The following is a 56,187-nucleotide window of genomic DNA, read 5'->3' on the forward strand; positions in this document are numbered from 1 at the left end:
CGGGTCCCCGGGTGTTCGGGTCCATCGGTTCAAGCCCCCCAAAAGCGTCGTGTGCAGGGCCCCGGTCGGGACCACCCTCCCGGCCTTGCCGCACACCGCGCTGTCGCTTCTGGTCCGGTCCCGCCGATGGGTTCGCAAAAGTGCGGGCAGCCAGACCCTAAACCTTCGCTCAGTATCTCCGACAGCCCGGGGTACCGCCCCGCCCGAGACGTCACGGTCTCGTGAGGATTGCGTGTGTCGGGTACGGGACGTCACACCCTGGGCAGGGTCTCCACGCCGATGCCGCCCTCGATGGCCAGGATCCGGTGCAGCCTGGTGGCCACCAGCAGGCGCTGCATCTGCGGGGGTACTCCGCGCAGCACCAGCCGCCGGCCGCAGCGGCCGGCCCGCCGGTGGGCTCCCATGATCACGCCGAGGCCGGTCGCGTCCCAGGAGTCCAGCTCTGACAGGTCCAGCACCAGGTCGCCGACTCCGTCGTCGACGGCCGAGTGGAGGACCGTACGGGCGTCCGCCGCGCTGCGGACGTCGAGGCGGCCCCCGACGACCAGCTCGACGTGGTCGCCCCTGATGTGCATATGCGCTCCCCGGCGTGCGTCCTTGTTCGTCTCTTCGATTCTTCGACGTGATCTCTCGGCGATATCAGGTGTTGCAACCTCTGACTGGCCGAAACGACCGGAGGTTGCCGTCTGTAAGCGAACCGATACCGAATTCACCCCGGCGTGTGATGTCTCCCGGGGCCGATGGGACTTCAGTGCTTGTAGAAGCCCTGCCCGCTCTTGCGGCCGATGTCACCGGCGTCCACCATCCGGCGCATCAGCTCCGGCGGGGCGAACTTCTCGTCCTGGGACTCGGTGTAGATGTTGCCCGTGGCGTGCAGCAGGATGTCGACGCCCGTCATGTCGGCGGTGGCCAGCGGCCCCATGGCGTGGCCGAAGCCCAGCTTGCAGGCGAGGTCGATGTCCTCGGCGGTGGCGACGCCCGACTCGTACAGCTTCGCGGCCTCGACGACGAGGGCGGAGATGAGGCGGGTGGTCACGAAGCCGGCGACGTCGCGGTTGACGACGATGCAGGTCTTGCCGGTGGACTCGGCGAACTCACGTGCGGTGGCGAGCGTTTCGTCGCTGGTCTTGTAGCCGCGTACCAGCTCGCACAACTGCATCATGGGGACCGGCGAGAAGAAGTGGGTGCCGACGACCCGTTCGGGGCGTTCCGTCACCGCCGCGATCTTGGTGATCGGGATGGCGGAGGTGTTGGACGCGAGGATCGCCCCGTCCTTCACCAGCTTGTCGAGCGCCCGGAAGATCTCGTGCTTGACCTCGAGCTTCTCGAAGACGGCCTCCACGACCACGTCCGCGTCCGCGGCGGCGTCCAGGTCGGTGGTCGCGGTGATCCGCCCGAGCGCGGCGTCGGCCTCTTCGGCCGCCAGCTTCCCCTTGGCGACGAACTTGTCGTACGAGGTGCGGATGCCGTCCGTGCCGCGCCGCAGCGCCTCGTCGGTGACGTCCCGCAGAACGACCTCCCAGCCCGCCTGTGCGGCGACCTGGGCGATGCCGGACCCCATGAGGCCGGCTCCGATGACGGCGAGCTTCCGTGCCACTGTGCGACTCCCCTGATACAAGCTGTCCTTGGTCTCTCTGCCGGAGATTAGCGGGCGTGAGGGGCTGTGTGACCGGTTAGTAACGCGCGTCACGTCTCACATGACGGACATCACACCGACCTGTGTCATTCGGGTGTCACTCCGCGCCCCGTACGGCGTAGTTGAGCACCTTCTCACTCAACAGCTCCTCCATCTCGTCCCTCAGGGGCCTACATCCTTGTCCCCACCGGGAGGTACGCCGTTCCGCCATCTGTTGACATCCTCCTCCTCTTTTCAGAGGGGGATTCCAACCCCGGGGGGGGTTGAGGTTCACGGGCACTCGAACGGCCGGTCGCCGCTGTCACCCCTCCGGCACCGGCTGCACGCCGGGGGCGGGGAAATCCGCCCTGTCCTGCCGCGACATTGACTGCTGCGTTTTCGTCGGCGTTGCGGCTGAACCCGCAGGACACGCAGACGAACTCGGCTTGACTCTCGCGCGAGTTCTTCTCGATCCAACCGCAGGCACTACACCGCAGCGACGTATAGGCGGCGGGTACATCCTCGACACGGCCGGGTGCCTTCTCCCCGGTACGCCTTCGAAGCAGCCCCCAGCCCTGCGCCAGGATTGCCCGGTTCAGTCCCGCCTTCTGCCTTACCTGCTTGCCGGGCTGCTCAGCAGTCCGCTTCCGCGATGCGGTCATGCCCCTGATGTCCAGGTCTTCGAACCGGATCAGACGGTAGGTACGCGCAAGCATCGTCGAGGTCTTCTCACACCAGTCCTTACGGCGGGCCGCCTCCTGGGCTTTGAGCCTGGCGACGACCGCATGCTCGGCCCGCTTTCGGTCACTGCCCTTCGGCGCGCGGGCAGCGCGACGCTGATGCTTGCGCACCCGTGCCCGTTCCCGAGCGGTGAGCTGCGGGCAGTTCAGCTTCCTCCCGTCCGACAGAGCGGCGGTGATCGTCACACCTCGGTCGATACCGACGATCTCTTCCGTGCAGGGCGCCTCGACGGGCTCGGGAATCACCGCGAACGCTACGTGCCACTGGTTGCTGCGGAAAGTGACCCGGAACGATTTCGCCGCGGGTAGCTCGCGCCGAGAGAGGCGGAAGCGGACCCATCCACAGCCTGGCACCTTCACCTGTGCCCACCGCCGGTTCAGCCTCTGCACCACCACTGACCGGCTAAAGACGTTCCTTCCTGTCTCCACGTTCAACTTCGGCGAGCCGTCGTCCTCGAGTTCCGGGACTCGCGTGGTGCCAATCACCCGGAAGCCTTCATGCCTGAACCTTTTCCGCCAGGTCGGCTCCCCGAACCCGGAGGTGAACCTAGCGCTCCGAGCCTTGGCGAAGTCCCGCAGCGCCTGCTGCTGCACGTCCGCATTTCCCGCACGCAGCCACGGGCTGACCTTCCGTGCCTCGGTGAGCTGACGGCACTGCTCCGCGAAGCCCGGAGCGGCCTTACGGTGCGACCTCCAGCCCTTGTGCTGCTCGACGGCCAAGTTCCATACGTACCGAGCATGAGCGCAGTGCCCGAGCATGACGCCCACCTGCTCACTGGTCGGATACATCCGGAAGCGCGACATGCCGCCAAACTAGACAGCGCGAGTCGCTCTCATCTTCGATTCTCACCGAGCTCACCCGAACGGGTGGCCACGCAGGGCAGATGCCGTGCGGGACGCCTACGTCGGCAGCTACGCGACGGCGCACATGCTGTACGGCACGCTGGTGGCGCTCGCGTTCACCGCACTGGCCGTGACGGTGGGCACACGCGTGTTCCGTACCGCCGGTGCGTAACTAGGCTGGCCCCATGGTCAACCTGACGCGCATCTACACCCGGACCGGCGACCAGGGCACCACCGCCCTCGGTGACATGAGCCGGGTCCCGAAGACCGACCTCAGGATCTCCGCGTACGCCGACGCCAACGAGGCGAACGCGGTGATCGGCACGGCCATCGCCCTGGGCGGTCTGCCGGAGGACGTCGTCAAGGTCCTCGTCCGGGTCCAGAACGACCTGTTCGACGTGGGCGCGGACCTGTCGACGCCGGTGGCGGAGAACCCGGAGTTCCCGCCGCTGCGCGTCGAGCAGTTCTACGTCGACAAGCTGGAGGCGGACTGCGACCGCTACCTGGCCGAGGTGGAGAAGCTCCGCTCCTTCATCCTGCCCGGCGGCACGCCCGGCGCGGCGCTGCTGCACCAGGCGTGCACGGTGGTCCGGCGGGCCGAGCGCTCGACCTGGGCGGCGCTCGAGGCCCACGGGGAGACGATGAACCCGCTGACCGCGACCTACCTCAACCGCCTGTCCGACCTCCTGTTCATCCTGGCGCGCGCGGCGAACAAGGAGGTCGGGGACGTGCTGTGGGTGCCGGGCGGCGAGCGCTAGACGCTCCGCTGGGTGGGGCGGGGGGCCGTGTCGTCGTTTGGCTGCGGCTTCGTCGTGGCTGGGCGCGCCCACGCGGCGGAGCCGCATGTCGGATCAGAGCCCCGCGCCCCTTCGGGGCGCTCACCTGACGGGGCCCTTTTCGGCCAGATCGCGTAGGTGAGGGCGATCAGGCCGTGGATGCCGGCCGCGCGCCACGCCGTGTACTGCCAGCTCTCCAGGGACGTGGTGCGGCTCGGGTCGTCGACGTACCACATGGCGATCTGGAGCAGCCCGGTCGCCACCGCGGCGGCAAGCAGCGTGCCGAGCCACACCCTGCCCTCGTGCCGGGCGCGGGCCATGCCGTGGCGCGGGGGCCCGGCCGGCTTGGGGGCGCCGCCGACCCGGTGAGCGGCGTGGCCGTCGAGCCACTTCACGGTGCGGTGGCCGTGGCCGACGGTGTAACCGATGTACAGCGCCGCGAGGCCGTGCTTCCAGCTCGGGTCGGCGCCGTTCTTCAGGTCCAGCGCGGTGACCACCAGGAGCACGACCTCCAGCAGCGGCTCGCACAGCAGCAGCGCCATGCCCGTGCGCGGCATCCGCAGCAGATAGCGGACGGACAGCCCGGCCGCCAGCAGCACCCAGAAGCCGATCTCGCAGACGATGATCAGGGTGACGATCACGGTTCGCTCCTCTCGATCGCCCTTCCAGACTCCCGTGCCGCCCGCCCCGGATCGTCGTCGCCGGTGACGAACCTCCGGTACATCGAAAGATGCAGTGCGGGACCCTTCCCCGGCATCAGGCGGGCGGGCCCCGGGCCGTGTTGGATGGGGACATGGCCGTACGACTCCCCCGCCCGCGCCGCTTCGACTGCTACGTCGCCGCGGCCGGACTGGTCGGCGGCCTGCTGCTGTGGGGCATCGGGCTGGGCGTGCGCCCGGCCGACGAGCCGGTCGTGCTGTTCGACGGCAAGTGGCCGCTGCTGGTCCCGCTCGCGGTCATGGCGGCCTGCGAACTGCTGCGCCGCTCCGCTCCCCGCACCGGCCTGCTGATCGGCACCGCCGCGCTGACCGGGGACACGCTCACCCAGGGCAGCCTGGTCACGGTGATCATGTACACCGACGTGATGTACGCCGCCGTGCTCTACGGCCCGCCCGCCTCGGCCCGCCGCATCCCCTGGATCACCGGGCTGCTCACGGTGGCCGGGACGGTCGTGCCGTTCGCCCTGTGGCGGCAGCCCGAGGCGCTGCTGATCGGGGTCGCCGTCGGGATCGTGTCCTTCGCGCCCGCCTCCACCGGACTGATCGTGCGCAACCACCGCGAGGCCGCCGACGCCGCCCTGCTGCGGGCCGAGCAGACCGCGCTGCTGGCCGAGATGGACCGGGTCCAGGCGGTGACCGCGGAACGCTCCCGGATGGCCCGCGAGCTGCACGACATGGTCGCCAACCACCTCTCCGCGATCGCCATCCACTCCACCGCCGCGCTCTCCCTGGACGACCCGGCCACCACCCGGCAGGCGCTCGGCGTGATCCGCGAGAACAGCGTGGAGGGGCTGGCCGAGATGCGCCGCCTGATCGGCATCCTGCGGGACGACGGCGGGGACACCGAGCCGGCCGCCGCCCCGACCCTCGACGGACTCGGCTCGCTCGTCGACGGCGCCCGCGCCAACGGCCTCGACGTCACGCTGGACGCGGCCCCCGGCGAGAACCTGCCCGCGCCGGTCGAGCTGGCCGCGTACCGGATCGTGCAGGAGTCGCTGACCAACGCCCTCAAGCACGGCTCGCCGGGGACGGTCCTGGTCCGGCTCACCCGCGACGAAACGGCCCTGCGGGTGCGCGTGACCAGCCCGTACGGCGGCCGGGACACCCCCCGCGCACCCGGTTCCGGCGCCGGTCTGGTCGGCATGCGGGAGCGTGCCGCGCTGCTGCGCGGCAGCTTCGAGGCCGGGGCGGTGGCGGACCCCGGCTCACCGGACGGCAAGACCTGGGCGGTGTGCGCCGTGCTGCCCCTGACCGAAGGAGACCTGGCATGATCCGCGTCGTCGTCGCCGAGGACCAGTCCGCCGTGCGCGCGGGACTGGTGCTGATCCTCGGCAGCGCACCGGACATCGAGGTCGCCGGGGAGGCCGCGGACGGCGAGCAGGCGGTGGCGCTGGCCCGGGAGCTGCGCCCCGACCTGGTGCTGATGGACGTTCAGATGCCGCGCATGGACGGTGTGGCGGCGACCGCGATCGTGGTCGCCGAAGGGCTGGCCGACGTGCTGGTGCTGACCACCTTCGACCTGGACGAGTACGTCTTCGGGGCGTTGCGGGCGGGAGCCGCCGGGTTCCTGCTGAAGAACACGGAGGCCCGGGACCTGCTCACGGCCGTGCGCACGGTGGCGGGCGGCGAGGGCATCGTCGCTCCGGCCGTCACCCGGCGCCTGATCGCGGAGTTCGCCGCGAAGCCGGTGCGGGATCCGGCCGCCGACCCGGCGGTGCTGCGGGACCTGACCCGGCGGGAGCGCGAGGTGCTGTCCTGCCTCGGCGAGGGCCTGTCCAACGCCGCGATCGCCGAGCGTCTCGACATGGCGGAGGCCACGGTGAAGACGCACGTCAGCCGCCTGCTGGGGAAGCTGTCGCTGCGCAGCCGCGTGCAAGCCGCGGTGCTCGCGCAGGAGTTGGGGATCTAACGGGAAGTATCCGGGAAGTATCCCCCACTGGTCCAGACCTATTGACCTAAGGTCCAGACCTTTCTATTCTCGCGGCACCGTGGACATGAGGCTCAGTCATGGCCACAACACAACCTCACACAAGGAGGCGCGCATGCGCTTCAGACACAGAGTCGCGGCCCTCGTCGCGTGTCTGTCACTCCCGCTGGCCGGACTGGTCGGCCTGGCGAGTCCGGCCCAGGCCGCGACGAGTGCCACGGCCACGTTCAGCAAGACCTCGGACTGGGGCACGGGCTTCGGCGGCAAGTGGACGGTGAAGAACACCGGCACCACGGCCCTCAGCTCCTGGACCGTCGAGTGGGACTTCCCCACCGGCACCAAGGTCACCTCCGCCTGGGACGCCACGGTCACCAACTCCGGCGACCACTGGACCGCCAAGAACGTCGGCTGGAACGGGACGCTCGCCCCCGGCGCCTCGGTCTCCTTCGGCTTCAACGGCAGCGGTCCGGGCTCCCCCTCCAACTGCAAGCTCAACGGCGGCAGCTGCGACGGCGGCTCCGTCCCCGGTGACTCCGCGCCCTCCGCGCCCGGCACCCCCACCGCCTCGGACATCACCGACACCTCGGTGAAACTGTCCTGGTCGGCGGCGACCGACGACAAGGGCGTCAAGAACTACGACGTCCTGCGCGACGGCGCCAAGGTCGCCACCGTCACCGGCACCACCTACACCAACACCGGCCTGACCAAGGGCACCGACTACTCGTACACGGTCCAGGCCCGCGACACCGCCGACCAGACCGGCCCGGTCAGCGGCGCGGTCGCCGTCCGCACGACCGGCGGCGGGGGCGGCAACCCGGACCCGGGCGGCGAGGTCAAGCTCGGCTACTTCACCAACTGGGGCGTCTACGGGCGCAACTACCACGTGAAGAACCTGGTCACCTCCGGCTCCGCCGAGAAGATCACGCACATCAACTACGCCTTCGGCAACGTGCAGGGCGGCAAGTGCACCATCGGTGACGCCTACGCCGACTACGACAAGGCCTACACCGCCGACCAGTCCGTCGACGGCAAGGCCGACACCTGGGACCAGCCCCTGCGCGGCAACTTCAACCAGCTGCGCAAGCTGAAGGCGCAGTACCCGCACATCAAGGTGCTGTGGTCCTTCGGCGGCTGGACCTGGTCCGGCGGCTTCCCCGACGCCGTGAAGAACCCGGCCGCCTTCGCGAAGTCCTGCCACGACCTGATCGAGGACCCGCGCTGGGCCGACGTCTTCGACGGCATCGACCTGGACTGGGAGTACCCGAACGCCTGCGGACTGAGCTGTGACACCACCAGCGGCCCGAACGCCTTCAGCAACATGATGAAGGCCATGCGCGCCGAGTTCGGCCAGGACTACCTGGTCACCGCGGCCGTCACCGCCGACGCCTCCGACGGCGGCAAGATCGAGGCCGCCGACTACGGCACCGCCGCGCCGTACATCGACTGGTACAACGTGATGACGTACGACTTCTTCGGCGCCTGGGCGAAGAACGGGCCGACCGCCCCGCACTCGCCGCTGACGTCGTACCCCGGCATCCCGCAGCAGGGCTTCAACTCCGCCGAGGCCATCGCGAAGTTCAAGGCCACGGGCGTGCCTGCCGACAAGCTGCTCCTCGGCATCGGGTTCTACGGCCGCGGCTGGACCGGCGTCACCCAGTCCGCGCCCGGCGGCACGGCGACCGGACCGGCGACCGGCACGTACGAGGCGGGCATCGAGGACTACAAGGTCCTCAAGAACAGCTGCCCCGCCACCGGCACCGTCGCCGGCACCGCCTACGCCCACTGCGGCAGCAACTGGTGGTCCTACGACACTCCGGCCACCGTCAAGTCGAAGATGGACTGGGCCGAGCAGCAGAAGCTCGGCGGGGCCTTCTTCTGGGAGTTCAGCGGTGACACCGCCAACGGCGAGCTGGTGAGCGCCATCGACAGCGGTCTGAAGTAGAACCGCTGAGACCCTCTAAGCGACATTGACGCTCCCCCAGACTCCGTCCGGGGGGACCCCCAACCAGCGAGTGAACGTGGCTACGCCACGTTCACTCGCTGACCGGGCGGGGCTGCCTCCAGCCACGCGAGGAATCCGGTCAGCGCGTCTTCGCTCATCGCCAGTTCGAGCCGGGTGCCCCGGTGCAGACAGGCCAGGACCACGGCGTCGGAGAGCAACGCCAGCTCCTCCTCGCCGTCGGGCACCCGGCGGCCGGCCACCTCGATCGCGGAGCGTTCCAGGACGCGGCGGGGGCGCGGGGAGTACGAGAAGACGCGGTACCACTCGACCCGGTCGCCGTTGTAGCGGGCGACGCCGTAGGACCAGCCCTTGCCGCCGGTGTCACCCTCCTTGGGGGCGTCCCAGCGCAGGGAGCAGTCGAAGGTGCCGCCCGAACGCTGGATCAGCCGACGGCGCAGACCGAAGACGAAGAGCCCGATCACCACCAGGGCGACGGCGATTCCGCACACAGTCAGAGCGAGGACCATCGACACCGACCTCCTCGTCTCCTAGGTAACGGAACGGAAAAAACACCCGGATCTGCCTCAGCCGCGGCCGGGTCCGGATTGCTCCGGTCCCAGCCGCGGCTGAGTCACGTCATAGCACAGCGCCGTCGATCAGCGCCCCGCCGCCGCGCGCAGTCGGACGTCCGCGCGGCGCTCGGCGTGGGCGTCGCCCTCCGCCTTCGCGCGCTCGAGCTCCCGCTCCGCACGCTGGACGTCGATCTCGTCCGACAGCTCGGCGATCTCGGCCAGCAGGGACAGCTTGTTGTCGGCGAACGAGATGAAACCGCCGTGCACCGCGGCGACGACCGTCCCACCGTCACTCGTACGAATGGTCACCGGGCCCGACTCCAGCACACCGAGCAGCGGCTGGTGACCGGGCATGACGCCGATGTCGCCGGACGTGGTGCGCGCGACGACCAGGGTGGCCTCGCCGGACCAGACCTCTCGGTCGGCCGCGACCAGCGCGACGTGCAGATCAGCAGCCAAGGTGGCTCCTCGGGTCACCACCCGGCGGGAGAGCCGGGTGTTGGTTACAAGTCTAAGGGGCGTGACGGAGGGGGCGGGACGCGCCCGCCCCCTCCGGTGTGAGCCGTGGGGCTCACCACGAGCGCGAGGCTCAGGAGACGCCGAGCTCCTTGGCGTTCTTCTTCAGGTCCTCGATGCCACCGCACATGAAGAACGCCTGCTCCGGGAAGTGGTCGTACTCGCCGTCGCAGATCGCGTTGAACGCGGTGATCGACTCATCCAGCGGCACGTCCGAGCCGTCCACGCCGGTGAACTGCTTGGCGACGTGGGTGTTCTGGGACAGGAAGCGCTCCACGCGGCGGGCACGCTGGACGACCAGCTTGTCCTCCTCGCCGAGCTCGTCGATACCGAGGATCGCGATGATGTCCTGCAGGTCCTTGTACTTCTGCAGGATGTTCTTCACGCGCATCGCGGCCTGGTAGTGGTCCGCCGCGATGTACCGCGGGTCGAGGATGCGGGACGTCGAGTCCAGCGGGTCCACGGCCGGGTAGATGCCCTTCTCGGAGATCGGACGGGAGAGCACCGTCGTCGCGTCGAGGTGGGCGAAGGTGGTGGCCGGGGCCGGGTCGGTCAGGTCGTCCGCGGGGACGTAGATCGCCTGCATCGAGGTGATCGAGTGACCACGGGTCGAGGTGATGCGCTCCTGGAGGAGACCCATCTCGTCGGCCAGGTTCGGCTGGTAGCCCACCGCGGAGGGCATGCGGCCGAGCAGGGTCGACACCTCGGAGCCCGCCTGGGTGAAGCGGAAGATGTTGTCGATGAAGAACAGCACGTCCTGCTTCTGGACGTCGCGGAAGTACTCGGCCATGGTCAGGCCGGCCAGCGCGACGCGCAGACGGGTGCCCGGCGGCTCGTCCATCTGACCGAAGACCAGCGCGGTCTTGTCGATGACGCCGGACTCGCTCATCTCGTCGATGAGGTCGTTGCCCTCACGGGTGCGCTCACCGACACCGGCGAACACGGAGACACCGTCGTGGTTGTTGGCGACGCGGTAGATCATCTCCTGGATGAGCACCGTCTTGCCGACGCCGGCGCCGCCGAACAGACCGATCTTGCCGCCCTTGACGTACGGGGTCAGCAGGTCGATGACCTTGACGCCGGTCTCGAACATCTCGGTCTTCGACTCGAGCTCGTCGAAGTTGGGCGCCTTGCGGTGGATCGGCCAGCGCTCACCGTCGTACTGCTCGTCGACGTTCAGCACCTCACCGAGGGTGTTGAACACCTTGCCCTTGGTGAAGTCGCCGACGGGGACGGCGATGGCCGAGCCCGTGTCGGTCACCGGGGCCTGGCGGACCAGACCGTCGGTGGGCTGCATCGAGATGGTGCGGACCAGGCCGTCGCCCAGGTGCTGGGCGACTTCCAGGGTCAGGGTCTTGAGCTGACCCTCCTGGGCCGGGTCGGCGACCTCGACGTGCAGCGCGTTGTAGATGTCCGGCATCGCGTCGACGGGGAACTCCACGTCGACGACCGGGCCGATGACGCGCGCGACGCGGCCGGCGGCCACGCCCGACGCAGCGGTCGGCTCAACAGTGGTGGTCATTAGTTGTCACTCCCCGCGGTCGCGTCGGCCAGGGCGCTGGCGCCACCGACGATCTCGCTGATTTCCTGGGTGATTTCGGCCTGGCGGGCCGCGTTGGCAAGACGGGAGAGCGTGTTGATCAGCTCACCCGCGTTGTCGGTGGCCGACTTCATCGCGCGCCGCGTGGCGGCGTGCTTGGAGGCGGCCGACTGGAGCAGCGCGTTGTAGATGCGGCTCTCCACGTAGCGGGGCAGCAGGGCGTCGAGGACGTCCTCCGCGGACGGCTCGAAGTCGTACAGCGGAAGGATCTCGTCCTTCGCCGTGGACTCCTGCGCGACCTCTTCGAGGCTCAGCGGCAGCAGCCGGGAGTCGGCCGCCGTCTGCGTCATCATCGAGACGAACTCGGTGTAGACGATGTGGAGCTCGTCCACGCCGCCCTCCGCCGTCTCCTTCTCGATGGCCTCGATCAGCGGCGCCGCCACCTTCTTGGCGTCCGCGTACGAGGGCTCGTCGGTGAAGCCCGCGAACGACTCCGCGACCTTGCGCTCACGGAAGTTGTAGTGGGCCAGACCGCGGCGGCCGACGATGTACGTGTCGACCTCCCTGCCCTCGCGCTCGAGGCGCTCGGTGAGCCGCTCCGCCGCCTTGATGGCATTGGAGTTGAAGGCGCCGGCCAGACCGCGGTCGCTCGTGAGGAGCAGGACCGCGGCACGGGTCGGGTTCTCCGCCTCCGTGGTGAGCGGGTGCTTCGTGTTCGACCCGGTCCCGACCGCCGTGACCGCGCGGGTGAGTTCCTGCGCGTACGGCGTGGAGGCCGCCACCTTGCGCTGCGCCTTGACGACGCGCGAGGCGGCGATCATCTCCATCGCCTTGGTGATCTTCTTGGTCGCGGTGACGGATCGGATGCGACGCTTGTAGACCCGGAGCTGGGCTCCCATGAGTCAGGTCCCTTCCTTACGTCACTTGGCGGCGGACGGGGCGTCCTCGCCGAGCAGCCTGCCGTCCGAGGTCTCGAACTGCTTCTTGAACGACGCGATCGCCTCGGCGACGGCCTGCAGGGTGTCGTCGGACATCTTGCCGCCCTCCTTGATGGAGGTCATGAGGCCCTGCTCCTGGCGGTGCAGGTACTCCAGCAGCTCCTTCTCGAAGCGGCTGATGTCGGCGACGGGCACCTCGTCCATCTTGCCGGTGGTGCCGGCCCAGACGGAGACGACCTGGTCCTCGGTGGCCATCGGCTGGTACTGGTCCTGCTTCAGCAGCTCGACCATGCGCTGACCGCGCTCCAGCTGCGCCTTCGACGCGGCGTCCAGGTCGGAACCGAAGGCGGCGAACGCCTCCAGCTCACGGAACTGGGCGAGGTCGACGCGGAGCCGGCCGGAGACCTGCTTCATGGCCTTGTGCTGGGCGGAGCCACCGACGCGGGAGACCGAGATACCGACGTTCAGGGCCGGACGCTGGCCGGCGTTGAACAGGTCGGACTCCAGGAAGCACTGGCCGTCGGTGATGGAGATGACGTTGGTCGGGATGAACGCCGACACGTCGTTGGCCTTGGTCTCGACGATCGGCAGACCGGTCATCGAACCGGCGCCCATGTCGTCGGAGAGCTTGGCGCAGCGCTCCAGCAGACGGGAGTGCAGGTAGAAGACGTCACCCGGGTAGGCCTCGCGGCCCGGCGGGCGGCGCAGCAGCAGCGACACGGCGCGGTAGGCGTCGGCCTGCTTCGACAGGTCGTCGAAGATGATCAGGACGTGCTTGCCCTCGTACATCCACTGCTGGCCGATGGCCGAGCCGGTGTACGGCGCCAGGTACTTGAAGCCGGCCGGGTCGGACGCCGGGGCGGCCACGATGGTCGTGTACTCCAGCGCGCCGTTCTCCTCCAGCGCGCGGCGGACCGACGCGATGGTGGAGCCCTTCTGGCCGATGGCGACGTAGATGCAGCGGACCTGCTTGTTCGGGTCGCCGGTGCGCCAGTTGTCGCGCTGGTTGATGATCGTGTCGACGGCCAGGGCGGTCTTGCCGGTCTGGCGGTCGCCGATGATCAGCTGGCGCTGGCCGCGGCCGATCGGGGTCATGGCGTCGACGGCCTTGTAGCCCGTCTCCATCGGCTCGTGCACCGACTTGCGCTGCATGACCGTGGGGGCCTGCAGTTCGAGGGCGCGGCGGCCCTCGGTCTCGATCTCGCCGAGGCCGTCGATCGGGTTGCCGAGGGGGTCGACCACGCGGCCGAGGTAGCCCTCGCCCACGGCGACCGACAGGACCTCGCCGGTGCGGCTGACCGGCTGGCCCTCCTCGATACCGCTGAACTCACCGAGGGCGACGACACCGATCTCGCGCTCCTCGAGGTTGAGGGCGAGGCCGAGGGTGCCGTCCTCGAACTTCAGCAGTTCGTTGGCCATGGCCGAGGGCAGGCCCTCGACCTTCGCGATGCCGTCGCCGGCAAGGGTGACCGTACCGACCTCCTCGCGCGAGGCCGCGTCCGGCTTGTACGACTGGACGAAGTTCTCCAGTGCGTCCCGGATCTCCTCCGGCCGGATCGTGAGCTCCGCCATCTGAGTTCCCTGCTCTCCTTGTTGGGCCCGAAGTTTCACTTGGGGGGTATTCCACGAGTCGGGGACTCCCCCCAATAAGAGGTGAATCCTCTGCACGGCCCAACCAGGGCCGTCGTAAGTACGTACTGCTTGCTGTGCTGTTGTCGCGCGGGGAGTCAGCTCGCCATGCGGCGGCCGGCCTCCTCCAGACGGTCCGCGATGGAACCGTTGATGACCTCGTCACCGACCTGCACCCGGATGCCTCCGACGACCTCGGGGTCCACGTCGAGGTTGAGGTGCATCGGGCGGCCGTAGACCTTCGCGAGGGCGGCGCCGAGGCGCTGCTTCTGCGTGTCGCTCAGCGGCACCGCGGAGGTGACCACGGCGACCATCCGGTCCCGCCGGTCGGCGGCGAGCTTGGACAGGGACTCGAGTCCCGTCTCCAGGCTACGTCCCCGCGGCGCGGTCACAAGACGCGTGACCAGACGGACGGTGCTCGCGTCCGCACGGCTGCCGAGCAGGCTGCGCAGCAGCTCGCCCTTGGCCGCGGTGGAGGCGGAGCGGTTGGTCAGCGCGGCGCGCAGCTCGGTGTTCGAGGACACGATCCGGCCGAACCGGAACAGCTCGTCCTCGACGTTGTCGAGCCGGCCCGCCTTCTGGGCCGCGGTGAGGTCGGCGGTGTTCGCCAGCTCCTCCAGCGCGTCCACCAGGTCGCGGGACTGCGACCAGCGGGAGCGCACCATACCGGCCACCAGGTCGACGGCGGGGCCGCTGACCTGGGTGCCGAGGAGGCGCTGGGCAAGATCGGCCTTGGCCTCGCCGGCCTGCGCCGGGTCGGTCAGGACCCGACGCAGCGACACCTCGCGGTGGAGCAGCGCGGTGACGGCGGCCAGCTCGTCGGCGAGCGAGCCGGCGTCCACGGACGTGGAGTCCGTCAGCGCGTCGAGACGCTCGCGTGCGGCAGCCAGGGCCTCGCGGCTCGCTCCGTTCATCGGGTCGCCTCTGCCTTCGTCGCCTTGTCGTCCAGCTCGTCCAGGAAGCGGTCGATGACGCGGCTCTGGCGGGCGTGGTCCTCCAGGGACTCGCCGACGAGCTTGCCGGCCAGGTCGGTGGCCAGCTTGCCGACGTCCTGGCGCAGCGCGGACGCCGCGGCCTTGCGGTCGGCCTGGATCTGGGCGTGACCGGCGGCGATGATCTCCTCACGCTGCCGCTGGCCTTCCGCGCGCATCTCGGCGATGAGCGTGGCGCCCTGCTCCTGCGCCTCCTGGCGCAGGCGCGCGGCCTCGTGACGGGCCTCGGCGAGCTGGGCCTTGTACTGCTCAAGGACGCTCTGGGCCTCGGTCTGCGCGGCCTCGGCCTTCTCGATACCGCCCTCGATGGCCTCGCGACGCTCTTCCAGAACCTTGTTGATGTTCGGGAGCAGCTTCTTGGCGAGGAAGCCGAAGACGATGACGAAAGCGATGAGGCCGATGACGACTTCCGGCCACGGCGGGATGAGGGGGTTCTCCTTCTCACCCTCAGCCGCCAGAAGTACCAGGGCGGAGTTCACATCAGTGCCTTTCGTCGAAAGGGTCGGTCGTCAGCTCGTCTTAGTAGACGAACGGCATGACGAGACCGATGAGGGCGAGCGCCTCACAGAAGGCGAAGCCCAGGATCTGGTTGGCGCGGATCAGACCGGCCGCCTCGGGCTGGCGGGCGAGGGCCTGGGTGCCGTTACCGAAGATGATGCCAACGCCGACGCCCGGGCCGATGGCCGCGAGACCGTATCCGACGGAACCGAGGTCACCGGTGACAGCAGCAAGGTTGGACATGCTTGTTCTTCCTTCTCTTTACGGACCGGTGGGGGTTGGCCACCGGACGACTGGGGTTGCGAGGAGCGGGCTGCTCAGTGGTGCTCGGCGAGCGCACCCTGGATGAAGGTGCACGTCAGCAGGACGAACACGTAGGCCTGAACCGCCTGAATGAAGAGTTCGAAGGCGGTCATGACGATGACCATCACGAACGAGACACCGGCGTAGGCGATACCAATGCCGTTGAGCATGTACCAGCTGGCGATCGTGAACAGCAGGAGCAGCGTGTGACCCGCGAACATGTTCGCGAAGAGCCGGACGGCGTGCGTGAACGGGCGGACGATCAGGTTCGAGAAGAACTCGATCGTCATGGCCAGCGGGAGCACCGGGCCGAGCGACTTGTCGTAGCCCGTCACGTTCTTGAAGAAGCCGACGAAGCCGTGCCGCTTGAAGGTGAGCGAGACCCACAGGATGTAGACGATCGCTGCCATGCCGGCGGGGTAGGCGATGATCGAGGTCACCGGGAACTGGGCGACCGGGATGATCGACCAGAGGTTCATCATCCAGATGAAGAAGAAGAGCGAGACGACGAGCGGGACGTACTTCTCGCCTTCCTTCTTGCCGATGGTCTCGTAGACGACACCACGGCGGATGAAGTCGTAGCCGGCCTCGGCGACCATCTGGAGCTTGCCGGGCACGACCTTCGGCTTGTTGAACGCCGCCCAGAAGAAGCCCACGATGATGATCGAACCGAGCAGGGCCAGCAGCATCGGCTTGTTGAAGTACATGCCGTTGCCGTCTGCGTTGCCCCAGAGCGGCTCGAAGAGGAACGAGTGCAGGCCGGGAGCCGGGAAGCCACACCCGTCGAACAGGTGGCAGTCGGTCTCGAAGGCGAGCACCTGCGTCGGGTCAGCACTCACCGCGGGCTCCTTCATCGTGGCGCATGGGTACGGCAACCTCGTTGTGTCGGCGCGGCGCGGGGCCGCAGTTCGGCACGGGACTGGTGTTACGGATGTGGGGGCGGCTGTGGGGCATCTCGCCTCGCGATTGAGCAGGCGTCAGCTGGGATGCCCGCGCCCGCGATGCCGCAGTTGGCACCGGACGATAGCAGGACTTCACATGCCTCTTTATCCCGGCCCTACCCCTCACGACGAGTGGCCCGTCTTCTCGGGCTTGTCGCTCGAGGATTCGGGCTCGACGTAGAGGATCTTGGCCTTCATGTGGGCCCGCGTCTGGGCGGCGATCCACGTGAGTGTGACGACGACCAGGGTGATCGCGAAGGACCGGGGGTTGAACAGCGTCGTGTTCTTGAACGCGGCGAGGAAGACGAACAGCAGCAGGATCTGTGCCGCGTAGAGCATCAGGCCCATCGCCTGGAAAAGGTGCGGAAGTGACTTCGCCGTGCGCTGCAGGACGTAGAGCCCGATCCCCATGAAGAGCATCGCCACCACGGTCGCGACGACGGCTCCGACCGCGCCCTTGCCGCCGGCGGCCACGGCGCTGACGACGGCGGCTACTGCGCCGACGGCAGCCGTGGGCACGGCAGCCTGAAGCAAGGTCCGGACGTCATTGGACGGCATGGCGGCAACTCCGCTTTTCACAGGGGGCAGGGTGTCGTCATGGACGAGCGTAGTCCCGGGCCGAACTGAGTCCTCACGCCCAAGAGACCGTCGCACTACGGTCCTTAGGCTCTACCCGGGGGTTCTCGTGAACCGTATCACAAACTATTTGATGAGGTCTTTACCTGTGGGTGTGCTTGCTGTCACACATGAGAGTGACAGTGCGCGTCTGTGCAATCACTGGGCCCACTTGTCTGGTAATGGGGCGATTCGCTCCACCACGACTTGGCAATGCTCTAGTCAGATTCTTACCTTGCGCGCGAACGGGGTCCGATGGCGGTGGCCCCGTTGACGCCCGAGACACCCGCGGCGACCGGCACCCGCTCCTCGGCGGCCTCGTCCGCGACCACCGCCGCCTCCGCGGCCTCCGTCTCCGCCCCGGCCCTCCGGCGCCGGTAGCGGGGCGGCACGAACCGCTCGGCCCAGCGCGGGGCGCGCGGCGTGAAGCGCGGCAACAGGAGCAGGACCAGGCCGATCGCGCTGAGGAAGACCACACCCAGCACGATCCACATCGACGCGGCGTTCACGGAGTAGGCGAGCGCCCCGAAGGCGATCAGCGCCGAGAAGAAGTACATGATCAGCACCGCGCGGCTGTGCGAGTGGCCGATCTCCAGCAGCCGGTGGTGCAGGTGCCCGCGGTCCGCCGCGAACGGCGACTGGCCGCGCCAGGTGCGCCGGACGATCGCCAGGATCAGGTCGGCGGCCGGGATGGCGATGATGGTCAGCGGCATCAGGAGCGGGATGTAGACCGGCACCATCTGGTGCACGGTGTTGCGCTCGGAGCCGGAGAAGAGCTTCAGCACATCCGGGTCGATCTGCCCAGTCGCCGAGATGGCGCCCGCCGCCAGTACCAGGCCGATCAGCATCGAACCGGAGTCACCCATGAAGATCCGGGCAGGGTGCATGTTGTGCGGCAGGAAGCCCAGGCACATGCCCATGAGGATCGCAGCGAAAAGCGTGGCAGGGGCCGCCGCTTCGATGTTGTAGCCGAACCAGATGCGATAGGCGTACAGGAAGAACGCACATGCCGCGATGCACACCATGCCCGCCGCGAGGCCGTCGAGGCCGTCCACGAAGTTGACCGCGTTGATGGTGATGACCACCAGCGCCACCGTCAGCAGGGTGCCCTGCCACTGGGTGAGCGCCACCGTGCCGATGCCGGGCAGCGGGATCCACAGGATGGTCAGACCCTGCACCACCATCACGCCGGCGGCGATCATCTGCCCGCCCAGCTTGATCAGGGCGTCGATCTCGAACTTGTCGTCCAGGACGCCGATCAGCCAGATCAGGGCGGCGCCGGAGAGCAGGGCGCGCGGTTCGTTGGACTTCTCGAAGACCTCACTGAGGTTGGTGAGGTGGTCGGCGACCAGCAGGCCCGCGCACAGCCCGAAGAACATGGCGATCCCGCCGAGCCGCGGAGTGGGTTCCCGGTGCACGTCGCGTGCCCGGATCTCCGGCATCGCCCCTGCCACGATCGCGAACTTCCGTACCGGCCCTGTCAGCAGATACGTCACCGCGGCCGTGATGCAGAGCGTCAGCAGGTATTCACGCACAGATATGCCCCACGAGTTCCGGTAGCCGACCTCAAGCTCACACAATAAACCCCTGCTCCTGCCGGGGACCTGCGAGCGCTCGGAAAGGGACAGCCCTGTCACCGTATGCGGACACTCGGTTCCGGTTCAGCGTCGCAGGGCCTCCACGGGCTGGATGCCAGCCGCCCGCCACGCCGGGTAGAGCCCGGCGACGACACCGGTGACCAGTCCGATGACGGGAGCGAGAGCGACCGTAAGCGGGTGGATGACAGGCGTCCAGTCATTGATAACAGCCACAGCAATCACGGTGGCGGCACCCAGGCTGGTGCCGATGAGCCCGCCAAGCGCTCCGAGGGTTCCCGCCTCAGTAAGGAACTGCAGGGTGATGTGGCGCCCTCGAGCCCCCAGGGCCCGGCGCAGACCAATCTCCCCGGCGCGCTCCAGCACCGCCACCAGGGTCGTGTTGGCAATGCCCACGGATCCGATGACCAGAGAGATCGCGGCGAGGACGAGGAAGGCCTGACGCAGATCCGCGGTGACAGAGCCGCGCAGGGCCTTGGGAGCGGCCGGGGGAACAGCTTTGAGATATTCGGGGTGGTCCGGGCGCAGCGCGGTGGGGGCCTCGTGGGCGATCTGGGTGGCAGCGCCCCGCTGGGTGGAGATGAGCATCTTCGCTGCATTTGTCTCCGGCGGCCCCCATATCCGCTCCGCGGTGCTGCTCGGGACCACCACGGACAGGAGGAGGTCAGCCTTGCGTCGGACGTCATCCACGATGCCGATAACGGTGAACGGCTCGTCGCGGATGAAGACGGCGGGCTGGGTGTCGAGACGGGAGATACCGAGCCGGGCGGCCGTTCCCGAGCCGAGGACTGCGACCCTGGCCGCCGAGTCCTCGTGGTAGCCGTCGTAGACGCGACCCTGCGCAAGCGTGGGCAGCGCCGCTCGCAGCACCCCCGGTGAGGCAGCGACGACCTCGGTCCGCTCACCGTCCTTCGCTGTTCCCACGGGGGCGGACCGCACGGTCAGGGGACTTTCGGCCCGTACGTTCCAGTACACGCCCGCATGCTCGACCCCGTTGAGGGCCTCAATGCGCACGTCCGCGTCGTCGGGGAAGGCGGGGCCAGCCAACTCGTCGTGTTCGGCTGCGACGTCCTCAACCGTCACCTCGGTCGCCGTGAACCGATTGAAACGGGAGTCGATCTGGGACGAGGCCGTGGAGGTGATCCCGAGGATGGCCACAAAGGTGCCCATGGCGAGAACCGTGCCGAGCGCGGTCAGCGCGGAACGAGCGGGACGCTGCAGCATCCCCGCCAGCGCCTCCCCGAAGAGGTCACGGGTGTCGAACCTCGACGGCATGACGGAAAGCGGGGTAGGTCGGCTCCTCTTCACGCGCTCTCCTGTCGCTGCTCTCCGACCGGGGCTGGCGGTTCGGCCCGCACGGACGGTTCGTGGCGTCCAAGTTCTCCGCGGTGATAGTCCGCAACGCGGTCGGCGGGCGGTCCTGGCGGGTGCTCGGTGAGGAGACCATCGCGGATGGAGAGAGTGCGCGCGCCGTGTGCGGCTACGCCCGGGTCGTGCGTGATCACGACGAGAGTCATGCCGTCGCGGTTCAGTTCGTCCAGGACCGCGAGGACGCCGTCTGCCGTGGCCGAGTCCAGATTTCCCGTCGGCTCGTCACACAGCAGCAGGGAGGGGCCCGCGGCCAGCGCACGCGCGATGGCAACGCGCTGTCTCTCCCCTCCGGACAGCCGGGTGGGCAGCGCGTGCGCGCGGTGGACGAGCCCCACCCGCTCCAGCGCCTCACCCGCCCGCCGGGCACGCTCTCCGCGCGAGGTGCGGTTGTAGACCATGGCCAGCACGACGTTCTCCAGAGCACTGCGGTGCGGGAGCAGGTGGAAGGACTGGAAGACGAAGCCGATGGCTCGGCCCCGCAGGGCCGCGCGGTCTCTCTCCCGCAGCCGGGCCGTGTCCACCCCGTCCAGCAGATAGGTGCCCCGCGTGGGTACGTCCAGAAGACCGGCGACATTCAAGAAGGTGGACTTGCCCGAGCCGGACGGACCGACCACGGTCACGAACTCACCGCGCCGTACGACCACGTCGCACCGGCACAGTGCTGTCACCGGCGGCGGTCCGGGATACGTCCGCTCGACTCCGCAGAATTCCATCACAGGGGCGTCGGGCGCCGCGGGGACGTCCGTGGCCGGTGGGGACGGATCCTGATGCCCGGTGGCCGCCAGCCGGCCGAGCCACCTCATACGCCACCACCCTCCGGGTCGCCGCCCGTCCCGTACGGCTTCTCAGCACTCGCGGCGCCGCGGTCATCACGTATCCCCGTGACCACCCGGTCGCCCTTCTCCAAGCGCCCGCCACCGACAGGGACGACCTCGACGGAGCCGTCGCCATCCGTGCCGGTCCTGACCTCCACACGGCGTCGGCGATCAGCGCCGTCCGCGACGGTCACGGTGGTCCTGCCGTCGGCCCCAGCGGACACGGCGGTGACCGGCACCACCAGTGCCCGGCCATCGGTGGATGCGGCCTCGATGGTCAACCGGACGTTTTCTCCGACAAGTTGACCGTCCAGGGCCTCGTCCGGTTCCACCACCATCAGATAGCCGCGGGGGGAGTCGGTGCCCTGGCCGCTCTGGTCCGCGGCGCCACTGGACACATCCACCCCGCCCTGGTTCGGGGAGTCGGCGACGGACCTGACCCTCCCAGGCACGGCCAACGATCTGCTCTCCGAACGGATCTCCACTGGCTGCCCAGCCCTGACCAAACCATTCTGGTGGTCCTGGAGGTATCCGTGGACCTCCAGCCTGCCAGCGGACAGAGTCATCACGGACTCGTCCGGCTGGGAACCGACCACAGCTGTGATCCGATCGACTCTGGCCGGGAAGTCCGAGAGGAAGACCACCTCGCTCGCGGGCAGCATCGGTCCGGAGGCGGCCCGCACTTCCTCCAGTTCCCGCTGCGCGTCCGCCAGGTCCTCCGCGGCTCGCTCCACGGCTCGTCGCCCGTCACCGCTCGCCCCGATCTGCCACGCGTCCGTCGCACCTGAGGCGGCGGTACCGTTCGCCTTGGTACCGCCCGCCTCGGAACCGTCTGAAGCGGATGAGTTTTCTGGCTGGGGGGTACGGGCCACGTCCCGGGCGTCCTCCAGGTTTCTCGTTGCCTGTTTCACCGCCTTCTCGGCGGCCTGTAGGCCCTCACCGTCGTCATCCGTCGCCTGCACCGACTCGTACCCCAGGGAGGAGTACAAGGACCGCAGCGCCGTCTTGGTGCCGGCCCCGAAGTGCCCCGCGGTGTCGGCGCCGGTCCCGTGGCCGGAGGCCCTCAGCGCACGCTGGAGCTGGGCCACGTCCTCCCCCTCGGCGCCGGGCCGCAGGTCCCGGTAGACGGGGAGCGCGCCCTTGAGGGTGAACACCGGGCGGCCGGAAACCTCCATGAGGAGTTGTCCAGCCTGGACCGAGCTCCCCGCCTTCACGGGGATCTTCGTCACCACCGGAGCGACCACTCCCTCCTGATCGCTCGCCGCCGGCGTCACCGACACGGACTGGTCGGCGGTGACGGTACCGCGCAGCACGACAGTATTCTTCAACGTTCGCCACTCCACCGGTGCGGTGAGCACATCGGGAGCGGGCGCCTGCGAGTCCGCCACCACCTGGGCCGGAGACTTGATCATCTGACCTGCAGCCACACCGCTCAGACCAAGCAGCAGTGCCCCGACGGCGACAGCGGCAAGCCAGCTGCGACGTCGCTTCAGGTCAGAGCGGACGGTTTGCGTCCCGGGCCCATGTTCCGCGTCCTGCGGACTCCCGGAGATGTCGTCGGCCCCTTCCGCGCTCCCCGTTCCGCCCCGCGAGCCCATCCCCGTCTCCATCCGGCCCCGCCCCCTGTTTCTACTCCGCCGACTGTCCGCTGATCAGTGAATTCGCATAGCGAAGACGGTCCCGGCTCTGCTCCTGGTACTTGGTAAGGGTTTCGACGTTCTCGTCGACTGCTAGTTTCTGGTAGGCCGATTCCACTGAGAACCAAACCCCCACCAGATTGAGCTTTTCCTTGCACTGGACGTCCAGTACGGCCGCCTTCGTCGCGACATCGCCGGACGGATCGTCCGCGACACCGAGGTCTTCCAGCGGGCTCACAGGGTCGTTGACGCTGTAGCCGCCGTCACCCATACACGCCTGCCACTTCTTGATGATTTCGGTGACGCGGGGATCAGTACGCGACTTCATGTAGGCGTCGCGCTCCAGCGTCTGTGCGAACGAAACGTCAATCATTCCCTTTGTCGGAGCGTAAAGCTTCAGGTATGACTCCCTGGAGCAGCCTCCCACTGGAACAGTGTCGCCCTTCTTCCCACCCGCCTCCGCTTCTTCCTGGGTTTCGGGAAGGGAATTGGGATCAATGTCGTCCGGGCCGTTCAGTACGACGAGCATCGCCGGTTCGAGTTCTCGGTCGTCGTTCCGGTCGGTGGGCGGAACCTCGGGGTTCGCATATCCGTACCGTTCTGCGTTCGCGGCCTCGGAGAGGCCGTAACGGCGTGCGGTTCCCGACTCGTTATCCGTCGACGGGGTGTCCGAAATTTCGTAGGTGAAGCCGAAGCGCCGCATGCATTGCTGAGTTAGGACTTCCTGCGCGTTCGACAGTGTTCGAACCTCGCCATCCGTCAGCGTGTACGACTGCATCGGATATTTAAGGTCGGCAGACCGAGTGACCTGTGGCGGGGTGCCGACCTCGGGCAGCCGTGATGAGGCCGCCCCGTCCACCGAGTCCTCCGAACCGGAACATCCGGCCAGCAGCAGCCCGGTGGCCAGGACCAGGAACCCGACGGATCTCGGATACACCGTCCCGATGTTTGCAACAGCCATGGAATTCTCCAGAGAGGAAAGAACGGGGCCGCCCCACCGGCAGGTGGGGCGGCCCCATTTCACGCGTCACGCACCCGCCAGGCCGAGATTCCGATCAGGCGAAGTTGTAGGCCGAAGAGATGCTGTTAGTGAAGTTCGACGAAGTGTCGCCCTTGTGGCCCGCGGGGACCCAACCGTGAACACCGCCCCGGAACGAGTTGGTGTAGACGTGCCAGGTCCTGGAAGAGCGGTTCCAATAGGACATCGTGTTGTCGTTCGGGGAGATGCTGGTCTGGCGGGCGTAATCCATCGGGCTGAAGTTCGGGATGTTCGTCTCTGGGTCGAAGATGTAGCTCGACTGCGACTTGAGGTAGTAGAAACACGAGTCACCGGACTCGCAGTACCCGTTACCACTGGTCGCGGCACTCGCGGTACCCGAGAAGAGTCCGACGGCACCCAGGACCATCGCCGTGGCCATTGCAGACCGAATTGAACGCTTGAAGTTCATTCCTGCCTCTCACTCACGGAAGTACGGGCCTTATCGACCCGAGGAGAACAGCAGGGGTATGGCGCTTCCACCCCCGTCTTGCGCGTGATCAGCAGATTGTCATGGTCACCCCGCGTGAAGCAAGGGTCACAAAGCCTTTACATAGTGATCTGGATCACTGGGCTCAGGCGTGTCCGGTAGCCCCCCAGCGTGGCCACGGCGAGAAGTCCGCAGTCAGTCTCCGTACGTCCTCACGAGCCCGGGAGGCCCCGAGATCGCCTCTGAGGACCTCGGTGAGCAGAGCGGCGATCCGTTGCATCTCCCGCTCCCCCATGCCCTGGGTGGTGACGGCCGCCGTGCCCAGACGCAGTCCGCGCAGGTCCGCGTGCGGCAGCGCGCAGCAGTCCAGGACGATCCCGGCCGCCGCCAGCAGGCCCCGCGCGGTCCTGCCGTCGACGCCGAGCGGGGCCGGGTCGGCGGTGAGCAGGTGGGTGTCGGTGCCGCCGGTGGTGACGACCAGGCCCTCGGCGGCCAGGTGGGCGGCGAGGGCCCGGGCGTTGGCGACCACCTGGTGGGCGTAGGCCGCGAAGGCCGGGGTCGCCGCCTCCCCGAAGGCGACCGCCTTGGCGGCGATGGTGTGCATCTGCGCGCCGCCCTGGGTGAAGGGGAACACGGCCCGGTCCACCCGCTCCGCCAGCTCGCTCCCGCACAGCACCATGCCGCCGCGCGGCCCGCGCAGCACCTTGTGTGTGGTGGCGCACACGATGTCGGCGTACGGCACCGGGCTGGGCGCCGCTCCCCCGGCGACCAGCCCCATCGGGTGGGCGGCGTCCGCGATGAGGTAGGCGCCCACCTCGTCGGCCACCTCGCGGAAGAAGGCGTAGTCGAGGTGGCGGGGGTAGGCGATCGAACCGCACACGATCGCCTTGGGCCGGCGTGCCCGGGCCAGGGTGCGCACCTGGTCGTGGGCGACGAGGCCGGTCTCCGCGTCCACCCCGTAGCCGACGAAGTCGAACCAGCGGCCGGAGAAGTTGGCGGGCGAACCGTGCGTGAGGTGGCCGCCGTACGGCAGGCCGAGGGCGAGGACGGTGTCGCCGGGGCGCAGCAGGGCTGCGTAGGCGGCCAGCACGGCGGAGGAGCCGGAGTGGGGCTGCACGTTGGCGTGCTCGGCGCCGAACAGCTCCCGGGCCCGCTCCACGGCGAGCCGCTCCGCGACGTCCACGAGCTCGCAGCCGCCGTGGTGGCGGGCGCCCGGGTAGCCCTCGGCGTACTTGTTGGCCAGCGGGGAGCCGAGCGCGGCCAGCACCGCGGGGGACATGAAGTTCTCGGCGGCGATCAGCTGGAGGGTCGTCGACTGCCGGCGTCGCTCGGCGACCAGGATCTCGGCCAGTTCGGGGTCCTGGCGGCCCAGTCCCGCGAGCGCGCTGTCCTCGGCCAGGGGGACGTCGTGGGTGACCGACATGGTGTGCTCCGGGCGTGCGTCGACGGTGACGTACGACCAATGTAGGCCCGGGGGCGGGATGCCGCCCGGCGTCGGGGGCCGTACGCCCTACGCCCGCGCCGCGACGCCCGTCAGCGCCGTCACCACCGGGGCCCCACTCCCGACGCGCCCCTCACACTGCTCGGCCCTGGCGGGCCTCCCAGGCATCGGGACGCTGCGGCGGACTCCGCCCGCCGGCTCTCCCCGGCCCGCATCCCGCCTCGCCTCGTCAGGCTCGCGTGGCAACCCCGGTCAGCGCCGTCACCACCGGGTCCAGTGCCTGGTGTATCTCGTCCCCCACGGACCGGAAGAACGGCAGCGGCGCCCCGTAGGGGTCGTACACCTCGTCCGCCTCCGCGGTGGGTGCCAGCAGCCATCCGCGCAGCGCCGCCGCCGCGCGGACCAGGGCGCGTGCGCGGGTGACCACGCCCTCGTCCAGGGACGGCAGCGTCGCCGGGTCGATGGCGTTGACCAGGCGGGTGAACTCCTTGAGGGTGAAGGTGCGCAGTCCGGCCGAGTGGCCCATGGAGATGACCTGCGCCCGGTGGTCCCGCGTGGCGGTGAGCACCAGGTCCGCGCGGATCACGTGCTCGTCGAGCAGCTCACGCCCGGTGAACCCGGCCGCGTCCGCGCCGAAGTCCGCGAGGACCGTCTCCGCGTTCGTCTCCATCGGCGCGCCCTCGTGGCCCCAGGTGCCCGCGCTCTCCACGATGAGGCCGCCGCCCAGCACGCCGAGCCGCTCCGTCACGAAATGCCGGGTCAGCCGCTCGGTGATGGGCGAGCGGCAGACGTTGCCGGTGCTGACGTGGAGGATGCGGAAGCTGTCGCGCGGAAGCCCGACGAACGTCGTCGTGATCTCCGCGGCACGTTCCCCGTTGCCTATGCCACGCCCCGTCCCAGGGGCCGTCAATTCGCCACCTCGAGGTCGGGTACCACCTTGCGCAGCTCCTCGGCGGAGAGCGCGCCCGCGCGCAGCAGCACCGGCACCTCGCGGGTGACGTCGACGATGGACGACGGGACGTTGCCGGGGGTGGGGCCGCCGTCGAGGTAGACGGAGACGGAGTCGCCGAGCATCTGCTGGGCGGCGTCGCAGTCCTCGGGCGCCGGGTGTCCGGTGAGGTTGGCGGAGGAGACGGCCATGGGGCCGAACTCGGTGAGCAGCTCGATGGCGACGGGGTGCAGCGGCATGCGCACGGCGACCGTGCCGCGGGTGTCGCCGAGGTCCCACTGGAGGGACGGCTGGTGCTTGGCGACCAGCGTCAGCGCGCCCGGCCAGAAGGCGTCGACCAGCTCCCAGGCCAGCTCGGAGAAGTCGGTGACCAGGCCGTGCAGGGTGTTCGGGGAGCCGATGAGGACGGGCGTGGGCATGTTGCGGCCGCGGCCCTTGGCGTCCAGCAGGTCGGCGACGGCCTCCCCGGAGAACGCGTCGGCGCCGATGCCGTACACCGTGTCCGTCGGGAGCACCACGAGCTCGCCACGGCGGACGGCGGACGCGGCCTCGCGCAGACCGGTCACTCGGTCGGTCGCGTCGTTGGTGTCGTATCGCCGTGCCATTTAGCGGGCCTCCTCGTACACGTACTGCGGGATGGAAGTCGGGGCGGTGCTCACGGCAGTGCCTTGCGGGCGGTCGCGAACCGCGGGCGGTTGTTGAGGTCGGGGTGGTCGGCCGCGTCGGCCCAGCCCCGCTCCTCGGTGAAGATCCACGGCACCTGGCCGCCCTGGGTGTCGGCGTGCTCGACGACGACCACGCCGCCGGGGCGCAGCAGGCGGTGCGCGGTGCGTTCCAGGCCGCGGATCAGGTCGAGGCCGTCCTCGCCGGAGAACAGGGCCATCTGCGGATCGTGGTCGCGGGCCTCGGGTGCGACGTACTCCCACTCGGTGAGCGGGATGTACGGCGGGTTGGAGACGACCAGGTCGACCTGTCCGTCGAGGTCCGGGAAGGCCGCCAGGGCGTCTCCCTGGCGCAGCTCGACCCTGGACCCCTCCATGTTCTTGCGTGTCCACCTGAGCGCGTCCTCGGACAGCTCCACGGCGTACACACGCGAGCGGGGCACCTCCTGGGCCAGCGCGAGCGCGATGGCGCCGGAGCCGGTGCACAGGTCGACGATGCAGGGTTCGACCACGTCCATGGCGCGCACCGCGTCTATGGCCCAGCCGACCACGGACTCGGTCTCGGGGCGGGGCACGAAGACGCCGGGGCCCACCTGGAGCTCCAGGTAGCGGAAGTAGGCGCGGCCGGTGATGTGCTGGAGCGGCTCGCGCGCCTCACGGCGGGCGACGACCTCCCAGTAGCGGGCGTCGAACTCCGCGTCCGGCACGGTGTGCAGCTCGCCCCGCTTGACGCCGTGCAGGTACGCGGCGAGTTCCTCCGCGTCGGTGCGCGGTGAGGGCACGCCGGCGTCGGCCAGCCGCTGGGTGGCCTGGGCCACCTCCATGAGCAGCAGGTTCACGCTGGTCCTCCGGGGCTGAGCTGTGGTCCGGTGTGGGTGGTGCGGCGGTGCCTAGGCGGCGGCGAGCTTGGCGGCCGAGTCCGCGTCGACGCAGGCCTGGATCACCGAGTCGAGGTCGCCGTCCAGGACCTGGTCCAGGTTGTACGCCTTGAAGCCGACACGGTGGTCCGAGATGCGGTTCTCCGGGAAGTTGTACGTGCGGATCTTCTCGGAGCGGTCGACGGTGCGGACCTGGCTGCGCCGGGCGTCCGCGGCCTCCTTCTCCGCCTCCTCCTGCGCGGCCGCGAGCAGCCTGGAGCGCAGGATACGCATCGCCTGCTCCTTGTTCTGCAGCTGGCTCTTCTCGTTCTGGCAGGAGGCGACGACCCCGGTCGGGATGTGCGTGATGCGCACGGCGGAGTCGGTGGTGTTGACGGACTGGCCGCCGGGCCCGGAGGAGCGGTAGACGTCGATGCGCAGGTCGTTGGGGTTGATCTCGACGTCGATCTCCTCGGCCTCGGGCGTGACGAGCACGCCGGCCGCTGAGGTGTGGATCCGGCCCTGCGACTCGGTCGCGGGCACCCGCTGCACGCGGTGCACGCCGCCCTCGTACTTCAGCCGCGCCCAGACGCCCTGGCCGGGCTCGGTGGCGCCCTGGCCGCCCTTGGTCTTCACGGCGACCTGGACGTCCTTGTAGCCGCCCAGCTCGGACTCGGTGGAGTCGATGACCTCGGTCTTCCAGCCGACCCGCTCGGCGTAGCGCAGGTACATGCGCAGCAGGTCACCGGCGAACAGGGCGGACTCGTCGCCGCCCGCGCCGGCCTTGATCTCCAGGATGACGTCCTTGTCGTCGCTGGGGTCGCGCGGGACGAGCAGGAGGCGGAGCTTCTCGGTGAGCTCCTCGCGCTGCTTGTCCAGCTCCTTGACCTCGGCGGCGAAGTCGGGGTCGTCGGCGGCCAGCTCGCGCGCGGTCTCGATGTCGTCGCCCGTCTGCTTCCAGGAGCGGAACGTGGCGACGATCGGGGTCAGCTCGGCGTACCGCTTGTTCAGCTTGCGGGCGTTGGCCTGGTCGGAGTGGACCGACGGGTCGGCGAGCTTCGTCTCCAGGTCGGCGTGCTCGGCGACGAGTTCCTCGACGGCCTCGAACATCTTGGGCTCCTGCACTGCGGAAACTGCGGGGGAAGGGGAAGGCGGGCGACCAAAAACGCCGGTCCCGGCGCTCCCCCGGGCGGGGGATGCGGCCGTGGACCGGCGGTTGGGGGCTCGCTACTTCTTGGAGCCGGCGGAAGCCTTGCCGAAGCGGGCCTCGAAGCGGGCCACGCGGCCACCGGTGTCGAGGATCTTCTGCTTGCCCGTGTAGAACGGGTGGCACTCGGAGCAGACCTCGGCGCGGACGGTGCCGGACTCGATGGTGCTGCGGGTGGTGAACGACGCGCCGCAGGTGCAGCTGACCTGCGTCTCGACGTACTCGGGGTGGATGTCGCGCTTCAAGGTGTCTCCTAGGTTCGGGAGGGCGCCGGGTCGCCGCCGCGGGGTGCGGGAGCGTGAACCGGGGCCGACGTACCAGTCTGCCAGGACTGGCGTCACTCCCCAAAACCGGGGGCGGCCGTCATCTATTCCGAGGCGTTCAGGAGGCGTTCACGACGCCCTTGGCCCCGCCGGCCGCGGTGCCCTCGGTGGCGGTCGCGGGGATCGGCCGGTCGTTCTTCAGGGCCGTCCACACCTGCTGGGCCTTGCCCTTCTCCATCAGGACCCGGTTGGCGTCCGCGGGGTCGTAGACCACCGGCATGGTGACCATGTTCATGCCCTCCGGGCTGATGCCCTTGAGGCCGCTCGCGAAGGACATCAGGGAGTTCACCGAGCCCAGCTCGGAGTCGGTGGTCACGGTCTTGGTGGCGGTGTCGGCGAGGTCGTACAGCTTCTTCGGGTTGCCGAGCACGCCGACGTCCTTGACCTGCTCGACCAGGGCCTTGACGAAGGCCTGCTGGAGCTGGATGCGGCCGAGGTCGGAGCCGTCGCCGACGCCGTGCCGGGTGCGGACCAGGCCGAGCGCCTGCTCTCCGTCGAGGGTGTGCGTCCCGGCGGCGAGGTCCAGGTGGCTGTCGGGGTCCTTGATGCTCTCGGTGGTGGTGACCTCGACGCCGCCGAGGTCGTCGACGAGGTTCTGGAAGCCGCTGAAGTCGACCTCCAGGTAGTGGTCCATGCGCAGGCCGCTGATCGACTCGACGGTCTTCACGGCGCAGGCGGCGCCACCGGTGGAGTAGGCGGAATTGAACATCACGTCCCTGGCGGCGGGCTGCTCGTCGCCGTTGGTGCCGCTGCACGCGGGGCGGTCGATGAGGGTGTCCCGCGGGATGGAGACCACGCTGGCCTTCTTGTGGCCCTTGTGGACGTGCACGATCATCGCCGTGTCCGAGCGGGCGGTGCCGTCGTCGGTGCCGCCGCCGAGCTTGTCGTTGCCGCCGGCGCGGGTGTCCGAGCCGAGCACCAGGATGTTCTCGGAGCCGTTGTCGGCCTTCTCGGGCCGGTCGGCGCCGAGTGCCTGGTCGATGTCGACGCTCGTGAGGTTGCCGTTCAGCTTGAAGTACAGGACTCCGGCGCCGGTGCCGCCCAGGACCACGATGCCCGCGGCGCTCCAGGCGGCGACGAGCAGGGCCTTGCGCCGCTTGCCCTTGGGCTTGCGGCGGCGGCCCTTGCCCCGGCGGCCGGGTCCGGTGCCGCTGGACTCTCCGGGGCCGGGTATCGCGGGGTCCGGCGTGCTCTCGGCTGACATGGGCTCCTCGGTGTTCGTCCGGTCGGTCTACCCCCTGCGCTCAGGGTCGGGGTCGGTCGGCTCCGGCGGTTTCCACCGGTACCTCACCATCGTCCCCCCGTAACTGAGACGGCGGAACTCGGGACAGGGTTGCACAACGGTCTGTGGTGATCTGGTGGGCAAATGGTCACGCAACGTGTTCATGTCGGGGGAGAGCACGCCGTTGACCTGGGGATCCGGGGACGCCGTCCCGGGTACCCCTAGACGACCCCGGGCTCCGGCCCTGTGGCGAAGGTCGCAGCGCGAAGGGGCCGTCTCCGTACGGAGACGGCCCCTGACAGGCGCGGAAGGCCGCCGCTTGGTCAGCCGAAGAGGTTGAACGCTCCCCAGCCGCCGCCGACCCGCACGCGGGCCTTGAACGTCGCCGTGCCCGTGCCGCCGGTGCCCTTGTACAGCCACATCACCCCGGAGCGGTCCCGGGACAGCAGGTCGGACCTGCCGTCTCCGGTGACGTCACCGGCGGTGGCGAAGGCGTCGTACACGGACCAGCCGCCGCCGACCCGCACGCGGGTACCGAGGGCCGGCGCGGCCTTCCCGGTGCCGGGGTAGAGCCACAGGACGCCGGAGCCGTCCCGCGCGAGCAGGTCGGGCCTGCCGTCGCGGTCGTAGTCGCCCTTGCCGGTGATCGTGTACGAGGCCCAGCCGCCGCCGATGCGGACGCGGGTGCCGAAGAGGCCGTTGCCCTTGCCGGGGTACAGCCACAGGACACCGGACTTGTCCTTGGCGACCAGGTCGGGCAGGGCGTCGCCGGAGAGGTCGCCGGGGACGCGGAGGTCCGCCATCGCGTTCCAGCCGCCGCCGACGCGGACCGGCTCGTAGCGGTCGTCGCCGTTGAACGCGAAGTCGTACAGCACGCCGTCCGGGGTCCGGTACAGGTAGTCCTGGAAGGAGTCGCGGTTCAGGTCGGCCTGGCGCACCAGGTTCACCCAATCCCAGTTCCCGGCCTCGATCCGGTCGGCCAGGTACGGCCACTGGTCGCCGCGCGAGTAGTACTCGTAGGCCGTGCCGCCCGATGTGCGGGCGAAGAGGTCCGCGAGTCCGTCGAAGTCCACGTCGCTGTCGTCGACGCGGGCGTTGATCTCCGCGACGTAGGAGCGGGTCTTGGCGTAGACGGCGTAGGCGCCGGAGGCGACACAGTCCTTGACGCCCCAGGACACGACGCCGGCGATCCGGCCGTTGACCACGAGGGGGCCGCCGGAGTCGCCGTTGCACGGGGAGACCGTGCCGGCGTTCTGGCCGCTCGCCGGATTCCCGGCGCAGGCCATCTGGCCGGGCACGAAGTCGGCGCCCCAGTACGCGTCGCAGGCGGCGTCCGTGCGCATCGGCACGGTCGCCTTCTTCAGCGTCGGCGAGATGTCCTGGCTGGCGGAGTCGGTGCGCCCCCAGCCGTAGACGGTCGCCGGGGTGCCGTTCACGTACGAGGCGTTGTCGCCGCTCGACGTGGGCTGGAGCGTCTTGTACGGCAGCGCCTCGGACAGCGTGAGGATCGCGAGGTCACCGCCCGAGGTGGTACTCGGCCGGTAGGTCGGGTTGACCCACTGGCGCCACACGCCGGCCACCCGGCCGCCGTGCAGGTCGTCACCGTCCGGCAGCTGGGCCGTGCCGCCGAGGACGGCGCCGTTCGCCGTCCAGTCCAGGCCGTACACGCAGTGGGCTGCGGTCAGGACCTTCGCCGGGGCCACCAGGGTGCCGCCGCAGAAGTAGCCCTCGTCGTCGGCGGTGCCGGAGGTGCCCTTGTCGTCGTAGTAGTGCAGCTGCACCATCCACGGCGCCTCGGTGATGGTCGCGTCCTTACCGCCGATGATCTTCGGATCGACGCGGCCGGACGGGGCCCCGGCCTCCGGGGTGGCCCCCGGCGCGGCGGTGGTGTCGTCCTTGAGGGCGGCCCCGGAGTCCTCGATCCGCCGCACCAGCTCGGCGTCGGAGGAGGTGGGCCGCTCGGTGAGGGCGGGCTGCGGCGGCGCCGGAGTGGTGCCGGAGGCCTGCGCGGGGGCGGTCGAGAGGACCGCGCCCGACAGGGCGAGTGCGGCGGCGGCCGCGGGAAGAGCCAGGCGGCGTCTTCGAGGGGTTGAGGTCACTCAGGTCTCCTGTCGCTGTGTACGCAGGCAGGAGAGAAGATCCCGACGGGCACGGGCCCGTGAAGGCGGCACAGATCGCCCCGTGGGCGTATCCGAAAATACGTTCCCCCCCACTGCGGTGCGCTGATCCTACAAGGCGGAAGTCCCGCTCCATCACCCGAGTGACGGAGCGGGACTCCCGGTGCCGAAGACGGCCGGCGGTGACTAGTCGCCGTTGCCCGGAGTGGGGGTCGTCTTCTGGATCTGCATCAGGAACTCGCCGTTCGACTTGGTCTGCTTCATCTTGTCGAGGAGCAGCTCGATCGCCTGCTGCTGGTCGAGGGCGTGCAGCACCCGGCGGAGCTTCCAGGTGACGGCCAGCTCCTCGCTGCCGAGCAGGATCTCCTCCTTGCGGGTGCCGGACGCGTCGACGTCCACCGCGGGGAAGATGCGCTTGTCGGCGAGCTTCCGGTCGAGCTTCAGCTCGGCGTTGCCGGTGCCCTTGAACTCCTCGAAGATGACCTCGTCCATGCGGGACCCGGTGTCCACCAGCGCGGTGGCGAGGATGGTCAGCGAGCCGCCGTCCTCGATGTTGCGGGCCGCACCGAAGAAGCGCTTCGGCGGGTACAGGGCGGTCGAGTCGACACCACCGGACAGGATGCGGCCGGAGGCCGGGGCGGCGAGGTTGTACGCACGGCCCAGGCGGGTGATCGAGTCGAGCAGCACGACGACGTCGTGACCCAGCTCCACCAGGCGCTTGGCGCGCTCGATGGCCAGCTCGGCGACCGTGGTGTGGTCCTCGGCCGGGCGGTCGAAGGTCGAGGAGATGACCTCGCCCTTCACCGACCGCTGCATGTCGGTGACCTCTTCCGGACGCTCGTCGACGAGGACGACCATCAGGTGGCACTCGGGGTTGTTGTGCGTGATCGCGTTGGCGATCGCCTGCATGATCATGGTCTTGCCGGTCTTCGGCGGGGCCACGATCAGACCGCGCTGCCCCTTGCCGATGGGCGCGACGAGGTCGATGATGCGGGTGGTCAGGACACCGGGGTCCGTCTCCAGGCGGAGGCGGTCCTGCGGGTACAGCGGCGTCAGCTTGTTGAACTCCGGCCGCCCGCGGCCGTGTTCGGGCGCCATGCCGTTGACCGAGTCCAGGCGCACCAGCGCGTTGAACTTCTCGCGGCGCTCGCCCTCCTTGGGCTGGCGCACGGCACCGGTGAGGTGGTCGCCCTTGCGCAGGCCGTTCTTGCGGACCTGGGCGAGGGAGACGTACACGTCGTTGGGCCCGGGCAGGTAGCCGGAGGTCCGGATGAACGCGTAGTTGTCGAGGATGTCGAGGATGCCGGCGACCGGGATGAGGACGTCGTCCTCGTTGATCTGCGGCTCCTGGATCTCGTCGCGTCCGCGACGGCCCCGGCGGTCGCGGTAGCGTCCGCGACGGCCCCGGCGGCCGCCCTCGAAGTCGTCGTCGTCCTGCTGCTGGCGGTCCTGGCGGCCGCCGCCCTGCTGGCGCTGCTGGCCACCGCCCTGGCCCTGCTGGTCGTCGCCCTTGTTGCGGCGGTCGCGCCCGCGGTCGCCACGGTCACCGCGGTCGCCACGGTCACCGCGGTCGCCACGGTCACGGCGGTCGCGGCGGCGGCCCTCGCCGCCCTCGCCGTCGGAGCGGCCGTCGCCCTGGCCCTGCTGCTGGCCCTGCGACTGCTGGGCCGAGTCGCCCTTCGGCTCGCGGGTCTCGACGGCGGCCGTCTCGGCGGACGGGCTGCCCGCGTCGGCGGTGGCGCGGCGACGACGGCGCTCGGAGGGGGCGTCGTCACCGGCGGCACCGGACTGGTCGGCGGCGGGCGAGACCTTGGACGGCTGACCGGGGATGTCGATCTGCTGCTGGGCGGCGGCCTGGTCGGCGGTCGCCTTGTCCGCCTTCTTCTCGGCCTTGCCGGCCTTCTCCGCCTTCTCGGCGGGGGCCTCGTCGCCCGTACGGGACCGGGAGGTGCTGCGGCGCTTCGGCTTGGTCTCGCCGGCGGCGTCCGCGGCGGGCGCGGCCTTGGCGGGGGCTCCCCCGGCGGCCTGCGCCTCCTTGATGACCTCGATCAGCTGGCTCTTGCGCATCCGCGCGGTGCCCCTGATACCGAGGCCGGATGCGACCTGTTGCAGCTCGGCCAGCACCATGCCCTCGAGGCCGGTACCGCGGCGCCGCCGGGAGCCGGCACCGGTGGCAGGCGCGGAGGCGTCCGTGGCGGGCGCGGCAGCGGTCTCCTCGACACGTGCGCCCATCAGATCGGTGGTGTCGCTCACGAAGGGTCCTTCCCTGGAGCGGACGTCGGCCTGTCTGGCTCGGCGACCGGTTGTGCTGTCCGGCTTCGGTCCTTGCTGTGCGAACCGTGCCGGGGCGGTGGTCCGCCTGGACGGCGGAAGAGATATCTGGTGATGGCGCGCCCCCTGGCCGTGGCACCCAGTGTCTGTGACACGCGGCGTGGTCGCACCGGTTCCGAAGCGTGCCCGGCGGGCCGCTCAGTGTCCGTGTCGGTCGTACTGTTCACGTACGACATCCACCACACAGTGCGGCTTGGGGGGCTCCCGGAAGGGTGTCTGTCCCGGACGGGGACACGAAGCACCTCGCCATGGTGGGGTCGGGTGCAGACTTGAGGTTAACACTACCGGATCCAACAAACATTCCCCCTCTCGAAATCCGGCAACCCTCCGCGTCTAGGTGTCACTGGGGGTTGCCAGCGGCAGCACGCTCGCGCCCTGCTGGTCCAGGCTCAGCCGGTTGGCCGCCCAGTCCGTCCCCGCCAACGCCTCGACCTTGTCGGCCGTGTCGGCGTCGGCGAGGGCCATCACGGTGGGTCCGGCACCCGAGATCACCGCGGGGATGCCGTCGCCGCGCAGCCGTTCCACCAGCGCCGCGCTCTCCGGCATGGCCGGTGCGCGGTACTCCTGGTGGAGGCGGTCCTCGGTGGCCGGGAGCAGCAGCTCGGGGCGCCTGGTCAGGGCCTCGACGAGCAGCGCGGCGCGGCCGGCGTTGGTGGCGGCGTCGACGTGCGGGACATGGCGCGGGAGCAGTCCGCGCGCGGTCTCCGTCAGTACCGGCTTTCCGGGCACGAAAACCACCGGAACGATGGAATCGGCGGGCTCCATCCTGATCGCGCGGGCCGCGCCGGACTCCATCCAGGAGAGGGTGAAGCCGCCCAGCAGACAGGCCGCCACGTTGTCGGGGTGGCCCTCGATCTCGGTGGCGAGGTCGAGCAGCGCGGCGTCGTCGAGGCGGGCCTCGCCGCCTATGGTCACCGCGCGCGCGGCGACGATGCCGGCGCAGATGGCGGCGGAGGAGGAGCCGAGGCCGCGGCCGTGCGGGATGCGGTTGGCGCAGACGATCTCCAGGCCACGGGGCTGTCCGCCGAGCAGGTCGAAGGCGGTGCGCAGGGAGCGGATCAGGAGGTGCTTCTCGTCGCGCGGCAGCGTCTCGCTGCCCTCACCGGCGATGTCGATGTGCAGCCCGGAGTCGGCCACCCGGACGACCACGTCGTCGTACAAGCCCAGCGCGAGACCGAGGGCGTCGAAGCCCGGGCCGAGGTTGGCGCTGGTTGCGGGGACGCGCACCCTGACGGCGGCGGCGCGGAACGCTGGACCGGCCATCTCTCGATGACTCTCCTTGAGCTGCGTGGTTTGTCGAATGACAATCGATCTGGCATCCGATGACGTACGGAACCTTCGGTGGCCGCCGCTGCCGGCGCGGGCTGGGCGGCATATGCGGCAGGCGGGTTCGGGTACAGCCTATCGAAGGAAGGTTCCGTGGCGACACAGGGCGCACAGGAGGCGCACGATGCGTGTCGCAAGCCCCCTGTGCACCCCCCATACATGACTTTCCCGGCCGGACGTCGCTTACGCCCTCGTACGCCGGTGGGAGTGGCGTCGCCGGCTCAGACCAGACCGAGCCGCTCGGCCGCCGTCGCCGCGTCGACCGGGACGGTGACGGGCTGCGGGGCGCCGGCCACGGCCCAGTCCGGGTCCTTCAGACCGTTGCCGGTGACGGTGCAGACGATGCGCTGGCCCGGGTCGACCCTGCCCAGCTCGGCGGCCTTCAGCAGACCGGCCACCGACGCGGCGGACGCGGGCTCCACGAAGACACCCTCCTGGGAGGCCAACAGCCGGTAGGCGCGCAGGATCTCACGGTCCGTCACCTCGTCGATGGCGCCGCCGGACTCGTCCCGCGCGGCGAGCGCGAGGTCCCACGAGGCCGGGTTGCCGATCCGGATGGCGGTGGCGATGGTCGACGGGTCCTTGACGACCTCGCCGCGCACGATCGGGGCACTGCCGGAGGCCTGGAACCCCCACATGCGGGGCGTCTTCGTGCTGACCGCGTCGGCGGCGTACTCGCGGTACCCCTTCCAGTACGCGGTGATGTTGCCCGCGTTGCCGACCGGCAGGACGTGTATGTCGGGCGCGTCGCCGAGCATGTCCACGATCTCGAAGGCGGCCGTCTTCTGCCCCTCGATACGCACCGGGTTGACCGAATTGACCAGCGCCACCGGGTAGTTGTCGCTGAGCGCGCGGGCCAGCGTGAGGCAGTCGTCGAAGTTGCCGTCGACCTGGAGGATCTTCGCGCCGTGCACGAGGGCCTGGCCCATCTTGCCGAGCGCGATCTTGCCCTGCGGCACGAGCACGGCGGACACCATGCCCGCGCGCACGCCGTAGGCGGCGGCCGAGGCGGAGGTGTTCCCGGTGGACGCACAGATGACAGCCTGCGCACCCTCCTCCTTGGCCTTGCTGATGGCCATGGTCATGCCGCGGTCCTTGAAGGACCCCGTCGGGTTCGCCCCCTCGACCTTGAGGTGGACCTCGCAGCCCGTGCGCTCGGAGAGCACCTGTGCGGGCACGAGCGGCGTGCCGCCCTCGCGGAGCGTCACGACGGGCGTGCTGTCGGAGACGGGCAGCCGGTCCCGGTACTCCTCGATGATTCCGCGCCACTGGTGGGTCATTGCTGGTTACTCTCCTTCAACCCGCATGATGCTGGCGACACCCCGCACGGTGTCGAGCTTGCGCAGCGCCTCGACCGTACCGCCGAGGGCGGCGTCGGACGCGCGATGGGTGACGACGACGAGGGATGCCTCGCCGTCCTTGCCGGACTGCCGCACGGTGTCGATGGAGACACCGTGCTCCGCGAACACGGTCGCGACCTGGGCGAGCACGCCCGGTTTGTCGGCCACGTCGAGGCTGATGTGGTAGCGCGTGACGACCTCGCCCATCGGCGAGACGGGCAGTGCGGCGTACGCGGACTCGCCGGGTCCGGTCGCGCCGCCCAGCCGGTTGCGGCAGACGGCGACGAGATCGCCGAGTACGGCGGACGCGGTCGGCGAACCGCCGGCGCCGGGCCCGTAGAACATGAGCTGCCCGGCGGCGTCGGACTCCACGAAGACGGCGTTGTAGGCCTCGCGCACGTTGGCGAGCGGGTGGCTGAGCGGAATCATCGCGGGATGGACCCGCGCGGTCACCGAACCCCCGTCGGCCGCCCGCTCGCAGATGGCGAGCAGCTTGATGGTGCAGCCCATCTCCTTCGCGGAGGCGAAGTCGGCGGCGGTGACCTCGGTCATGCCCTCGCGGTAGACGTCGTCGAGGCGCACGCGCGTGTGGAAGGCGATCCCGGCGAGGATGGCGGCCTTGGCGGCGGCGTCGAAGCCCTCGACGTCGGCGGTCGGGTCGGCCTCCGCGTATCCGAGGGCGGTGGCCTCGTCGAGCGCCTCCTGGTATCCGGCGCCCGTGGTGTCCATGGCGTCGAGGATGAAGTTGGTGGTCCCGTTGACGATGCCGAGCACCCGGTTGACCTTGTCGCCGGCGAGCGACTCGCGCAGCGGCCGGATCAGCGGGATGGCACCGGCGACGGCGGCCTCGTAGTACAGGTCCTTGCCGTGCTCGTCGGCCGCGGCGTGCAGCGAGGCGCCGTCCTGGGCGATGAGCGCCTTGTTGGCGGAGACGACGGAGGCGCCGTGCTCGAAGGCGGTGGTGATGAGGGTCCGGGCGGGCTCGATGCCGCCGATGACCTCGACGACGACGTCGATGTCCCCGCGCTTGACCAGGGCGGTGGCGTCGGTGGTGACGAGGGCGGGGTCGATGCCCTCGCGTACCCGGTCCGGCCGCCGCACGGCCACGCCCGCCAGCTCCACCGGTGCCCCGATGCGGGAGGCGAGGTCGTCGGCGTGCGTCGTCATGATGCGCGCCACCTCTGAGCCGACCACACCACAGCCCAGCAGCGCCACCTTCAGCGGACGCGTACGCATCATCCGACCTCGTTTCCTCATACCGTCTACGGTTGGACCAGTCTCACGCACCGGACGGGATTTTCTGCCTTTCGTCCGGATCGTGAGACGTTTATTTCATTTTCGGACGGGCTCGGAACGAAAGATCTTCGCCCGCGCCCGCCTTCCCCTCCCTGACCTCCCTGGCCTCCTCCGCCCCCAGCTCTCAGCCGACGTCGAGACGCAGCAGGTCCTCCTCGGTCTCACGCCGCACGATGACCCGCGCCTCGCCGTCCCGCACCGCGACGACCGGCGGGCGCAGCACGTGGTTGTAGTTGCTGGCCATGGAGCGGCAGTACGCGCCCGTCGCCGGTACGGCGATCAGGTCGCCGGGGGCCAGGTCGCCCGGCAGGAAGGCGTCCTTGACCACGATGTCCCCGCTCTCGCAGTGCTTGCCGACGACGCGGGCCAGCATCGGCTCGGCGTCGGAGGTGCGGGAGGCGAGGGCGACGCTGTACTCGGCGTCGTAGAGCGCGGTCCGGATGTTGTCCGACATCCCCCCGTCCACGGAGACGTACGTCCGCAGCCCGTCGAGGGGCTTGACGGTGCCGACCTCGTAGAGCGTGAACGCGGTCGGGCCCACGATGGCCCGCCCGGGCTCGACGGAGATCCGCGGCGTGCGCAGCCGCGCGCTCTCGCACTCCCTCGTCACGATCTCGGTCAGCGCCTTGGCGATCTCGTGCGGCTCGCGGGGGTCGTCGTCGCTCGTGTAGGCGATCCCGAGCCCGCCCCCCAGGTCGATCTCGGGCAGCTCGACCCCGTGCTCGTCGCGGATGTCCTTGAGCAGCCCGACCACGCGGTGCGCGGCGACCTCGAACCCGGACATGTCGAAGATCTGCGACCCGATGTGGGAGTGGATCCCGATCAGCTCGATCCCGTCGAGCTGGAGCGCCCGCCGCACGGCCTCCGCGGCCTGCCCGCCGGCCAGCGGGATGCCGAACTTCTGGTCCTCGTGGGCGGTGGCGATGAACTCGTGGGTGTGCGCCTCGACGCCGACGGTGATACGGATCTGCACCCGCTGCCGCCTGCCCAGCGACTCGGCGGTGTGGGCGACGCGCACGATCTCCTGGAAGGAGTCGAGCACGATCCGCCCGACGCCCGCGGCGACGGCCCGCTCGATCTCCTCCGGCGACTTGTTGTTGCCGTGGAAGGCGATGCGCTCCGCGGGCATGCCCGCGGACAGCGCGGTGGCCAGCTCGCCGCCGGAGCACACGTCGAGGTTGAGCCCCTCCTCGTCCAGCCACCGCACGACGGCGCGCGACAGGAAGGCCTTGCCCGCGTAGAAGACGTCGGCGTCGGTCCCGAAGGCCGTACGCCAGGCCCGCGCCCGCTCCCGGAAGTCGGCCTCGTCGAGGATGTAGGCGGGGGTGCCGTACTCCTCGGCGAGCTGGGTGACGGCGATCCCCCCGACGGTGACGGCACCGTCCGCGTCCCGCCCGACGGTGTGGGCCCACACCTTGGGGTCGAGGGCGTTGAGATCGGCGGGCGGAGCGGAGTAGTGCCCCTCGGTGAGGACATCGGCGTGACGGGGCCCGGCGGGGTGTGCGGAACGGCTCATTTCTTCGCTGACTCTCTCGCTGGCTTCACAGGTGGTCGGGTGCGTCGATACCGAGCAGGGTCAGGCCGCCGGCCAGCACCGTCCCGGCGGCTTCGGCGAGGGCGAGCCGGGCACGGTGGGCGGCCGAGGGTTTCTCCCCACCGCGCGGCAGCACGGTGGGCAGGAAGGGCAGCACGGCATCGGCGACGGTGACGAGGTGCCGGGCGAGGCGGTCGGGAGCGTGGTGGGCCGCGGCGGCGGCGAGGACGCGGGGGTGGTCGGCGAGCAGCGCGTGTATCCCGTGCGTGTCCGGGGTTTCCACGGGCCCCGGCTCGGCGGCGAAGCCGAGGTCGGCCGCGTTGCGCGTGAGGGCGCGGGTGCGGGCGTGGGCGTACCGCACACGGAAGAGGGGATTGCTCTCGCGCTGGACGAGATGCTCGTCACCGATCCGGGGCCGGTCGTGGGCGGCGGGATGGAGCAGCGCCCAGCGCCCGGCGTCCCGGCCGAGGGGCAGGGGGTCGCCGGGGGCGGGGACGGGCCTGATCTCGACGGGCGGCTCGTCGGGCGCGGGTCCCTCGGCATCGACATCGACGCGTACGCCGAGGGCGACGGCCCATTCCGGCGGTGGCGGGGTGGTGCAGCTGACGCGGGCGAGGGCGCCCTGGGAGCGCAGGATGCGGGCGGCGGCGTCGGCGACGACGAGGGCGCGGGGGTGGTGGTCGCAGTGCAGCCGCACGAGACGCCGTTCGCCCTCTCCGCCATCTCCGCCCTCGGGGTCGAGGTGGCCGTACCGCGGCCCGCGCAGCAGCACCTCGGCGACCAGCTCGGCCGGGGCGGTGCGGTGGAGGCTGATGTTGAGGAACCCGGGCCCGGTGAGGACGACGCCGGCGATGCCGTCGGCGCCTGTGAGATGCGTCCGCAGCACCTCGGCGACCCGGTACGGCGACTGCCCGGCCGGCCGGGCCAGCTGGAGGGCGATACCGGTGGCGTAGTCACCACATCCGCCGGGCCCCGGAGGCCCCACCCGGACCCTCCCGGGCACGTCCACGTCCAGCTCTCCCCCGTCGACAGCGCGACGCACCGCGCGCAGCACGGTACGGGAGAGCTCTACGGGGGTCACGGGTCAAGCGTATGGGAGGAGGGGGGTGGGGAGGCCAACCGGTTTCGGGGAGTCCCGGGATATGGACGGGAGGGACTCAGAGGGAGGTGACAGGGACGATCACGCCTGGGCGGAGGACTCACTCTCCTCCGCGCGGGGTGACGAGGCGGCGGCCGCCCCGTCACCACCCACCACACCAACCCCCGTGACGGTCCGCTCGGCCAACTCCCGTACGAGTCTGACGAGCTCGGCCGGCTCGAAGGGCTTGGAGAGGAAGGCGTCGACCCCGGCTGCGAACCCCGCGTCGACCTCGTACCGCGTGCAGGCACTCACGATCGCGATCGGAAGCTCCTGGGTACGCGGATCGGCACGCAGCCGCGCGGCGGTCCGGAGACCGTCCAGGCGGGGCATGACCACGTCCAGCGTGACCACGTCGGGCCGCACCCGATGGACGACATCCAGACACTCGACACCATCGCCCGCGGTCACGACCTCGAAGCCCTCCAGCTCGAGATTGACCCTGATCAGCTGCCGGATGACCTTGTTGTCGTCCACAACAAGAACCCGGCCAGACGCCCTAGGCACAACTCGAGAGTAGGTCCGGACCGGCCACCGCGTCCGGCTTTTCCCCACTTCCACCCCTGCGGGGGACAACGCCCCCGCGTGTGCTCCCGACAGGCCCCACGACCCGGGGAAACCCGTTCATGACCACCCCGGGGGAGCTGGTAGTGTTCTACCCGTCGCCGCGAGCAACACCGAACGCGACGAACACGCCCCCGTAGCTCAGGGGATAGAGCAACGGCCTCCGGAGCCGTGTGCGCAGGTTCGAATCCTGCCGGGGGCACCTTGGATTAGGTGCCCAAAAGACCCCGTCATCAGCGGAAACGCTGAGTGCGGGGTCTTCGCGTATGTGCAGGCGTGTGCCGCCCTGGGCGTTTCACCAGCACAGGGGGATCGGTACGACTTCGTCGTCAACGGCGAGCCAGGCTGCCTGTGGATGAGTTCTCTCACTTCACTGTTACAGCGAACACGATGAAGTGGAGCGCCCCTCAGTGTCTGCTATGCCGACGGGCAAGCTACGCCTCGACGTGGTTGCCGTGTGTCGCAAAATCGGTCGACAGGCGCGGTCATGGACGACTGTGATGGCTGCGATCGTCCGTCGTACGGAGCGGCCACGGGAGTTGGTCTTGGAAGCGCAGAGAACTGCGGAGACCCGTCCTCAGATCGGCGAGGCGCTGGTCAGGCGGCTGGTCGACAGTCAGTTCCCGCAGTGGGCAGGGCTGGCGCTGAAGCTGCTGGATCCCGCTGGGTCCGATCACGTGATCTACCGGATGGGTGAGGAGCTGTCCGTCCGGCTGCCCCGTCACTCCGGAGCCATCGGGCAGGCCCGGAAGGAATTCCAGTGGCTGCCGCAGCTTGCCCCGCACCTTCCCTTGGCCATCCCGGTACCCGTGGGAGTGGGCGAACCCGACTTCGGCTATCCGTGGCCGTGGGCGGTGTCCCGCTGGCTGGACGGCGAGGTGGCGACCGTCGACGCGCTGGGTGACTCCCCCGGAGCCGCAGTTGAACTGGCCCGGTTCCTCGTCGCCCTGCAGGGGTTCGCGCCCGAGGACATCCCCGTCGGAGACGCCAGGGAATGCCTCGCCGGCCGCCCGTTGTCCGACCGGGATCGCGCGACGCGGGTCGCCATCGCCGAGGTCGACGGCGTGTTCGACGCGACAGCGATGACGGAACTGTGGAACGCGGCGCTCAGCGCGCCCGGATGGGACCGCTGTCCGGTGTGGTTTCACGGCGACTTCCACACCGGCAACCTGCTGGCTCGCGACGGCCGCCTCAGCGCCGTGATCGACTTCGGCGGGCTCGGCATCGGCGACCCGGCCTGCGACCTGATGATCGCCTTCACCCTGATGTCGGCGGACAGCCGAGCCGCCTTCCGTGATGCGCTCGGCGTGGACGACGCCACCTGGACGCGGGGCCGCGGTTGGGCCCTGGCCACCGGCCTGAACGCCTACACCTACTATGCCGCCGTCAACCCCCGGGTCGCCGCGCAGACCACCCGGCAGATCACCCAAGCCCTCATCGGCTGACCACCGCAACAAGGTCGGACTTTCAGCCCACTTGCTCGGCCAGGCCGATGATGATGCCCTCCGGGCCGCGGACGTAGCAGAGGAGGTAGGCGTTCTCGAAGTTGGCGATGTCGCCGAGGAGTTCGGCGCCGTGGGGGCGTAGGCGGGTGAGCGTGGACTCCAGGTCGTCGACCGCGTACATGACTCGGTGGGTGCCCAGGATGTTGTGGGGGCGGTTGCGGGGGGTGTCGGCGGTTGCCTTCGGGGTGCGGTACCTCGACAGTTCGAGGCGGCTGTGGCCGTCCGGGGTGCGGAGCATCGCGATGTCGCAGTGGACGCCGTCGAGTCCGGTGCACTGGTCGGCGAGGGGGCCCTCGGCCTCCGTCCTGCCCTCCAGCTCCATACCGAGTTCCACGAAGAACGCGATCGCGGCGTCCATGTCCTCTACGACGATGCCGATGTTGTCCATACGCAGGATCGCCATGGTCTCTCTTCTCCTCTTTGGTCCTTTGCGGTGCTGCCGGTGGTGGCCGGTGACGTCCCTGGGACGGAGCCGGGGGCGCGGTCTCGACATCCGGGACGCGGAGAGTCGGGGGCGGGGTCACGCCGGGACGTATCGGGTCAGGACGATGCCGCTGCGGAACGTCTTCGCGTCGGCCAGTCGGAGGCTGGGGATCTCGAAGCCGTCGGGGAAGAGCCTGCGGCCTCTGCCCTGGACCACCGGGTAGACGAAGAGGCGGTACTCGTCCACGAGGCCGGCCTCGATCAGGGTGTGGGCCAGCCGGATGCTGCCGGTCAGGACGATGTCCTTGCCGCCCTGCCGCGCCTTGAGGGCGCGGACCTCCTCGACCGGGTCGCCCGGCAGTACCGTCGAGTTGTCCCACATCGGGTCGGTGAGTGTGGTGGACACGACGTACTTCTGGACCTGGTTGAGGTACGCGGTGATGCCGGTGGTGTCGTCGGTCTGGTTCGGCCAGTAGCCGCGGAAGTCCTCGAACGTCCGGCGGCCCAGCAGCAGCGCGTCGGCGCGGCTGTCCTGCCGGTGGCTCTCCTCCATGACGTCGGCCATGTCGACCTCGCCCTGGGCCTGGGGGTCGAACCAGTCGGTGAGCATCTCGATGGAGCCGTCGACGGTGATGTTCTCGGTGATGGCTAGTGTGCGCATGTCGGTTCTCCTGAGCGGGCGGCCACGGGCGGGTACGGGGTTCCGTCGCGTGACACTCTCCCAGGGCGGTCGTCGCATTTGTCCGACCACGCTCGTCGCCGACCGTGTGGTCAGCCGGTTCTGTCGTGGCGCCGCCCGGGTGCAGGCTCCCTTCAGCGCTCCTGCCGGCCCGAGCCGTCCCACACCGCTCGTACCTCCTGCGCGTACTCCCTGCCCTGGCGTCGTCCTTCCCTTGCCGCACCCGGGATGCGGGCGGCGTCCAGGGGGTTGCGGCCGAAGGCTCGGCGGGCGGCTCGGTCGGGGGTCAGGAGGGTGGCCCGGGTGCCGTGGGTGGTCAGGGTGCGGATGTGGGACCGGGCGCTCGGGGTGGCGCCCGCCGCCTTCGGGATGGGGGCCAGGACGACCACCCTGGCGCAGTCCGTGAGCAGGTCGGCGTTGGTCGTGGAGCGTACGCCGCCGTCCATCCATCGGGCCTTGCCGATGGTGATCGGCGGGAAGAGGGGTGGCAGGGCGCAGGTGGCGGCCATGGCGTGCGGGAGGTCCACTCCGTCGGCCGCCGTGAAGGCGGTGGGGGTGCCGGTGAGGGCGTCCACCGCGAAGAGGCGTACCTCGCGCTCCGGCCAGTCCGGGACCGGGATGTGGGGGCCTATCGCCTCCAGGACCGCGGTCTCCGGTACGTCGCGTACGGAGAGGGCCAGCCGGCTCAGGTGCTCGAGCGTCTTGGCCTGGTCGCGTGAGCGCAGGGACGCCCACAGGTACCTGACCGTCATCGACAGGGTGAAGTCCACGTCGATCATGGGGCGGTCGCGGTTGATCTGTTCCGTGTAGAGGGCGGACGGTGTCGAGCCCTTCGCCAGGTCCAGGGCCAGCAGGGAGCCGGCCGACGTGCCCGCGAGAACGTCCGCGTCGCCGAGGTGCACACCGGCGTCGGCCAGCCCCGCCAGTACGCCGACCTGCCAGCCGTAGGCGGTCAGGCCGCCTCCGCCAAGGACCAGTGCAGTGTTCGGCTGCTTCGTCATGTCCTGTCCGACCCCCTTGCCGCATTAACGGGGACCACCCCCCGGTTTGGCTGCCGCCGAGACGGTAGCAAACAAGTGGGGAGTGGTCCACGTTTAGGGTGGGGTGCTCCTGTCAGGTGCTCGGTCCCGTGCGTGTCACGCGCGGGCCAGCACCGTCCTGATCACCTGGCGCAGCATCGACTCGGGGTCCGGGGCCGGGCCCGGGGAGCGCCAGGCGACGAATCCGTCGGGGCGGACCAGGACCGCGCCGCCCCGGGTCACTCCGTGGGACTTCGCCCAGTCCCTCTCCTCGTCGTCCTGGACCAGGTCGGCCTCCGGGGTGCCGCCCACGCGGTACGGCTTCAGCGGGATGCGCATCTCGGCCGCCAGCCGGGTCGCCGCCTCGTGCCAGCCGGTGGGCTGGGCCGCGTCGCTGAGCAGGACCAGGGAGTCCTCGTAGAGGTCCAGGGTGGAGATGCGGGCGTCGCCCTGGCGGAGCCAGAGGTGCGGGGCCCTGCTGCCGGGTGCGCCGGAGAGGTCGAGGCCCTCCGGGACCACCGGGGTCGCCGGGTCGGCGCCGACCACGGCGCCCTGGGGGTAGCGGTAGCCGAGGGCGACGTTCAGGATGCCGCCGGGGCCGCCGGCGGGGGCTCCGCCAGGGCCGCCAGGGCCACCAGGCCCACCAGGCCCGCCCGGGCTTCCAGGCGCGCCACCGGGGCCGCCGGGCCTGCCGGCCGCACTGCCGGGACCGCCAGGCGCTCCGCCGGGCCCACCGGGCCCACCGGCTGCGCCACCGGGACCGCCCGGACCAACAGGCGCCCCACCAGAACCACCAGGACCACCAGGCGCCCCACCAAGACCACCAGGACCGCCAGGACCACCGGGCCCACCGGGCCCCCCACCCGCACCCGGCCCCCCACCCGTCATCCCCGGCGGCGGCGCGAAGCCCGGGTGGCTGTGTTCCACCGAGCGGCCCGCGGCTCGGGCGCTGGTGGCCTCGGCGACCGGGCGGCGTTCCGCGTCGTAGGTGTCCAGGAGGCCCTCGCCCGCCCAGCCCTCCAGGACCGCGGCCAGTTTCCAGGCCAGGTTGTGCGCGTCCTGGATACCGGTGTTGGAGCCGAAGGCGCCGGTGGGGGACATCTCGTGGGCCGAGTCGCCGGCCAGCAGGACGCGGCCGGAGCGGTAGCTGCGGGCCACCCGCTGAGCGGCGTGCCAGGGGGCCTTGCCGGTGATCTCGACGTCGAGGTCCGGGTCGCCGATCGCGCGGCGGATGTGGGCGGCGCAGCGCTCCTCGGTGAAGTCCTCGACCGTCTCGCCCTGTTCGGGGTGCCAGGGGAGGTGGAAGACCCAGTTCTCGCGGTTGTCGACCGGCAGGAGGGCGCCGTCTGCGTCCTCGCCGGTCAGGTAGCAGACGATGAAGCGGCGGTCGCGCACCACGTCGGCCAGGCGGCGGGAGCGGAAGGTGGCGCTGACGTTGTGGAACAGGTCGCCCGGGCCGCTCTGGCCGATGCCGAGTTGCTCGCGGACGGGGCTGCGGGGGCCGTCGGCGGCGACCAGGTAGTCCGCGCGGATGGTGGTGTGCTCGCCGGTCTCCCGGCTCTTCACCACCGCCGTGACGCCGTCGGCGTCGTCCTCGAACGACAGCAGTTCGGTGCCGAAGCGCAGGTCACCGCCGAGGTTGGTGGCGTGGGTGAGGAGTTCGGGCTCCAGGTCGTTCTGGCTGCACAGGCACCAGCCGCTGGGGCTGAAGCGGGCCAGTCCGCCGCCCGGGTCCATCTCCTTGAGCAGCCACTCCCCCTCGTCGCCCACCAGCGTGGTCGTCTGCAGGATGCCGTGGTTGTCGGCCAGGGTGGCGGCGGCCTTCCTGATGTCCGGCTCGGTGCCGGCCACCCGGAAGATCTCCATGGTGCGGACGTTGTTGCCGCGCCCGCGGGGGTGGATGGAGGTGCCGGCGTGGCGCTCCACCAGGGTGTGCCGGACGCCGAGGCGCCCCAGGAACACCGAGGTCGACAGGCCCACCAGGGACCCGCCGACGATGAGGACCGGGACCCGGTGGACCGCAGGGGCGGCGGCGCCTCCGGGCCGGTCGGCTCTTTCGTTCATTGTTCGTCCTCCGTTGTGACACACGTCCGTCCTTCGGTATGGCGGACGTAGTCCTCGCTGTGACCGACGGGCGTCCGCGTATGCGGGACCGTCGTCGAGTGATTCGCCCCGCGCCAGATGTGCGCCGGGGCTCTCATGCCTTCCCCGTCGGGCCTGATGAGGCCCGCGGCGGAGGAGCTTTCACCCGCTTGTCACGCCCGGCGCGCGGTCCTCGCGGGCACGGCCGACGATCGGCTTATTGCGACCGGCGTACCCGCCCGAGCCATGGCGTGCGCCGCGACGATCGCCCCCAGTCCCAGAGAAAGTTCCCCGGAGAAGAGGTGGGCCGGATGACGGTCTCTCCCGTCGAAACCACGGATGGCGTGTCGGCGGATGCCCTGACCACTGACGCCCGGGCGACGCCCGTCGCCCCGGTGGCGGACGCCGACGGCGTATCGACATCGGCGTTCGACGGATCCCGCGTACGGGTCGTGCTGATGCTGGACATCCACGACGGAATGCAGCAGGAGTTCCTGGACGCGTACGACAGCATCCGCGACCGGGTCGCCGCCGTTCCGGGACATATCACTGATCAGCTGTGCCAGTCCGTCGACAATCCCACCCAATGGCTCCTCACCAGCGAGTGGGAGACCGCTGAGCCCTTCCTGAGCTGGGTCAGCAGCGACGAGCACCTGGACATGGTCGAGCCGCTGCAGCACTGCGTCCGGGACACCCACTCCCTGCGCTACAGCGTGCTGCGCGAGACCGAGGGCGACGAGAACGCGGCCGGGGCGGCCGGTGAGTCGCCGCGGTCCGCTCCCCGGATCGGGAACAACATCGTCCGGCACGCCCTGACCTTCACCGTGCGGCCCGGCAGCGAGGCCGACGTCGCCCGGCTGCTGTCCGACTACGCGGCGCCCGCCCCCCAGGTCGACGACTCCAACCGGCTGCTGCGCACGTCGGTCTTCATGCACGGCAACCGGGTCGTCCGGGCCGTGGAGCTGCGGGGCGACCTGCAGACCGCGTTGCGGCACGTGGCCCGGCAGCCGGGCGTGCGGGCGGTCGAGGAGGCGCTCAACCCGCATCTGGAGCAGGAGCGGGACCTGCGCGACGCGCGCTCCGCCCGGGAGTTCTTCACCCGCGCCGCCATGCCGGCCGTCCACCACGTGGCGTCGGAGGGCCGGTCCGGCGCGAGCGGGCAGCGGCTCGCGCTGCTCTACCCGGTGCGGCCGGGCGCCGGTCCGGAACTGGCCCGGCTGCTGGCCCACCGGGACGCCTCCGCCCTGCGGGCCCAGGACGGCCCGGTCCTCGCCGCCACCGTCTTCCACCGCGACGACCTCGTCGTACGGCTCGTCGACGTGGACGGCGACCCGGACGGGGCGCCCGTGTCCGCCGTCCTCGGTCTGCCCGCGGCCGCCGGACCCGGCAGGTCGGCCGGAGCCGCCGCGGCGGCCGTGATCGAGGCCGCCGAGCGGCTCCTGGACACCGCCGCGTACGGCGTCGACGGGTCCCTCGGCGAGCCCCGCACCCTGGCGTTGCTGCTGGCGCGGGCCCGTATGACACCCCTGACCGACCGGCACGCGTCGGACGCCTGATCCGCGTCCCTCCGGCGCGGCTCTCCTACGCGCCGCCCTCCCCGAACCGACCGACACCGCACCACGTACCCACCACGCACCCACCACGCACCGGTACGGCCCGACGGCGCGCCCACCGGTCCGCGTGTCCCCCCCGTCCCTCACCCTCCTCCCCCACCGCTTCTCGTCACCCCGGAGTGAACGACATGACAGACAAGCAGGTACACATCATCTCGATCGGCGACGTCGCGCCGAACCGCCGCCGCGGAGGAGACATCCGCGCCCTGCTCACGCCCACCAGCGCCGGTGCGACCAGCGGCTTCATGGGCGTGGCCATCGTGCAGCCCGGCGAGCGGATCGCCGAGCACTACCACCCGTACTCCGAGGAGTTCGTGTACGTCACCGAGGGCGCCCTCGAGGTGGACCTGGACGGGGTGCCGCACGCGCTCACCGTCGGGCAGGGGATGCGGATCCCGCAGGACATGCGCCACCGCTTCCGCAACGTCGGGGACGTCGAGGCGCGGCTCGTCTTCCACCTGGGCCCGCTGGCCCCGCGGCCCGAACTGGGCCACGTGGACACCGAGGACGCGGCCGGCAACGCCATCCCGCACGAGCGTCCCGCGACCGCCACCGCGGCCGAGGCGGTGTCATGAGCCGGCGTCGGGTGGCCGTCACGGGCATAGGCGTCGTCGCCCCGGGCGGGATCGGCGTGTCCCAGTTCTGGGGCCTGCTGTCCGAGGGCCGTACGGCGACGCGCCGCATATCCCTCTTCGACCCGGCCGGACTCCGTTCGCAGATCGCCGCCGAGTGCGACTTCGAACCGGCCGACCACGGCCTGGGTCTGGCCACGGTCCAACGCAGCGACCGGTACGTGCAGTTCGCGCTGGTGGCCGCCGCCGAGGCGGTCCGGGACGCGAACCTCGACCTGAACCGCGAGGACCCCTGGCGGGCCGGCGCCACGCTGGGCACCGCGGTCGGCGGGACCACCCGCCTGGAGCACGACTACGTCCTGGTCAGTGAGCGCGGCTCGCGCTGGGACGTGGACGACAAGCGGGCCGAGCCGCACCTGGAGCGGGCGTTCACCCCGGCCACGCTCTCGTCCGCGGTCGCCGAGGAGTTCGGCGTGCGCGGGCCGGTGCAGACCGTCTCCACGGGCTGCACGTCCGGGCTCGACGCCGTCGGGTACGCCTACCACGCGATCGCCGAGGGACGCGTCGACGTGTGCCTGGCGGGCGCCTCCGACTCCCCCATATCCCCGATCACGATGGCCTGCTTCGACGCCATCAAGGCGACCTCGCCGAACAACGACGACCCCGCGCACGCCTCCCGGCCCTTCGACGCCGACCGCAACGGCTTCGTGATGGGCGAGGGCGCGGCGGTGCTGGTCCTGGAGGACCTGGAGCACGCCCGGGCCCGTGGCGCGGACGTGTACTGCGAGGTCTCCGGCTACGCGACGTTCGGCAACGCGTACCACATGACCGGGCTCACCAAGGAGGGCCTGGAGATGGCACGGGCCATCGACACGGCGCTGGACATGGCCCGCGTCGACGGCTCGGACATCGACTACGTCAACGCGCACGGTTCCGGCACCCAGCAGAACGACCGGCACGAGACCGCGGCCGTCAAACGCTCGCTGGGCGAGCACGCCTACGCGACGCCGATGAGCTCCATCAAGTCGATGGTGGGTCACTCGCTCGGCGCGATCGGCTCGATCGAACTGGCCGCGTGCGTCCTGGCCATGGCCCGGCAGGTGGTGCCGCCGACGGCCAACTACACGACCCCGGACCCCGAGTGCGACCTGGACTACGTGCCGCGCGAGGCACGGGAGCGGACGCTGCGGCACGTGCTGTCGGTCGGCAGCGGCTTTGGCGGCTTCCAGTCGGCGGTCGTGCTGAGCGCTTCCGGATCCGGATCCGGATCCGGTTCCGGTTCCGGTTCCGGTTCCGGTTCCGGTTCCGAAGGAGGGCAGCGATGAGCGGACGGCGACGGACCAATGACGGGGCCAGGCGCGCGGTCGTCACCGGGCTCGGTGTGGTGTCCCCGCACGGCGTGGGCGTCGAGGCGCACTGGAAGGCCACCGCGGACGGCACCAGCAGCCTGGGGCCCGTCACGCGGGAGGGCTGCGACCAGCTGCCGCTGCGGGTGGCGGGCGAGGTGCGGGGCTTCGAGGCGGCCGAGACGGTCGAGGAGCGCTACCTCGTGCAGACCGACCGGTTCACGCACTTCGCGCTGTCCGCGACCCAGTTCGCGCTGGACGACGCCCGGTTCGGACGGGCCGACGTCGAGTCGCCGTACTCGGTCGGCGTGGTCACCGCCGCGGGTTCCGGCGGAGGTGAGTTCGGACAGCGGGAGCTGCAGAACCTGTGGAGCCAGGGCTCGCGGTACGTCGGCCCGTACCAGTCGATCGCCTGGTTCTACGCGGCCAGCACCGGCCAGGTCTCCATCCGCAACGACTTCAAGGGTCCCTGCGGGGTCGTCGCCGCCGACGAGGCGGGCGGTCTGGACGCCCTGGCGCACGCGGCGCTGTCCGTGCGGGGCGGCACCGACACGGTGGTCTGCGGCGCGACGGAGGCACCGCTCGCCCCGTACTCGATCGTCTGCCAGCTGGGCTATCCCGAGCTGAGCCGCGCCACCGAACCCGACCGCGCCTACCGTCCGTTCACCGAGACGGCCTGCGGGTTCGCGCCGGCCGAGGGCGGTGCCGTGCTGGTCGTGGAGGAGGAGCGGGCGGCCCGGGAGCGCGGCGCGGAGGTGCGGGCGACGGTGGCCGGGCACGCGGCGACCTTCACCGGCGCCGGCCGCTGGGCGGAGTCCCGGGAGGGGCTGGCCCGCGCGATCGAGGGCGCGCTGGCCGAGGCGGGCTGCCGGCCCGAGGAGGTCGACGTGGTCTTCGCGGACGCCCTCGGTGTCCCGGAGGCCGACCGGGCCGAGGCGCTGGCCCTGGCCGACGCGCTCGGCCCGCACGCCGCGCGCGTGCCGGTCGCCGCGCCCAAGACCGGGACCGGGCGGGCCTACTGCGCCGCTCCGGTGCTGGACGTGGCGACGGCGGTGCTCGCCATGGAGCACGGGCTGATCCCGCCGGCCCCGCACGTGTTCGAGGTCAGCCACGACCTGGACCTGGTGACCGGCCGGGCCCGCCCCGCCGAGTCGCGCACCGCTCTGGTGCTCAGCCGCGGGCTGATGGGTTCCAACTCGGCCCTCGTCCTGCGGCAGGGCGGCACCGCGCCGTCCGCGCACTGAGACCGACCGACGCCAATCCGAGTGAGCGCCGCGTGTGGGCGCGCGCCACCTTGAGTGAAGGAGGACACCCCCATGACCGACCAACTGGCCTACCAGGTGACCGTCGAAGAGCTGGCCACGCTGATGAAACGCACCGCCGGCGTGCACGTCGAACCGGAGACCCTGCGCGCGCAGGCCGACGACGGCTTCGACACCTTCGGCCTGGACTCCCTCGGCCTGCTGGGCATCGTGGCCGAGCTGGAGAAGCGGTACGGCCTGGGCCTGCCCGAGCAGGCCGAGCGCTGCAAGACGCCCGCCGATTTCCTCGCGCTGATCAACGGCGCCCTGAAGACGGGAGTGTGACATGGCAGGTCACACCGAGAACGAGATCACCATCGCCGCTCCGATGGAGCTGGTCTGGGACATGACCAACGACATCGACGGCTGGCCCAAGCTGTTCAGCGAGTACGCCTCCGTGGACGTGCTCGAGCGCGACGGCGACCGCGTGACGTTCCGGCTCACCATGCACCCGGACGCGGACGGCAAGGTGTGGAGCTGGGTCTCCGAGCGGGTCGCCGACCCCGTCACCCGCACCGTCCGCGCCCAGCGGGTCGAGACCGGTCCCTTCCAGTACATGAACATCGTCTGGGAGTACGCGGAGACCGCCGAGGGCGTCCTGATGCGCTGGGTCCAGGACTTCGCGATGAAGCCGGACGCTCCGGTGGACGACGCCTGGATGACGGACAACATCAACCGCAACTCCCGTACGCAGATGGCGCTGATCCGGGACCGGATCGAGCAGGCGGCGGGCGAGCGGCGGACCGCGTCGGCGCTCGCCGACTGACACCGACACCGAACGACACCGGCGAAGGGCGTCACCCCATGCACCACACACTGATCGTCGCCCGGATGGCACCCGGCGCGGCCCCGGACATCGCGAAGGTGTTCGCGGAGTCCGACCGCGGCGAGCTGCCGCATCTGGTGGGCGTCAACCGGCGCAGCCTCTTCGAGTTCGGTGACGGTGTGTACCTGCACCTGATCGAGAGCGACGAGGACCCGGCCCCCACGATCGGCCGGCTGACCGGGCATCCGGAGTTCCGCCAGGTCAGCGAGCGGCTGGAGCCGTACGTCTCGGCGTACGACCCGGCGACCTGGCGCGGTCCGAAGGACGCGATGGCGCGTTGCTTCTACCGCTGGGACCGGACCGCCGCGGGCTGACGGTCCGTCCAGGCACCGCTTCGGGGTCGCCCGGCACCGGCCGGGCGGCCCCGGCGTGCGTGGGACGGCACGGCGTACGGATCGGTTGCGGATGGAGGGGCAACTCCCCTGCTGGACGAGGGACGGGGCCACCTCCTTCCGGCTGGTCGGCACGGGCTCGTACGACTTCGTGGTGAAGATCGCCACGCCGGGCACCGTCGACCGGATCTGCGGCGCGGCGGGCCTGCGCACCCGGGGCGAGGTGAACTGCAGCGTCGGCACGGACGTCGTGGTGAACCTCAAGCGCTGGGTGCTGGGTTCCCCGGAGTGGTTGGGGGGCGTTCGGCGGACGTTCGCGGGACAGCCCCCGGTGCGGCGGGTGATGATCGGACCATGACCACCACCTCGCGCTTCGACCCCCGTGCCCTGCTCGCCCGGAGCCGGCTCGGCGTGCTCGCGACGATCAAGTCGGACGGACGCCCGCAGCTCTCGCCCGTCATGCCCGCCTACGACGCGGAGGCCGGCGTCATCCGCGTCTCGACCCGCGACGGGCTGGCCAAGACCGCCAACCTGCGCCGGGACCCGCGGGCCACGCTGGAGGTGACCGCCCCGGACGGCAGGTCCTGGGCCACCGCCGAGGGCGTCGCCACGCTCACCGGACCGGGCACCGACCCGCACGGACCGGAGGTCGAGGCGCTGGTGGAGTACTACCGCGCCGCCGCGGGGGAACACCCGGACTGGGACGAGTACCGGTCGACGATGGTGGCCGACCGCCGGGTGCTGCTCACCATCACCGTCGAGCGCGTCTACGGGGCCGACATCGGCTGAACCAGATTTTTGTGCCCGGGCGCTGATAGATCCGCCCGCCGTATCCGTACCTCCTGGCGAACCCGTACGAGTGCGAGTCCCTCGCGTCGCCCCTGGAGGCACCATGCGCCTGTCCCGCAGCAGGATCGGAGTCGTCGTCCTGTTCGGTGCGATGACCCTGACCCTCACCGCGCTGGCCTTTCCGGCCATGCTCGGTCTGGACAAGGCCGACGGCAATCAGGACCGGGTCATCGCCAGCACCAAGTTCGGGCCGCTCACCGAGGCCGACCGGGACTTCGTGGTGAAGGTCAGGGCCGCCGGGCTGTGGGAGTACCCGCTGGGCGAGATGGTGCGGGAGCGCGGCACCACGAAGGAGATGAAGACGGCCGGCGAGCACCTGATCGTCGGGCACGCCGGTCTCGACGCGATGTGCCGCGAGATCTCCCCCGAGCTGGGCATCACGCTGCCCAACCGGGCCTCGCCTCAGCAGGAGGACTTCGTGGCCACGGTGGACGCCAAGACCGGCAAGGAGTTCGACTCGTCGGCGGTCAACATCATGCGGGTGACGCACGGTCAGATCTTCCCCGCGATCGCCAAGATCCGGGCGTCCACCAAGAACACTCTGGTGCGGCAGCTGGCCGACCTGGCCAACGACACCGTCCTGGACCACATCACGGTGCTGGAGAAGACCGGCATGGTCGAGTACGACGAGGTCACCTTCCAGCAGACCGGCCCGGCGAAGCTGCCGCGGGAGAGGGTGACCCCTCCCCCGCCGCCCCCCGGTGAGCAGGTGCTGGTGCTCAAGCCGCGGCCCGACCTGAACGTGAACACCGCGTCCCCGACGCCCACTCCGTCCCCGGCGGCCCCCTGAGCCGGGCGGGCATCAGCGGGCGCGCAGAGGCCCCGCCCACTCGTCCGGGAACGGCTCGACGCCTTTGCGCGTTCACGGGTTGGCGGTCGACGGCGACCGCCGGACATGACCACCCGGCCGCGTGCCGTACGGCGCCCGGGAGTGACGCCGATCCGGCGCTGCGGCACAGGACGGCACACCGGCCGCCGGCGGGCCCCACCCCGCTCCCGCCCGGCCCGTCCGGGGCCGACGAGAGAGGAAGAGCGGGACGATGACCGCTTCGGGGCCGGACCGCGGCGCCACACCGGGTGAGCCGGGCGAGCCGGGCGGCACGCCGCCCGTGCCGGAGTACGTGTGGCGGCTCTTCCTGGAGGACGACGAGCGCGCCATCCGCGCCTCCGCGCCCAGGGAGCCGTCCGCGCGGGACCGGACCCCGGACTGGCAGCCCGGCCCGCCCGCCACCGGCCCCTCCGGGCACCCGTACGCCCGGCCTGCCCCCGCCGCCGGCACGGTCGGTGAGGCGTGGCGCCCGGAGGACCCGTGGGGCGGCCCGGGCTGGCGTGAACTGGGCCGC

Annotated in this window: 55 protein-coding genes, 1 tRNA gene and 2 pseudogenes (2 of these 58 running past the window's edge); 18 read left to right on the forward strand and 40 right to left on the reverse strand. The window is 70.5% G+C overall.

Translation table 11 applies throughout. The annotated features are described in order from the left end of the window. From ACFW01_RS10860 to ACFW01_RS10875, 4 genes are all read right to left on the reverse strand, one after another. Window positions 1–25, reverse strand: partial view of an ATP-binding protein gene (locus ACFW01_RS10860; protein ID WP_384503031.1) — the start only. Its footprint begins 2,573 nt before the window's first position; 25 of the gene's 2,598 nt are visible here — the first part of the coding sequence; the start codon lies at window positions 23–25; the stop codon falls past the left edge of the window. A gap of 226 nt (window positions 26–251) precedes the next feature. Then, complete coding sequence (locus tag ACFW01_RS10865) at window positions 252–575, reverse strand: STAS domain-containing protein (protein ID WP_003973611.1); 324 nt, start codon at window positions 573–575, stop codon at window positions 252–254. 173 nt (window positions 576–748) lie between these two features. Continuing rightward, a complete protein-coding gene (locus tag ACFW01_RS10870) occupies window positions 749–1,597 on the reverse strand; it encodes a 3-hydroxyacyl-CoA dehydrogenase family protein (protein ID WP_234960898.1) in 849 nt (282 codons plus the stop codon). Between the two features lie 209 nt (window positions 1,598–1,806). After that, window positions 1,807–3,159, reverse strand: a complete 1,353-nt coding sequence (locus tag ACFW01_RS10875; protein WP_384503034.1) for an RNA-guided endonuclease InsQ/TnpB family protein — start codon at window positions 3,157–3,159, stop codon at window positions 1,807–1,809. 79 nt (window positions 3,160–3,238) lie between these two features. On the opposite strand from ACFW01_RS10875, the pseudogene ACFW01_RS10880 reads away from it, so the two are divergent. Together ACFW01_RS10880 and ACFW01_RS10885 are read left to right on the forward strand one after the other, a co-directional pair. After that, window positions 3,239–3,370, forward strand: a pseudogene (locus ACFW01_RS10880) (ABC transporter permease); the annotation flags it as partial. 13 nt (window positions 3,371–3,383) lie between these two features. Next, window positions 3,384–3,956 (forward strand): cob(I)yrinic acid a,c-diamide adenosyltransferase, encoded by a 573-nt coding sequence (locus ACFW01_RS10885; RefSeq protein ID WP_234960897.1) that lies wholly within the window; start codon window positions 3,384–3,386, stop codon window positions 3,954–3,956. Here ACFW01_RS10885 and ACFW01_RS10890 read toward each other — a convergent pair. After that, window positions 3,953–4,615 (reverse strand): hypothetical protein, encoded by a 663-nt coding sequence (locus ACFW01_RS10890; protein ID WP_384503036.1) that lies wholly within the window; start codon window positions 4,613–4,615, stop codon window positions 3,953–3,955. The genes ACFW01_RS10885 and ACFW01_RS10890 overlap by 4 nt on opposite strands. 152 nt (window positions 4,616–4,767) lie before the next feature. Here ACFW01_RS10890 and ACFW01_RS10895 point away from each other — a divergent pair, with 152 nt between their 5' ends. The 3 genes from ACFW01_RS10895 to ACFW01_RS10905 all read left to right on the forward strand — a co-directional run bounded on the left by ACFW01_RS10895 (window position 4,768) and on the right by ACFW01_RS10905 (window position 8,562). Continuing rightward, window positions 4,768–5,964, forward strand: coding sequence for a sensor histidine kinase (locus tag ACFW01_RS10895; RefSeq protein WP_384503038.1), 1,197 nt, complete (start codon window positions 4,768–4,770; stop codon window positions 5,962–5,964). Further along, the gene (locus ACFW01_RS10900) at window positions 5,961–6,602 is read left to right on the forward strand and encodes a response regulator transcription factor (protein WP_234960894.1); all 642 of its coding nucleotides are present in this window, start codon (window positions 5,961–5,963) and stop codon (window positions 6,600–6,602) included. Before ACFW01_RS10895 ends, ACFW01_RS10900 begins: the two co-directional genes overlap by 4 nt. Before the next feature lie 133 nt (window positions 6,603–6,735). Further along, window positions 6,736–8,562, forward strand: a complete 1,827-nt coding sequence (locus tag ACFW01_RS10905; RefSeq protein ID WP_384503041.1) for a glycosyl hydrolase family 18 protein — start codon at window positions 6,736–6,738, stop codon at window positions 8,560–8,562. Window positions 8,563–8,642: 80 nt separating this feature from the next. Here ACFW01_RS10905 and ACFW01_RS10910 read toward each other — a convergent pair whose 3' ends face one another. The 31 genes from ACFW01_RS10910 to ACFW01_RS11060 all read right to left on the reverse strand — a co-directional run bounded on the left by ACFW01_RS10910 (window position 8,643) and on the right by ACFW01_RS11060 (window position 42,288). After that, complete coding sequence (locus ACFW01_RS10910; protein ID WP_234960892.1) at window positions 8,643–9,089, reverse strand: DUF2550 domain-containing protein; 447 nt, start codon at window positions 9,087–9,089, stop codon at window positions 8,643–8,645. 129 nt (window positions 9,090–9,218) lie between these two features. After that, a complete protein-coding gene (locus ACFW01_RS10915) occupies window positions 9,219–9,593 on the reverse strand; it encodes a F0F1 ATP synthase subunit epsilon (protein WP_064729863.1) in 375 nt (124 codons plus the stop codon). A 130-nt stretch (window positions 9,594–9,723) separates the two neighbouring features. Further along, window positions 9,724–11,172: a F0F1 ATP synthase subunit beta gene (gene atpD, locus ACFW01_RS10920; protein ID WP_234960891.1), complete on the reverse strand. Its 1,449-nt coding sequence runs from the start codon at window positions 11,170–11,172 to the stop codon at window positions 9,724–9,726. Further along, the gene (locus ACFW01_RS10925; RefSeq protein ID WP_234960890.1) at window positions 11,172–12,089 is read right to left on the reverse strand and encodes a F0F1 ATP synthase subunit gamma; all 918 of its coding nucleotides are present in this window, start codon (window positions 12,087–12,089) and stop codon (window positions 11,172–11,174) included. Before ACFW01_RS10925 ends, atpD begins: the two co-directional genes overlap by 1 nt. 21 nt (window positions 12,090–12,110) lie before the next feature. After that, on the reverse strand, window positions 12,111–13,700 hold the full coding sequence (gene atpA, locus ACFW01_RS10930) for a F0F1 ATP synthase subunit alpha (RefSeq protein WP_234960889.1): 1,590 nt from the start codon (window positions 13,698–13,700) through the stop codon (window positions 12,111–12,113). 155 nt (window positions 13,701–13,855) lie between these two features. Beyond that, the gene (locus ACFW01_RS10935; RefSeq protein ID WP_234960888.1) at window positions 13,856–14,671 is read right to left on the reverse strand and encodes a F0F1 ATP synthase subunit delta; all 816 of its coding nucleotides are present in this window, start codon (window positions 14,669–14,671) and stop codon (window positions 13,856–13,858) included. Then, entirely contained in the window at window positions 14,668–15,228 is a 561-nt protein-coding gene (locus ACFW01_RS10940; protein ID WP_185832462.1) for a F0F1 ATP synthase subunit B, read from the reverse strand. Before ACFW01_RS10940 ends, ACFW01_RS10935 begins: the two co-directional genes overlap by 4 nt. 40 nt (window positions 15,229–15,268) lie before the next feature. Further along, complete coding sequence (atpE, locus tag ACFW01_RS10945) at window positions 15,269–15,490, reverse strand: ATP synthase F0 subunit C (protein WP_004925497.1); 222 nt, start codon at window positions 15,488–15,490, stop codon at window positions 15,269–15,271. Window positions 15,491–15,564: 74 nt separating this feature from the next. Continuing rightward, the gene (atpB, locus tag ACFW01_RS10950; RefSeq protein WP_234960887.1) at window positions 15,565–16,404 is read right to left on the reverse strand and encodes a F0F1 ATP synthase subunit A; all 840 of its coding nucleotides are present in this window, start codon (window positions 16,402–16,404) and stop codon (window positions 15,565–15,567) included. A 210-nt stretch (window positions 16,405–16,614) separates the two neighbouring features. Further along, window positions 16,615–17,049, reverse strand: a complete 435-nt coding sequence (locus ACFW01_RS10955; RefSeq protein ID WP_234960886.1) for a hypothetical protein — start codon at window positions 17,047–17,049, stop codon at window positions 16,615–16,617. A 287-nt stretch (window positions 17,050–17,336) separates the two neighbouring features. Continuing rightward, the gene (locus ACFW01_RS10960; RefSeq protein WP_384503046.1) at window positions 17,337–18,641 is read right to left on the reverse strand and encodes an MraY family glycosyltransferase; all 1,305 of its coding nucleotides are present in this window, start codon (window positions 18,639–18,641) and stop codon (window positions 17,337–17,339) included. 126 nt (window positions 18,642–18,767) lie between these two features. Then, the gene (locus ACFW01_RS10965) at window positions 18,768–19,976 is read right to left on the reverse strand and encodes an ABC transporter permease (protein ID WP_234960884.1); all 1,209 of its coding nucleotides are present in this window, start codon (window positions 19,974–19,976) and stop codon (window positions 18,768–18,770) included. A 29-nt stretch (window positions 19,977–20,005) separates the two neighbouring features. Continuing rightward, window positions 20,006–20,785 (reverse strand): ABC transporter ATP-binding protein, encoded by a 780-nt coding sequence (locus tag ACFW01_RS10970; protein WP_234960941.1) that lies wholly within the window; start codon window positions 20,783–20,785, stop codon window positions 20,006–20,008. Window positions 20,786–20,871: 86 nt separating this feature from the next. Further along, window positions 20,872–22,497 (reverse strand): peptidoglycan-binding protein, encoded by a 1,626-nt coding sequence (locus tag ACFW01_RS10975; protein WP_384503048.1) that lies wholly within the window; start codon window positions 22,495–22,497, stop codon window positions 20,872–20,874. 19 nt (window positions 22,498–22,516) lie between these two features. Continuing rightward, window positions 22,517–23,485, reverse strand: a complete 969-nt coding sequence (locus ACFW01_RS10980) for a hypothetical protein (protein WP_234960882.1) — start codon at window positions 23,483–23,485, stop codon at window positions 22,517–22,519. 94 nt (window positions 23,486–23,579) lie between these two features. Further along, window positions 23,580–23,972 (reverse strand): hypothetical protein, encoded by a 393-nt coding sequence (locus ACFW01_RS10985; RefSeq protein WP_234960881.1) that lies wholly within the window; start codon window positions 23,970–23,972, stop codon window positions 23,580–23,582. 163 nt (window positions 23,973–24,135) lie between these two features. Then, a complete protein-coding gene (glyA, locus tag ACFW01_RS10990) occupies window positions 24,136–25,413 on the reverse strand; it encodes a serine hydroxymethyltransferase (RefSeq protein ID WP_384503051.1) in 1,278 nt (425 codons plus the stop codon). A gap of 247 nt (window positions 25,414–25,660) precedes the next feature. Beyond that, window positions 25,661–26,341 carry a protein-tyrosine-phosphatase gene (locus ACFW01_RS10995; RefSeq protein WP_384503053.1) on the reverse strand — a complete coding sequence of 227 codons (681 nt, stop codon included), beginning with the start codon at window positions 26,339–26,341 and terminating at the stop codon, window positions 25,661–25,663. Next, a complete protein-coding gene (locus ACFW01_RS11000) occupies window positions 26,338–26,985 on the reverse strand; it encodes an L-threonylcarbamoyladenylate synthase (protein WP_122616247.1) in 648 nt (215 codons plus the stop codon). Before ACFW01_RS11000 ends, ACFW01_RS10995 begins: the two co-directional genes overlap by 4 nt. Before the next feature lie 50 nt (window positions 26,986–27,035). After that, window positions 27,036–27,881: a peptide chain release factor N(5)-glutamine methyltransferase gene (gene prmC, locus ACFW01_RS11005; protein ID WP_125493191.1), complete on the reverse strand. Its 846-nt coding sequence runs from the start codon at window positions 27,879–27,881 to the stop codon at window positions 27,036–27,038. Window positions 27,882–27,932: 51 nt separating this feature from the next. After that, entirely contained in the window at window positions 27,933–29,009 is a 1,077-nt protein-coding gene (gene prfA / locus ACFW01_RS11010) for a peptide chain release factor 1 (RefSeq protein WP_125493192.1), read from the reverse strand. 117 nt (window positions 29,010–29,126) lie between these two features. Next, a complete protein-coding gene (gene rpmE / locus ACFW01_RS11015) occupies window positions 29,127–29,351 on the reverse strand; it encodes a 50S ribosomal protein L31 (RefSeq protein WP_064729851.1) in 225 nt (74 codons plus the stop codon). Window positions 29,352–29,487: 136 nt separating this feature from the next. After that, window positions 29,488–30,633, reverse strand: coding sequence for an LCP family protein (locus tag ACFW01_RS11020; RefSeq protein WP_384503056.1), 1,146 nt, complete (start codon window positions 30,631–30,633; stop codon window positions 29,488–29,490). A gap of 341 nt (window positions 30,634–30,974) precedes the next feature. Next, window positions 30,975–32,750 (reverse strand): trypsin-like serine protease, encoded by a 1,776-nt coding sequence (locus ACFW01_RS11025; protein ID WP_384503058.1) that lies wholly within the window; start codon window positions 32,748–32,750, stop codon window positions 30,975–30,977. A gap of 204 nt (window positions 32,751–32,954) precedes the next feature. Further along, window positions 32,955–35,021 (reverse strand): transcription termination factor Rho, encoded by a 2,067-nt coding sequence (gene rho / locus ACFW01_RS11030; RefSeq protein ID WP_234960877.1) that lies wholly within the window; start codon window positions 35,019–35,021, stop codon window positions 32,955–32,957. Between the two features lie 411 nt (window positions 35,022–35,432). Beyond that, entirely contained in the window at window positions 35,433–36,362 is a 930-nt protein-coding gene (thrB, locus tag ACFW01_RS11035; RefSeq protein WP_161330319.1) for a homoserine kinase, read from the reverse strand. Window positions 36,363–36,646: 284 nt separating this feature from the next. After that, complete coding sequence (gene thrC, locus ACFW01_RS11040) at window positions 36,647–37,705, reverse strand: threonine synthase (protein ID WP_234960876.1); 1,059 nt, start codon at window positions 37,703–37,705, stop codon at window positions 36,647–36,649. Between the two features lie 6 nt (window positions 37,706–37,711). Then, window positions 37,712–39,004 (reverse strand): homoserine dehydrogenase, encoded by a 1,293-nt coding sequence (locus ACFW01_RS11045; RefSeq protein ID WP_234960940.1) that lies wholly within the window; start codon window positions 39,002–39,004, stop codon window positions 37,712–37,714. A gap of 181 nt (window positions 39,005–39,185) precedes the next feature. Further along, entirely contained in the window at window positions 39,186–40,577 is a 1,392-nt protein-coding gene (lysA, locus tag ACFW01_RS11050) for a diaminopimelate decarboxylase (protein ID WP_234960875.1), read from the reverse strand. A 25-nt stretch (window positions 40,578–40,602) separates the two neighbouring features. Next, window positions 40,603–41,676, reverse strand: a complete 1,074-nt coding sequence (nrtL, locus tag ACFW01_RS11055) for an ArgS-related anticodon-binding protein NrtL (protein ID WP_384503061.1) — start codon at window positions 41,674–41,676, stop codon at window positions 40,603–40,605. Window positions 41,677–41,775: 99 nt separating this feature from the next. Next, the gene (locus tag ACFW01_RS11060) at window positions 41,776–42,288 is read right to left on the reverse strand and encodes a response regulator (RefSeq protein ID WP_384503063.1); all 513 of its coding nucleotides are present in this window, start codon (window positions 42,286–42,288) and stop codon (window positions 41,776–41,778) included. Window positions 42,289–42,427: 139 nt separating this feature from the next. On the opposite strand from ACFW01_RS11060, the gene ACFW01_RS11065 reads away from it, so the two are divergent. Then, window positions 42,428–42,499: transfer RNA gene (locus ACFW01_RS11065), tRNA-Arg, on the forward strand. Window positions 42,500–42,842: 343 nt separating this feature from the next. After that, window positions 42,843–43,742, forward strand: a complete 900-nt coding sequence (locus tag ACFW01_RS11070) for an aminoglycoside phosphotransferase family protein (protein ID WP_384503167.1) — start codon at window positions 42,843–42,845, stop codon at window positions 43,740–43,742. A 22-nt stretch (window positions 43,743–43,764) separates the two neighbouring features. Here the strand turns inward: ACFW01_RS11070 and ACFW01_RS11075 are convergent, their stop codons facing one another. From ACFW01_RS11075 to ACFW01_RS11090, 4 genes are all read right to left on the reverse strand, one after another. Further along, complete coding sequence (locus tag ACFW01_RS11075) at window positions 43,765–44,205, reverse strand: VOC family protein (protein WP_384503065.1); 441 nt, start codon at window positions 44,203–44,205, stop codon at window positions 43,765–43,767. Window positions 44,206–44,322: 117 nt separating this feature from the next. Continuing rightward, window positions 44,323–44,886 carry a dihydrofolate reductase family protein gene (locus ACFW01_RS11080; protein ID WP_384503067.1) on the reverse strand — a complete coding sequence of 188 codons (564 nt, stop codon included), beginning with the start codon at window positions 44,884–44,886 and terminating at the stop codon, window positions 44,323–44,325. Between the two features lie 152 nt (window positions 44,887–45,038). Beyond that, a complete protein-coding gene (locus ACFW01_RS11085) occupies window positions 45,039–45,905 on the reverse strand; it encodes a patatin-like phospholipase family protein (protein WP_384503069.1) in 867 nt (288 codons plus the stop codon). Between the two features lie 135 nt (window positions 45,906–46,040). Further along, on the reverse strand, window positions 46,041–47,987 hold the full coding sequence (locus ACFW01_RS11090; protein ID WP_384503071.1) for an FAD-dependent oxidoreductase: 1,947 nt from the start codon (window positions 47,985–47,987) through the stop codon (window positions 46,041–46,043). A gap of 329 nt (window positions 47,988–48,316) precedes the next feature. On the opposite strand from ACFW01_RS11090, the gene ACFW01_RS11095 reads away from it, so the two are divergent. The 11 genes and pseudogenes from ACFW01_RS11095 to ACFW01_RS11145 all read left to right on the forward strand — a co-directional run. Beyond that, window positions 48,317–49,561: a SchA/CurD-like domain-containing protein gene (locus tag ACFW01_RS11095; protein ID WP_384503073.1), complete on the forward strand. Its 1,245-nt coding sequence runs from the start codon at window positions 48,317–48,319 to the stop codon at window positions 49,559–49,561. Between the two features lie 185 nt (window positions 49,562–49,746). Continuing rightward, window positions 49,747–50,193, forward strand: a complete 447-nt coding sequence (locus ACFW01_RS11100; protein WP_234960863.1) for a cupin domain-containing protein — start codon at window positions 49,747–49,749, stop codon at window positions 50,191–50,193. Continuing rightward, complete coding sequence (locus ACFW01_RS11105; protein ID WP_384503075.1) at window positions 50,190–51,515, forward strand: beta-ketoacyl-[acyl-carrier-protein] synthase family protein; 1,326 nt, start codon at window positions 50,190–50,192, stop codon at window positions 51,513–51,515. Before ACFW01_RS11100 ends, ACFW01_RS11105 begins: the two co-directional genes overlap by 4 nt. After that, complete coding sequence (locus ACFW01_RS11110) at window positions 51,512–52,780, forward strand: ketosynthase chain-length factor (RefSeq protein ID WP_384503077.1); 1,269 nt, start codon at window positions 51,512–51,514, stop codon at window positions 52,778–52,780. The genes ACFW01_RS11105 and ACFW01_RS11110 overlap by 4 nt, the downstream gene beginning before the upstream one ends. Window positions 52,781–52,852: 72 nt before the next feature. Next, the gene (locus ACFW01_RS11115) at window positions 52,853–53,122 is read left to right on the forward strand and encodes an acyl carrier protein (protein ID WP_122616217.1); all 270 of its coding nucleotides are present in this window, start codon (window positions 52,853–52,855) and stop codon (window positions 53,120–53,122) included. A 1-nt stretch (window position 53,123) separates the two neighbouring features. Next, on the forward strand, window positions 53,124–53,603 hold the full coding sequence (locus ACFW01_RS11120; RefSeq protein ID WP_161326480.1) for an SRPBCC family protein: 480 nt from the start codon (window positions 53,124–53,126) through the stop codon (window positions 53,601–53,603). A 38-nt stretch (window positions 53,604–53,641) separates the two neighbouring features. Further along, window positions 53,642–53,977 (forward strand): TcmI family type II polyketide cyclase, encoded by a 336-nt coding sequence (locus ACFW01_RS11125; protein WP_122616215.1) that lies wholly within the window; start codon window positions 53,642–53,644, stop codon window positions 53,975–53,977. Between the two features lie 112 nt (window positions 53,978–54,089). Beyond that, window positions 54,090–54,299 (forward strand): annotated as a pseudogene (locus ACFW01_RS11130) (DUF3152 domain-containing protein); the annotation flags it as partial. Between the two features lie 50 nt (window positions 54,300–54,349). Continuing rightward, window positions 54,350–54,784 (forward strand): PPOX class F420-dependent oxidoreductase, encoded by a 435-nt coding sequence (locus ACFW01_RS11135; protein ID WP_122616213.1) that lies wholly within the window; start codon window positions 54,350–54,352, stop codon window positions 54,782–54,784. A 103-nt stretch (window positions 54,785–54,887) separates the two neighbouring features. Then, the gene (locus ACFW01_RS11140) at window positions 54,888–55,634 is read left to right on the forward strand and encodes a DUF4142 domain-containing protein (protein WP_234960860.1); all 747 of its coding nucleotides are present in this window, start codon (window positions 54,888–54,890) and stop codon (window positions 55,632–55,634) included. 250 nt (window positions 55,635–55,884) lie between these two features. Next, window positions 55,885–56,187, forward strand: partial view of a hypothetical protein gene (locus ACFW01_RS11145; RefSeq protein ID WP_384503081.1) — the 5' portion only. The gene runs 270 nt beyond the window's last position; 303 of the gene's 573 nt are visible here — the first part of the coding sequence; the start codon lies at window positions 55,885–55,887; its stop codon lies off the right edge, out of view.

This window comes from Streptomyces sp. NPDC058985 (assembly GCF_042740985.1).
Taxonomy (GTDB): domain Bacteria; phylum Actinomycetota; class Actinomycetes; order Streptomycetales; family Streptomycetaceae; genus Streptomyces.

Excerpts from the sequence above, each read along its gene's own strand:
- lysA (WP_234960875.1), bottom strand. The coding sequence starts at position 40,577 with ATGAGCCGTTCCGCACACCCCGCCGGGCCCCGTCACGCCGATGTCCTC.
- ACFW01_RS10900 (WP_234960894.1), top strand. The coding sequence starts at position 5,961 with ATGATCCGCGTCGTCGTCGCCGAGGACCAGTCCGCCGTGCGCGCGGGA.
- ACFW01_RS10895 (WP_384503038.1), top strand. The coding sequence starts at position 4,768 with ATGGCCGTACGACTCCCCCGCCCGCGCCGCTTCGACTGCTACGTCGCC.
- ACFW01_RS11135 (WP_122616213.1), top strand. The coding sequence starts at position 54,350 with ATGACCACCACCTCGCGCTTCGACCCCCGTGCCCTGCTCGCCCGGAGC.
- ACFW01_RS11045 (WP_234960940.1), bottom strand. The coding sequence starts at position 39,004 with ATGATGCGTACGCGTCCGCTGAAGGTGGCGCTGCTGGGCTGTGGTGTG.
- thrB (WP_161330319.1), bottom strand. The coding sequence starts at position 36,362 with ATGGCCGGTCCAGCGTTCCGCGCCGCCGCCGTCAGGGTGCGCGTCCCC.
- ACFW01_RS10975 (WP_384503048.1), bottom strand. The coding sequence starts at position 22,497 with ATGGAGACGGGGATGGGCTCGCGGGGCGGAACGGGGAGCGCGGAAGGG.
- ACFW01_RS10875 (WP_384503034.1), bottom strand. The coding sequence starts at position 3,159 with ATGTCGCGCTTCCGGATGTATCCGACCAGTGAGCAGGTGGGCGTCATG.
- ACFW01_RS10955 (WP_234960886.1), bottom strand. The coding sequence starts at position 17,049 with ATGCCGTCCAATGACGTCCGGACCTTGCTTCAGGCTGCCGTGCCCACG.
- ACFW01_RS11075 (WP_384503065.1), bottom strand. The coding sequence starts at position 44,205 with ATGGCGATCCTGCGTATGGACAACATCGGCATCGTCGTAGAGGACATG.
- ACFW01_RS10935 (WP_234960888.1), bottom strand. The coding sequence starts at position 14,671 with ATGAACGGAGCGAGCCGCGAGGCCCTGGCTGCCGCACGCGAGCGTCTC.
- ACFW01_RS11100 (WP_234960863.1), top strand. The coding sequence starts at position 49,747 with ATGACAGACAAGCAGGTACACATCATCTCGATCGGCGACGTCGCGCCG.
- glyA (WP_384503051.1), bottom strand. The coding sequence starts at position 25,413 with ATGTCGGTCACCCACGACGTCCCCCTGGCCGAGGACAGCGCGCTCGCG.
- atpB (WP_234960887.1), bottom strand. The coding sequence starts at position 16,404 with ATGAAGGAGCCCGCGGTGAGTGCTGACCCGACGCAGGTGCTCGCCTTC.
- ACFW01_RS10985 (WP_234960881.1), bottom strand. The coding sequence starts at position 23,972 with ATGAACTTCAAGCGTTCAATTCGGTCTGCAATGGCCACGGCGATGGTC.
- ACFW01_RS11110 (WP_384503077.1), top strand. The coding sequence starts at position 51,512 with ATGAGCGGACGGCGACGGACCAATGACGGGGCCAGGCGCGCGGTCGTC.
- ACFW01_RS10865 (WP_003973611.1), bottom strand. The coding sequence starts at position 575 with ATGCACATCAGGGGCGACCACGTCGAGCTGGTCGTCGGGGGCCGCCTC.
- atpE (WP_004925497.1), bottom strand. The coding sequence starts at position 15,490 with ATGTCCAACCTTGCTGCTGTCACCGGTGACCTCGGTTCCGTCGGATAC.
- prfA (WP_125493192.1), bottom strand. The coding sequence starts at position 29,009 with ATGTTCGAGGCCGTCGAGGAACTCGTCGCCGAGCACGCCGACCTGGAG.
- thrC (WP_234960876.1), bottom strand. The coding sequence starts at position 37,705 with ATGACCCACCAGTGGCGCGGAATCATCGAGGAGTACCGGGACCGGCTG.
- ACFW01_RS11080 (WP_384503067.1), bottom strand. The coding sequence starts at position 44,886 with ATGCGCACACTAGCCATCACCGAGAACATCACCGTCGACGGCTCCATC.
- ACFW01_RS10905 (WP_384503041.1), top strand. The coding sequence starts at position 6,736 with ATGCGCTTCAGACACAGAGTCGCGGCCCTCGTCGCGTGTCTGTCACTC.
- atpA (WP_234960889.1), bottom strand. The coding sequence starts at position 13,700 with ATGGCGGAGCTCACGATCCGGCCGGAGGAGATCCGGGACGCACTGGAG.
- ACFW01_RS11095 (WP_384503073.1), top strand. The coding sequence starts at position 48,317 with ATGACGGTCTCTCCCGTCGAAACCACGGATGGCGTGTCGGCGGATGCC.
- ACFW01_RS11020 (WP_384503056.1), bottom strand. The coding sequence starts at position 30,633 with ATGTCAGCCGAGAGCACGCCGGACCCCGCGATACCCGGCCCCGGAGAG.
- ACFW01_RS11120 (WP_161326480.1), top strand. The coding sequence starts at position 53,124 with ATGGCAGGTCACACCGAGAACGAGATCACCATCGCCGCTCCGATGGAG.
- ACFW01_RS10910 (WP_234960892.1), bottom strand. The coding sequence starts at position 9,089 with ATGGTCCTCGCTCTGACTGTGTGCGGAATCGCCGTCGCCCTGGTGGTG.
- ACFW01_RS11115 (WP_122616217.1), top strand. The coding sequence starts at position 52,853 with ATGACCGACCAACTGGCCTACCAGGTGACCGTCGAAGAGCTGGCCACG.
- ACFW01_RS11000 (WP_122616247.1), bottom strand. The coding sequence starts at position 26,985 with ATGGCACGGCGATACGACACCAACGACGCGACCGACCGAGTGACCGGT.
- ACFW01_RS11085 (WP_384503069.1), bottom strand. The coding sequence starts at position 45,905 with ATGACGAAGCAGCCGAACACTGCACTGGTCCTTGGCGGAGGCGGCCTG.
- atpD (WP_234960891.1), bottom strand. The coding sequence starts at position 11,172 with ATGACCACCACTGTTGAGCCGACCGCTGCGTCGGGCGTGGCCGCCGGC.
- ACFW01_RS10980 (WP_234960882.1), bottom strand. The coding sequence starts at position 23,485 with ATGGCTGTTGCAAACATCGGGACGGTGTATCCGAGATCCGTCGGGTTC.
- ACFW01_RS11125 (WP_122616215.1), top strand. The coding sequence starts at position 53,642 with ATGCACCACACACTGATCGTCGCCCGGATGGCACCCGGCGCGGCCCCG.
- ACFW01_RS11140 (WP_234960860.1), top strand. The coding sequence starts at position 54,888 with ATGCGCCTGTCCCGCAGCAGGATCGGAGTCGTCGTCCTGTTCGGTGCG.
- ACFW01_RS10885 (WP_234960897.1), top strand. The coding sequence starts at position 3,384 with ATGGTCAACCTGACGCGCATCTACACCCGGACCGGCGACCAGGGCACC.
- ACFW01_RS10970 (WP_234960941.1), bottom strand. The coding sequence starts at position 20,785 with ATGGAATTCTGCGGAGTCGAGCGGACGTATCCCGGACCGCCGCCGGTG.
- ACFW01_RS11090 (WP_384503071.1), bottom strand. The coding sequence starts at position 47,987 with ATGAACGAAAGAGCCGACCGGCCCGGAGGCGCCGCCGCCCCTGCGGTC.
- ACFW01_RS10965 (WP_234960884.1), bottom strand. The coding sequence starts at position 19,976 with ATGCCGTCGAGGTTCGACACCCGTGACCTCTTCGGGGAGGCGCTGGCG.
- ACFW01_RS11105 (WP_384503075.1), top strand. The coding sequence starts at position 50,190 with ATGAGCCGGCGTCGGGTGGCCGTCACGGGCATAGGCGTCGTCGCCCCG.
- ACFW01_RS10925 (WP_234960890.1), bottom strand. The coding sequence starts at position 12,089 with ATGGGAGCCCAGCTCCGGGTCTACAAGCGTCGCATCCGATCCGTCACC.